This is a genomic window from Enterobacter asburiae (genome assembly GCF_007035645.1).
Taxonomy (GTDB): domain Bacteria; phylum Pseudomonadota; class Gammaproteobacteria; order Enterobacterales; family Enterobacteriaceae; genus Enterobacter; species Enterobacter asburiae_B.
This window is the reverse complement of sequence record NZ_AP019632.1, coordinates 344,213-401,883: the sequence shown is the minus strand read 5'-3', so window position 1 is coordinate 401,883 and position 57,671 is coordinate 344,213. Positions and strand designations below refer to the sequence as shown.

Annotated in this window: 50 protein-coding genes, 2 tRNA genes and 4 rRNA genes (2 of these 56 running past the window's edge); 42 read left to right on the top strand and 14 right to left on the bottom strand. The window is 56.0% G+C overall.

The features are described 5' to 3' along the window. From panF to FOY96_RS01830, 7 genes are all read left to right on the top strand, one after another. Positions 1 to 146, top strand: partial view of a sodium/pantothenate symporter gene (gene panF / locus FOY96_RS01860; protein ID WP_143347745.1) — the 3' end only. The gene continues 1,306 nt to the left of window position 1, outside the view; only the last 146 of its 1,452 coding nucleotides appear in the window; its start codon lies off the left edge, out of view; it ends in the stop codon at positions 144 to 146. An 11-nt stretch (positions 147 to 157) separates the two neighbouring features. Next, positions 158 to 1,039 (top strand): 50S ribosomal protein L11 methyltransferase, encoded by an 882-nt coding sequence (gene prmA, locus FOY96_RS01855; RefSeq protein ID WP_143346420.1) that lies wholly within the window; start codon positions 158 to 160, stop codon positions 1,037 to 1,039. Between the two features lie 128 nt (positions 1,040 to 1,167). Continuing rightward, positions 1,168 to 1,908, top strand: a complete 741-nt coding sequence (locus FOY96_RS01850; protein ID WP_143347744.1) for a carbonic anhydrase — start codon at positions 1,168 to 1,170, stop codon at positions 1,906 to 1,908. A gap of 330 nt (positions 1,909 to 2,238) precedes the next feature. After that, a complete protein-coding gene (dusB, locus tag FOY96_RS01845) occupies positions 2,239 to 3,204 on the top strand; it encodes a tRNA dihydrouridine synthase DusB (protein ID WP_023309409.1) in 966 nt (321 codons plus the stop codon). A gap of 23 nt (positions 3,205 to 3,227) precedes the next feature. Continuing rightward, positions 3,228 to 3,524, top strand: coding sequence for a DNA-binding transcriptional regulator Fis (fis, locus tag FOY96_RS01840; protein WP_000462905.1), 297 nt, complete (start codon positions 3,228 to 3,230; stop codon positions 3,522 to 3,524). Between the two features lie 177 nt (positions 3,525 to 3,701). Beyond that, complete coding sequence (locus FOY96_RS01835) at positions 3,702 to 3,866, top strand: DUF2556 family protein (RefSeq protein ID WP_008502862.1); 165 nt, start codon at positions 3,702 to 3,704, stop codon at positions 3,864 to 3,866. 139 nt (positions 3,867 to 4,005) lie between these two features. Continuing rightward, positions 4,006 to 6,087, top strand: a complete 2,082-nt coding sequence (locus FOY96_RS01830) for a putative bifunctional diguanylate cyclase/phosphodiesterase (protein ID WP_064673384.1) — start codon at positions 4,006 to 4,008, stop codon at positions 6,085 to 6,087. Here FOY96_RS01830 and envR read toward each other — a convergent pair. After that, positions 6,003 to 6,722 carry an acrEF/envCD operon transcriptional regulator gene (gene envR / locus FOY96_RS01825; RefSeq protein WP_143346419.1) on the bottom strand — a complete coding sequence of 240 codons (720 nt, stop codon included), beginning with the start codon at positions 6,720 to 6,722 and terminating at the stop codon, positions 6,003 to 6,005. The two genes, FOY96_RS01830 and envR, sit on opposite strands and share 85 nt — an antisense overlap. Positions 6,723 to 7,107: 385 nt before the next feature. Between envR and FOY96_RS01820 the strand changes: the two genes are divergently transcribed. From FOY96_RS01820 to FOY96_RS01790, 7 genes are all read left to right on the top strand, one after another. Further along, complete coding sequence (locus FOY96_RS01820; RefSeq protein WP_143346418.1) at positions 7,108 to 8,247, top strand: efflux RND transporter periplasmic adaptor subunit; 1,140 nt, start codon at positions 7,108 to 7,110, stop codon at positions 8,245 to 8,247. Positions 8,248 to 8,258: 11 nt separating this feature from the next. Continuing rightward, positions 8,259 to 11,372 carry an efflux RND transporter permease subunit gene (locus FOY96_RS01815; RefSeq protein WP_143346417.1) on the top strand — a complete coding sequence of 1,038 codons (3,114 nt, stop codon included), beginning with the start codon at positions 8,259 to 8,261 and terminating at the stop codon, positions 11,370 to 11,372. A gap of 303 nt (positions 11,373 to 11,675) precedes the next feature. Further along, positions 11,676 to 11,897, top strand: a complete 222-nt coding sequence (locus FOY96_RS01810) for a lipoprotein (protein ID WP_008502867.1) — start codon at positions 11,676 to 11,678, stop codon at positions 11,895 to 11,897. Between the two features lie 473 nt (positions 11,898 to 12,370). Further along, positions 12,371 to 13,396: an amino acid ABC transporter substrate-binding protein gene (locus tag FOY96_RS01805; RefSeq protein WP_023333654.1), complete on the top strand. Its 1,026-nt coding sequence runs from the start codon at positions 12,371 to 12,373 to the stop codon at positions 13,394 to 13,396. Positions 13,397 to 13,463: 67 nt separating this feature from the next. After that, positions 13,464 to 14,645, top strand: coding sequence for an amino acid ABC transporter permease (locus FOY96_RS01800; protein ID WP_032639774.1), 1,182 nt, complete (start codon positions 13,464 to 13,466; stop codon positions 14,643 to 14,645). Positions 14,646 to 14,654: 9 nt separating this feature from the next. Next, entirely contained in the window at positions 14,655 to 15,758 is a 1,104-nt protein-coding gene (locus FOY96_RS01795; protein WP_143347743.1) for an amino acid ABC transporter permease, read from the top strand. Positions 15,759 to 15,765: 7 nt separating this feature from the next. Beyond that, a complete protein-coding gene (locus tag FOY96_RS01790) occupies positions 15,766 to 16,524 on the top strand; it encodes an amino acid ABC transporter ATP-binding protein (protein ID WP_023309440.1) in 759 nt (252 codons plus the stop codon). A gap of 103 nt (positions 16,525 to 16,627) precedes the next feature. On the opposite strand, the gene rrf (FOY96_RS01785) is transcribed toward FOY96_RS01790, so the two are convergent. From rrf (FOY96_RS01785) to FOY96_RS01760, 6 genes are all read right to left on the bottom strand, one after another. Further along, a 5S ribosomal RNA gene (gene rrf / locus FOY96_RS01785) occupies positions 16,628 to 16,743 on the bottom strand. Positions 16,744 to 16,786: 43 nt separating this feature from the next. Further along, positions 16,787 to 16,862 (bottom strand) — tRNA-Thr (locus FOY96_RS01780). A 14-nt stretch (positions 16,863 to 16,876) separates the two neighbouring features. After that, positions 16,877 to 16,992, bottom strand: a 5S ribosomal RNA gene (gene rrf, locus FOY96_RS01775). 70 nt (positions 16,993 to 17,062) lie between these two features. After that, positions 17,063 to 19,965: ribosomal RNA gene (locus FOY96_RS01770) — 23S ribosomal RNA — on the bottom strand. Between the two features lie 182 nt (positions 19,966 to 20,147). Next, positions 20,148 to 20,223: transfer RNA gene (locus FOY96_RS01765), tRNA-Glu, on the bottom strand. A gap of 84 nt (positions 20,224 to 20,307) precedes the next feature. After that, positions 20,308 to 21,849 (bottom strand): 16S ribosomal RNA (locus FOY96_RS01760). The 16S, 23S and 5S rRNA genes sit together here with 2 tRNA genes alongside, the layout of an rRNA operon. 494 nt (positions 21,850 to 22,343) lie before the next feature. Here FOY96_RS01760 and FOY96_RS01755 point away from each other — a divergent pair. Further along, a complete protein-coding gene (locus FOY96_RS01755) occupies positions 22,344 to 23,297 on the top strand; it encodes a nickel/cobalt transporter (protein WP_143346416.1) in 954 nt (317 codons plus the stop codon). A 33-nt stretch (positions 23,298 to 23,330) separates the two neighbouring features. Here the strand turns inward: FOY96_RS01755 and proP are convergent, their stop codons facing one another. After that, positions 23,331 to 24,833, bottom strand: a complete 1,503-nt coding sequence (gene proP, locus FOY96_RS01750) for a glycine betaine/L-proline transporter ProP (RefSeq protein WP_029740241.1) — start codon at positions 24,831 to 24,833, stop codon at positions 23,331 to 23,333. 648 nt (positions 24,834 to 25,481) lie between these two features. Between proP and kdgT the strand changes: the two genes are divergently transcribed. After that, entirely contained in the window at positions 25,482 to 26,474 is a 993-nt protein-coding gene (gene kdgT, locus FOY96_RS01745) for a 2-keto-3-deoxygluconate transporter (protein ID WP_033144443.1), read from the top strand. A gap of 44 nt (positions 26,475 to 26,518) precedes the next feature. Here the strand turns inward: kdgT and FOY96_RS01740 are convergent, their stop codons facing one another. After that, positions 26,519 to 27,394 carry a diguanylate cyclase regulator RdcB family protein gene (locus FOY96_RS01740; protein WP_069303543.1) on the bottom strand — a complete coding sequence of 292 codons (876 nt, stop codon included), beginning with the start codon at positions 27,392 to 27,394 and terminating at the stop codon, positions 26,519 to 26,521. Beyond that, complete coding sequence (crfC, locus tag FOY96_RS01735) at positions 27,391 to 29,736, bottom strand: clamp-binding protein CrfC (protein ID WP_143346415.1); 2,346 nt, start codon at positions 29,734 to 29,736, stop codon at positions 27,391 to 27,393. The genes FOY96_RS01740 and crfC overlap by 4 nt, the downstream gene beginning before the upstream one ends. Positions 29,737 to 30,331: 595 nt before the next feature. Here crfC and FOY96_RS01730 point away from each other — a divergent pair. From FOY96_RS01730 to phnP, 16 genes are all read left to right on the top strand, one after another. Then, complete coding sequence (locus FOY96_RS01730; protein ID WP_023310096.1) at positions 30,332 to 30,667, top strand: zinc ribbon domain-containing protein YjdM; 336 nt, start codon at positions 30,332 to 30,334, stop codon at positions 30,665 to 30,667. Between the two features lie 80 nt (positions 30,668 to 30,747). Further along, positions 30,748 to 31,185 carry a VOC family metalloprotein YjdN gene (gene yjdN / locus FOY96_RS01725; RefSeq protein ID WP_033144440.1) on the top strand — a complete coding sequence of 146 codons (438 nt, stop codon included), beginning with the start codon at positions 30,748 to 30,750 and terminating at the stop codon, positions 31,183 to 31,185. A gap of 136 nt (positions 31,186 to 31,321) precedes the next feature. Continuing rightward, the gene (phnC, locus tag FOY96_RS01720; protein ID WP_033144439.1) at positions 31,322 to 32,110 is read left to right on the top strand and encodes a phosphonate ABC transporter ATP-binding protein; all 789 of its coding nucleotides are present in this window, start codon (positions 31,322 to 31,324) and stop codon (positions 32,108 to 32,110) included. Positions 32,111 to 32,134: 24 nt separating this feature from the next. Beyond that, entirely contained in the window at positions 32,135 to 33,151 is a 1,017-nt protein-coding gene (phnD, locus tag FOY96_RS01715; protein ID WP_047059567.1) for a phosphonate ABC transporter substrate-binding protein, read from the top strand. A 117-nt stretch (positions 33,152 to 33,268) separates the two neighbouring features. Next, positions 33,269 to 34,048: a phosphonate ABC transporter, permease protein PhnE gene (phnE, locus tag FOY96_RS01710; protein ID WP_023334213.1), complete on the top strand. Its 780-nt coding sequence runs from the start codon at positions 33,269 to 33,271 to the stop codon at positions 34,046 to 34,048. A 20-nt stretch (positions 34,049 to 34,068) separates the two neighbouring features. Then, the gene (phnF, locus tag FOY96_RS01705; protein ID WP_023310091.1) at positions 34,069 to 34,794 is read left to right on the top strand and encodes a phosphonate metabolism transcriptional regulator PhnF; all 726 of its coding nucleotides are present in this window, start codon (positions 34,069 to 34,071) and stop codon (positions 34,792 to 34,794) included. Continuing rightward, on the top strand, positions 34,795 to 35,247 hold the full coding sequence (gene phnG / locus FOY96_RS01700; protein WP_033144437.1) for a phosphonate C-P lyase system protein PhnG: 453 nt from the start codon (positions 34,795 to 34,797) through the stop codon (positions 35,245 to 35,247). Next, positions 35,244 to 35,828, top strand: coding sequence for a phosphonate C-P lyase system protein PhnH (gene phnH / locus FOY96_RS01695; RefSeq protein WP_032662532.1), 585 nt, complete (start codon positions 35,244 to 35,246; stop codon positions 35,826 to 35,828). Before phnG ends, phnH begins: the two co-directional genes overlap by 4 nt. Further along, complete coding sequence (locus tag FOY96_RS01690; protein WP_073001678.1) at positions 35,828 to 36,892, top strand: carbon-phosphorus lyase complex subunit; 1,065 nt, start codon at positions 35,828 to 35,830, stop codon at positions 36,890 to 36,892. Before phnH ends, FOY96_RS01690 begins: the two co-directional genes overlap by 1 nt. Further along, entirely contained in the window at positions 36,885 to 37,730 is an 846-nt protein-coding gene (gene phnJ / locus FOY96_RS01685; RefSeq protein WP_033144435.1) for an alpha-D-ribose 1-methylphosphonate 5-phosphate C-P-lyase PhnJ, read from the top strand. Before FOY96_RS01690 ends, phnJ begins: the two co-directional genes overlap by 8 nt. Beyond that, on the top strand, positions 37,727 to 38,482 hold the full coding sequence (gene phnK, locus FOY96_RS01680) for a phosphonate C-P lyase system protein PhnK (protein ID WP_048976472.1): 756 nt from the start codon (positions 37,727 to 37,729) through the stop codon (positions 38,480 to 38,482). The genes phnJ and phnK overlap by 4 nt, the downstream gene beginning before the upstream one ends. 9 nt (positions 38,483 to 38,491) lie before the next feature. Continuing rightward, positions 38,492 to 39,172: a phosphonate C-P lyase system protein PhnL gene (gene phnL / locus FOY96_RS01675; RefSeq protein WP_143346414.1), complete on the top strand. Its 681-nt coding sequence runs from the start codon at positions 38,492 to 38,494 to the stop codon at positions 39,170 to 39,172. After that, positions 39,169 to 40,305, top strand: coding sequence for an alpha-D-ribose 1-methylphosphonate 5-triphosphate diphosphatase (gene phnM / locus FOY96_RS01670; protein WP_143346413.1), 1,137 nt, complete (start codon positions 39,169 to 39,171; stop codon positions 40,303 to 40,305). Before phnL ends, phnM begins: the two co-directional genes overlap by 4 nt. Further along, positions 40,302 to 40,853, top strand: a complete 552-nt coding sequence (gene phnN, locus FOY96_RS01665) for a ribose 1,5-bisphosphokinase (RefSeq protein WP_143346412.1) — start codon at positions 40,302 to 40,304, stop codon at positions 40,851 to 40,853. The genes phnM and phnN overlap by 4 nt, the downstream gene beginning before the upstream one ends. Next, a complete protein-coding gene (gene phnO / locus FOY96_RS01660; protein ID WP_143346411.1) occupies positions 40,846 to 41,280 on the top strand; it encodes an aminoalkylphosphonate N-acetyltransferase in 435 nt (144 codons plus the stop codon). Before phnN ends, phnO begins: the two co-directional genes overlap by 8 nt. Before the next feature lie 9 nt (positions 41,281 to 41,289). Beyond that, positions 41,290 to 42,048: a phosphonate metabolism protein PhnP gene (gene phnP / locus FOY96_RS01655; RefSeq protein WP_143346410.1), complete on the top strand. Its 759-nt coding sequence runs from the start codon at positions 41,290 to 41,292 to the stop codon at positions 42,046 to 42,048. Positions 42,049 to 42,088: 40 nt separating this feature from the next. On the opposite strand, the gene yjdP is transcribed toward phnP, so the two are convergent. Both yjdP and FOY96_RS01645 read right to left on the bottom strand, forming a co-directional pair. Continuing rightward, positions 42,089 to 42,412: a DDRRRQL repeat protein YjdP gene (gene yjdP / locus FOY96_RS01650; RefSeq protein WP_039262386.1), complete on the bottom strand. Its 324-nt coding sequence runs from the start codon at positions 42,410 to 42,412 to the stop codon at positions 42,089 to 42,091. 69 nt (positions 42,413 to 42,481) lie between these two features. Next, the gene (locus tag FOY96_RS01645) at positions 42,482 to 44,764 is read right to left on the bottom strand and encodes an ATP-binding protein (RefSeq protein WP_143346409.1); all 2,283 of its coding nucleotides are present in this window, start codon (positions 44,762 to 44,764) and stop codon (positions 42,482 to 42,484) included. Positions 44,765 to 44,995: 231 nt separating this feature from the next. Here FOY96_RS01645 and FOY96_RS01640 point away from each other — a divergent pair, with 231 nt between their 5' ends. From FOY96_RS01640 to FOY96_RS01615, 6 genes are all read left to right on the top strand, one after another. Further along, positions 44,996 to 46,516, top strand: a complete 1,521-nt coding sequence (locus tag FOY96_RS01640) for a sugar ABC transporter ATP-binding protein (protein WP_143346408.1) — start codon at positions 44,996 to 44,998, stop codon at positions 46,514 to 46,516. Beyond that, positions 46,513 to 47,508, top strand: a complete 996-nt coding sequence (locus FOY96_RS01635; RefSeq protein WP_032662554.1) for an ABC transporter permease subunit — start codon at positions 46,513 to 46,515, stop codon at positions 47,506 to 47,508. The genes FOY96_RS01640 and FOY96_RS01635 overlap by 4 nt, the downstream gene beginning before the upstream one ends. Positions 47,509 to 47,540: 32 nt before the next feature. Continuing rightward, a complete protein-coding gene (locus FOY96_RS01630; protein WP_021242935.1) occupies positions 47,541 to 48,482 on the top strand; it encodes an ABC transporter substrate-binding protein in 942 nt (313 codons plus the stop codon). Between the two features lie 115 nt (positions 48,483 to 48,597). After that, complete coding sequence (locus tag FOY96_RS01625) at positions 48,598 to 49,284, top strand: D-lyxose/D-mannose isomerase (protein WP_143346407.1); 687 nt, start codon at positions 48,598 to 48,600, stop codon at positions 49,282 to 49,284. A 10-nt stretch (positions 49,285 to 49,294) separates the two neighbouring features. Further along, positions 49,295 to 50,155 carry a ketose 1,6-bisphosphate aldolase gene (locus tag FOY96_RS01620; protein WP_048976123.1) on the top strand — a complete coding sequence of 287 codons (861 nt, stop codon included), beginning with the start codon at positions 49,295 to 49,297 and terminating at the stop codon, positions 50,153 to 50,155. Continuing rightward, positions 50,155 to 51,159 carry a carbohydrate kinase family protein gene (locus tag FOY96_RS01615; RefSeq protein WP_039262394.1) on the top strand — a complete coding sequence of 335 codons (1,005 nt, stop codon included), beginning with the start codon at positions 50,155 to 50,157 and terminating at the stop codon, positions 51,157 to 51,159. The genes FOY96_RS01620 and FOY96_RS01615 overlap by 1 nt, the downstream gene beginning before the upstream one ends. Here FOY96_RS01615 and FOY96_RS01610 read toward each other — a convergent pair. Next, positions 51,156 to 51,887 (bottom strand): response regulator, encoded by a 732-nt coding sequence (locus FOY96_RS01610; protein ID WP_029740750.1) that lies wholly within the window; start codon positions 51,885 to 51,887, stop codon positions 51,156 to 51,158. The genes FOY96_RS01615 and FOY96_RS01610 overlap by 4 nt on opposite strands. A gap of 256 nt (positions 51,888 to 52,143) precedes the next feature. On the opposite strand from FOY96_RS01610, the gene fdhF reads away from it, so the two are divergent. The 3 genes from fdhF to FOY96_RS01595 all read left to right on the top strand — a co-directional run bounded on the left by fdhF (position 52,144) and on the right by FOY96_RS01595 (position 55,563). After that, positions 52,144 to 54,291, top strand: a complete 2,148-nt coding sequence (fdhF, locus tag FOY96_RS01605) for a formate dehydrogenase subunit alpha (protein WP_143346406.1) — start codon at positions 52,144 to 52,146, stop codon at positions 54,289 to 54,291. A 323-nt stretch (positions 54,292 to 54,614) separates the two neighbouring features. Continuing rightward, positions 54,615 to 54,767: a Hok/Gef family protein gene (locus FOY96_RS01600; RefSeq protein WP_032644722.1), complete on the top strand. Its 153-nt coding sequence runs from the start codon at positions 54,615 to 54,617 to the stop codon at positions 54,765 to 54,767. A gap of 121 nt (positions 54,768 to 54,888) precedes the next feature. Further along, positions 54,889 to 55,563, top strand: coding sequence for a tetratricopeptide repeat protein (locus tag FOY96_RS01595; RefSeq protein ID WP_033144421.1), 675 nt, complete (start codon positions 54,889 to 54,891; stop codon positions 55,561 to 55,563). 83 nt (positions 55,564 to 55,646) lie between these two features. Here the strand turns inward: FOY96_RS01595 and gltP are convergent, their stop codons facing one another. After that, positions 55,647 to 56,960, bottom strand: coding sequence for a glutamate/aspartate:proton symporter GltP (gene gltP / locus FOY96_RS01585; RefSeq protein ID WP_023310067.1), 1,314 nt, complete (start codon positions 56,958 to 56,960; stop codon positions 55,647 to 55,649). Positions 56,961 to 57,383: 423 nt separating this feature from the next. On the opposite strand from gltP, the gene acs reads away from it, so the two are divergent. Next, a protein-coding gene (acs, locus tag FOY96_RS01580) for an acetate--CoA ligase (RefSeq protein WP_048976116.1) crosses the window boundary here: on the top strand, positions 57,384 to 57,671 show its beginning. It continues 1,671 nt past the right edge of the window; 288 of the gene's 1,959 nt are visible here — the first part of the coding sequence; its start codon is at positions 57,384 to 57,386; its stop codon lies off the right edge, out of view.

Here is a 57,671-nt window from a genome sequence, read left to right as displayed (position 1 = left end):
ACGCCGTCCTCGCAACGTTTAAGATTCAGTACCTGGGCTTCCATCCGATTGTGCCTTCGTTACTGCTAAGTTTACTGGCGTTTGTGGTGGGGAACCGTTTCGGTCAACCCGTCCCACAACCCGCTATGATTTCTACTGATAAATAAAGAGTTTTGCCATGCCGTGGATCCAACTAAAACTGAACACAACCGGCGCTAACGCCGAAGAGCTGAGCGATGCGCTGATGGAGGCCGGTTCGGTCTCTATCACCTTCCAGGACACGCATGACACGCCGGTCTTTGAGCCGCTGCCGGGCGAAACCCGCCTGTGGGGTGATACCGACGTTATTGGCCTGTTTGATGCCGAAACCGATATGAAAGAGGTTGTCGCGATTCTGGAGAATCATCCTCTGCTGGGCGCGGGTTTCGTGCATAAAATCGAACAGCTGGAAGACAAAGACTGGGAACGCGAGTGGATGGATAACTTCCACCCGATGCAGTTCGGCAAACGTCTGTGGATCTGTCCGAGCTGGCGCGATGTCCCTGATGAAAGCGCAGTCAACGTGATGCTCGACCCGGGTCTGGCGTTTGGTACCGGTACTCACCCAACCACGTCTCTGTGCCTGCAGTGGCTGGATGGTCTGGATCTGGACGGTAAGACAGTGATCGACTTCGGCTGTGGATCCGGGATCCTCGCGATTGCAGTCCTGAAGCTGGGCGCGGCAAAAGCCATCGGGATCGATATCGATCCGCAGGCGATTCAGGCCAGCCGCGATAATGCCGAGCGTAACGGCGTCTCCGATCGTCTGGAGCTGTATCTGCCGGATGCTCAGCCAGAAGCCATGAAAGCCGATGTGGTGGTCGCTAACATTCTGGCGGGCCCACTGCGCGAACTGGCTCCGTTAATCAGCGTGCTGCCCGTTGAGGGCGGTCTGCTGGGGCTTTCCGGTATCCTGGCAAGCCAGGCCGACAGCGTGTGTGAAGCCTACGCCGATCTCTTTGCCCTCGACCCGGTGGTGGAAAAAGAAGAGTGGTGCCGCATCACCGGGCGTAAAAAATAAGAATCTGGCGTGGTCATCTGACCACGCCTCTCACCCTCTGATAATCCTCTCTCCCCCGTTCATTCTTCGGTAAAATAACCCTACAAATCATGTTGATTTGTATTACAAAAATTCACCGGAAGAATATGATGACACACGTTACAGGCAAGGCAGCGCTGCTGGCGCTGAGCATGATTTCGGCTTCAGCATTTGCATCACACTGGAGCTATGAAGGGGAAGGTTCACCGCAACACTGGGGCGAGATGGACGAGGCATACAAGACCTGTCAAAACGGTATGAACCAGTCTCCTGTTAATATTGATTCGACCACTAACGCCCATCTCTCCCCGCTACAAACCCACTACGTTGATGGCCCTGTTACGCTGACGAACAATGGCCATACCATTCAGGCAGGTGAACAGGCGAACACCCGCGATACCCTTACTCTCGATAAGCAAACCTGGACGTTACAGCAGTTCCATTTCCACGCGCCGAGCGAAAACACCGTACATGGCAAGAGATACGCGATGGAAATGCATCTGGTTCATAAAAATGCCAGTGGGGAACTGACGGTGGTGGCGGTCATGTTTGATAAAGGGGCCGCAAACCCGGAGCTTGAAAAACTGTGGCGCGTTATGCCTCAGCAGGCCGAGCAGAACGTCTCCATCAAACAGGAGCTCAACCTGAACAAACTGCTGCCAAAAAATAAAACGTACTGGCGCTTTAGCGGTTCACTGACCACTCCACCGTGTTCAGAAGGCGTTACCTGGATTGTACTTAAACAGCCCCTGACGGTTTCTGCAGAACAACTTGCCAGATTCACCCAGACAATGCATCACGATAATAACCGTCCGGTACAGTCGCTGCATGGGCGCGTCGTGGTCGAATAACACGCATTTTTCGCATGACGATCATGTTCTAAAATGCGACGCAGATCGCAAAGAAGAAGGGAGATCTGCTGTTAAAAACAGCAGATTATCCCGCTTCAGCGACGCATTTATTCAGAAATGATGAGAAGTTACGGGAAATTGTAAGCGCCCATAAAATAACCATTACCATATAACTTAATGATTTAAATAATGAATAATTTTTAACGGGAAGATTGGGCGGCGATTCCTTGATCTACAACAGTGGATTGTTCAAAGTTTGGCCTTTCATCTCGTGCAAAAAATGCGTAATATACGCCGCCTTGCAGTCACAGTATGGTCATTTCTTAACTCATGCGCATCGGACACCACCAGCTTAGAAATCGCCTGATCGCAGCCCCAATGGCAGGTATTACAGACCGGCCGTTCAGGACGCTGTGCTATGAGATGGGAGCCGGTTTAACCGTATCCGAGATGATGTCGTCTAACCCGCAGGTTTGGGAAAGCGATAAATCCCGCCTTCGGATGGTGCACGTTGATGAACCAGGTATCCGCACCGTGCAAATTGCCGGAAGCGTGCCTGAAGAGATGGCAGATGCCGCGCGGATTAACGTGGAAAGTGGTGCCCAGATTATTGATATCAATATGGGGTGCCCGGCCAAAAAGGTGAATCGCAAGCTTGCAGGTTCAGCCCTTCTGCAATACCCCGACCAGGTGAAAGCTATCCTGACGGCGGTTGTCAGCGCGGTGGACGTTCCTGTTACGTTGAAGATTCGCACGGGTTGGTCGCCGGAACACCGTAACTGTGTAGAGATTGCCCAACTGGCCGAAGACTGTGGCATTCAGGCCCTGACCATCCATGGACGCACTCGCGCCTGTTTGTTCAACGGTGAAGCTGAATACGACAGCATTCGGGCAGTTAAGCAGAAAGTTTCCATTCCGATTATCGCGAATGGCGACATAACTGACCCGCTTAAAGCCAGGGCTGTACTCGACTATACGGGAGCTGATGCTCTGATGATAGGACGTGCAGCTCAGGGAAGACCCTGGATCTTCCGGGAAATCCAGCATTATCTGGACACTGGGGAGCTGCTTGCCCCGCTGCCTCTGGCAGAGGTTAAGCGCTTGCTTTGTTCGCATGTTCGGGAACTGCATGACCACTACGGTCAGGCAAAAGGGTACCGAATTGCGCGTAAACACGTCTCCTGGTATCTCCAGGAGCACGCTCCAGATGACCAGTTTCGGCGCACATTCAACGCCATAGAGGATGCCAGCGTACAGCTGGAGGCGTTGGAGGCATACTTCGAAAATCTTGCGTAATGAAATAAAGAGCTGACAGAACTATGTTCGAACAACGCGTAAATTCTGACGTACTGACCGTTTCTACCGTTAACTCTCAGGACCAGGTAACTCAAAAGCCCCTGCGTGACTCGGTTAAACAGGCACTGAAGAACTATTTTGCTCAACTGAATGGTCAGGATGTTAATGATCTGTATGAGCTGGTACTGGCTGAAGTTGAACAGCCACTGTTGGACATGGTGATGCAATACACCCGCGGTAACCAAACCCGCGCTGCGCTGATGATGGGTATCAACCGTGGTACTCTGCGTAAGAAACTGAAAAAATACGGCATGAACTGATACTAATCAGTTAAATGCTTGTTTAAAAAGGCGCTCTTCGGCATGGGGAAGCGCCTTTTTTATTACCTGCGCTTCTCCGTCAACGCATTGTAAACCTTCGCCTCTCCTGCTTTTCAACCCCGATTTTTCGTGTATATTTCCCCCACCTTACTGGCGCTCTTCCCGCGGAATGACACAATGATTCGTAAATACTGGTGGCTGGTTGTCTTTGCAATCTCCGTTCTCATTTTCGATGCACTCCTGATGCAGTGGATTGAACTGATGAGCACCGAAACCGATAAGTGTCGCAATATGAACTCCGTCAATCCGCTGAAACTCGTGAACTGCTCAGAGCTCGACTAACCGCCCGATTGCGCAAATCACCCCGTTATTACCCACTAAAAACGGGGATTTAAATCCCTTTGAGCCATTACCTGACGGTGATAATGTCTCGCCCTTCTCAACCGCTCTAGCGTAACCCCACACTCGAGTAGAACCGTCCATGCTGGTCAGCCAATACAACCATATCCTTGTCGTCCTCTCCTTTGTTGTTGCCATTCTTGCTGCATATACCGCGCTGAACATGGCTGCACGCGTCGCCGGGAGTGAGGGCGTCGCTGCCCGCGTCTGGCTGGCTGGCGGCGGTATTGCTATGGGGATTGGCGTGTGGGCCATGCATTTTATCGGCATGCTGGCGATGGACCTCTCCATGAGCATGAGCTACAACGCCACCCTGACGGTGCTATCCATGGTCATCGCCGTGGGTTCGTCGCTGTTTGCGCTATGGCTTGTGAGCTGCGAGCAACTACGCCTGCGCCGACTGCTGCCCGGCGCGCTGGTAATGGGAAGCGGTATTGTGGCCATGCATTACACCGGCATGGCGGCGCTGGAGGTGATGCCCGGGATAATCTGGGACAAGGTCTGGGTGGCCATTTCGGTCGTGATTGCGCTTGCCGCTTCGCTCGCGGCATTATGGCTGACCTTCCGCCTGCGTCGCGAAGCCGCGCAGGTCGTGCTGATGCGCATGGGTGCCGCCATCACGATGGGAATTGCCATTGCCGGCATGCACTATGCCGGGATGAAAGCGGCGCAGTTTCCGATGTCCACAATGGTTCACCATGAGGGTATCAACGGGAGCTGGCTGGCGGTGCTGGTCAGCGTCGTCGCGCTCTCTATTCTTGGGATCACCCTGCTGGTGTCGATGCTGGATGCCCGCCTTCAGGCACGCACCGCCCTTCTGGCCTCGTCGCTGGCAGAAGCTAACCGGGAACTCGCTCAGCTGGCGCTACACGATACCCTGACGCGTCTGCCCAACCGTATCCTGCTGGAAGACAGGCTCGATCAGGCCATCAGCAAAGCCGATCGTGAAGGGAATCACTTTGCCCTGATGTTCATGGATCTTGACGGCTTTAAAGCTATCAATGATGCCTACGGCCATGATGTCGGTGACAGGCTGCTGGTCGCCGTTACGCAGCGTCTGCTGCTTCTCCTGAAAGGCCAGTTCACCCTTGCACGCATCGGCGGTGATGAATTTGTTCTGCTGGCAGAGGGAGAAGGTCCGGACGACGCGGCATCGCTGGCGAATTCGCTGGTGCGCGCGATCGATAGCCCCTTCAATCTCAGCCCCTATGAACTGGTGGTGACCCTCAGCATTGGTATCGCGCTGTACCCTCACGACGGCAAAACCGAGCGTGAGCTGATGTTTAACGCCGACGCGGCGATGTATCACACGAAGCATATGGGCCGTAACGGTTACCACTTCTTCCAGCCCTCCATGAACACCCTGGCGCAGACCCATCTCCAGTTAATGAACGATTTGTGGATGGCGATCGATCGCAATGAGCTGCGCCTGCTGTATCAGCCAAAATTTCACGCCCCGGCGGGCCCGGTCCTCGGATTCGAGGCGCTGTTGCGCTGGCAGCATCCTAAGCAAGGGTTACTGACGCCGGACCTTTTTCTGCCGCTGGCGGAAAAAACGGGGCTGATCGTCCCGATTGGCAACTGGGTGATTAATGAAGCCTGTCGCCAGCTGCGGGAATGGCATCTTCAGGGACATCAAAGCTGGTCAATGGCGGTAAACCTGTCGACACTGCAGTTTGAACAACCTTCGCTGGTTAAAACGGTTCTCGACTGCCTGGCACTTCACCAGGTGCCACCGGAAATGTTGATCCTCGAAGTGACGGAAACCACGGCGATGAGCAACCCGGATGAGAGCGTACGGGTGCTGACAGAGCTGACGAATGCGGGGGTGAAGGCCTCCATTGATGATTTTGGCACCGGATATTCGAGCCTGCTGTACCTCAAGCGCTTACCGGCCTGTGAATTGAAAATCGACAGGGCGTTTGTGCAAGAGCTCAGCGGCGAGAGCGAGGATGCCACTATTGTCTCTGCGATTGTGGCTCTCGCTAAAACACTTAACCTGAAAGTTGTGGCTGAAGGTGTGGAAACCGAAGCGCAGCAAGCCTTTTTAACCGAGCTGGGCTGTAACACCCTTCAGGGTTATCTGTTAGGTAAACCCGTCAGCGCGCAGACCATAGAAGCACTTTGTGCCCGAGGGGAAATGTTACCCGGCGCTGAGCAATAAGCACCCTCATCTGGCGACACGCGAATAACCGGGAGTGTCGCCAGTATGCTATCGACCAGAGCGGGAGCCTGCTGATAAAGATTAAAACTGTCGTTATTCATTAACCAGTTTTTAATTATTCCGCTAAAAAAACCGTGGAATACAATCAAGGTGAGATCAACATTCACCTGTGGCGAAATGATGTTTCGCGAAATACAGGTCTCCAGCGTGGCGCGTAGCGTGTCATCGTTGAATCCGATACGCTTTCTAATTTCACGTTCAGAAATCATATCGCTGCTAAATTCACACTTATGATACAGAATTTGTAAAAGCGCACATTGCCGGGGTTCATTGGCAATATACTGCAGCGCAGTAATAAATTGCTCACGAAGTTTTAACAATGGATCGTCACTGTCGGAAAGGGAAAGCCTGTCGCGAATCATATCGCGAAGCGGTAATTGCTGTTCCCAGATGGCATTAAATATTTCAGATTTACTGGTGAAGTGCCAGTAGATCGCGCCGCGCGTCACCTTTGCAGCATCAGCGATATCCGTCAGCGTCGTGCTGGCTACGCCACGCGTGGCAAACTGTCCGATAGCCGCCTCAATCAGCTGCTGCCGGGTTTGTTGAGCCTCTTCTTTCTTTTTACGCGCCATAGGCAACTACTCGTTACTCACAAGGTTTAAAAGTAATATTGCGTTCATGCAAATGTAAGTATTCACTAAAATCCGTTTTAATTTTGCACAAAAAAAGTCACCCCTCTAAATTTATAATCAATATAAATATATCGCTCCAATTAAATTGGCGGAGTGAATAATTAAAAACATTAAACTCATTTACCTGATTAACATGCCTGAAGTATATCCCTGAATGGACCCGGTCTGATTCTGATTTTTTCTACAAACACGGTCATTCGCACTTATAAATTAAAAAACATTAAATACCCTCATTATTATACGCAGCTACATTTTATTTTTATCCCTCTGCCCTTGCTACCGATTCGCGGCATATATCGGTGAATGGGTATTTAAAGGAACAGTAATGACGAATCATTTCAGACGTTTGCCCTTAACCGGTTTCATTGTCTGCGCGGTACTGCTCACTGGATGCGATGGTCAGGAAAATCAACAGCAACACCAGCAGGCGCCTCAGGTCAGCGTGCATATTGTGAAAAGCGCGCCTCTGGCGGTCACCACTGAACTCCCGGGCAGAACAGATGCATTTCGCGTTGCGGAAGTTCGTCCTCAGGTTAGCGGCATTATCCTGCGCCGTAACTTCGCGGAGGGTAGCGATGTAAAAGCGGGCGAGTCACTTTACCAGATTGATCCTGCGCCCTATCAGGCAGCCTATGACAGCGCGAAAGGCGAACTGGCGAAGGCTCAGGCGGCGGCCAATATTGCGCACCTGACGGTGAAACGTTATCTCCCGCTGGTAGGCACCCAGTATGTCAGTAAGCAGGAGTATGACCAGGCCGTGGCGACGGCTCAGCAGGCAGATGCCAGCGTGGTTGCCGCAAAAGCGGGTGTTGAGAGCGCACGTATCAACCTTGCCTACACCAAAGTGACCTCTCCGGTTGATGGTCGTATCGGAAAATCCAGCGTGACCGAAGGGGCGCTGGTGACGAACGGGCAAGCCGCAGCGCTGGCAACGGTCCAGCTGCTCGATCCGATTTATGTTGATGTCACCCAGTCCAGTAATGATTTTATGCGCCTGAAACAGACGAGCCTGCAAAAAGGTGATATCGCCAGCAACGTTGAGCTGCTGATGGAGAACGGGCAGCCCTACCCGCTAAAAGGCACATTGCAGTTCTCTGACGTCACGGTCGATGAAAGTACCGGCTCGATCACCCTGCGCGCCATTTTCCGGAACCCTCAGCATCTGTTGTTACCCGGCATGTTTGTTCGCGCCCGCATTGATGAAGGCACCCAGCCGGATGCGATTCTGGTACCACAGCAAGGCGTGACCCGTACACCGCGAGGCGATGCAACCGTGCTGGTGGTGAACGATAAAAACCAGGTTGAGCCGCGAACCGTCGTGGCCCCTCAGGCAATTGGCGATCGCTGGCTGGTGACGGAAGGGCTGAAAAACGGTGACCGCGTGATAGTCAGCGGGCTACAGAAAGTCAGACCCGGGGTAACCGTCGTCGCCACGCCTGATATCACCACGACGCCAGCCGGTTAAGGGACGACGACATGGCTAATTTCTTTATTCAGAGACCGGTTTTCGCCTGGGTACTTGCCATCATTTTGATGATTGCAGGCGGGCTGGCCATTCTCAAACTTCCCGTCGCACAGTATCCGACCATTGCTCCTCCCGCCGTGGCGATATCAGCGACTTACCCGGGAGCGGACGCTCAAACGGTGCAGGATACCGTGACCCAGGTTATCGAACAGAACATGAACGGTATCGATAAGCTGATGTATATGTCCTCCACCAGCGATTCGGCGGGTAACGTCACCATCACCCTGACCTTCGAGTCAGGAACCGATCCGGACATCGCCCAGGTACAGGTGCAGAACAAGCTGCAGCTCGCCATGCCGCTGCTGCCGCAAGAGGTTCAGCAGCAAGGGATTGGCGTGGAGAAATCCAGCAGCAGCTTCCTGCTGGTCGCTGGCTTTGTTTCAGACAACAAAAATCTCACGCAGAATGACATCTCTGACTATATCGCTTCGAACGTCAAAGATGCCATCAGCCGAACGTCTGGCGTCGGTGACGTTCAGCTGTTTGGCGCCCAGTATGCGATGCGCATCTGGCTCGACAGCAACGCGATGAACAAATACCAGCTGACGCCGCAGGATATTATCAACCAGCTGAAAACGCAGAACGACCAGATAGCAGCAGGCCAGCTGGGCGGAACGCCGTCCATTCCCGGGCAGCAGCTGAATGCCTCGATCATCGCGCAAACCCGCCTGAAATCACCGGAAGAGTTTGGCCGCGTGACGCTCAAGGTGAATCAGGACGGCTCGATGGTTCATCTGAAGGACGTGGCTCGTATTGAGCTGGGTGGCGAAAACTACAACATGGTCACTAAAATCAACGGGCAGGCGGCAACCGGCCTGGGGATTAAGCTGGCAACCGGGGCAAATGCGCTGGACACCGCGGCAGCCATTAAGAGCAAGCTGGCGCAACTGCAGCAGTTCTTCCCGCAGGGGCTGAAAGTTGTCTATCCCTATGACACCACCCCTTTTGTGAAAATCTCCATTCACGAAGTGGTGAAGACCCTGTTTGAAGCGATCGTTCTCGTCTTCCTGGTGATGTACCTGTTCCTGCAAAACCTGCGGGCGACGCTCATCCCGACTATCGCGGTGCCGGTCGTTCTGCTGGGTACCTTTGCGGTTCTGGCGGCATTCGGTTTCTCCATCAACACCCTGACGATGTTCGGTATGGTGCTGGCGATAGGTCTGCTGGTCGATGACGCTATCGTGGTCGTTGAGAACGTTGAACGCGTCATGGTCGAAGACAAACTGCCGCCGAAAGAGGCCACGCAGAAGTCGATGGAGCAGATCCAGGGTGCACTGGTGGGGATCGCCATGGTGCTCTCGGCGGTCTTTATTCCGATGGCCTTTTTTGGCGGCTCAACGGGGGCGATCTATCGCCAGTTCTCGCTGACTATCGTTTCCGCGATGGCGTTGTCCGTACTGGTTGCGCTAATCCTGACGCCCGCACTCTGCGCAACGTTGCTTAAGCCCGTATCCGGCGACCATCATGAGAAGAAAGGCGGCTTCTTCGGCTGGTTTAATGCGCTCTTTGATAAAAGCGTGGAGCACTACAGCAACAGCGTGAGCGGTATTTTGCGTAAGACAGGGCGCTATCTGGCGGTGTACGTCATTATCGTCGGAGGGATGGCGGTGCTCTTCCTGCGCTTGCCTACCTCCTTCCTGCCCGAAGAGGATCAGGGGGTGTTTATGACGATGGTTCAACTCCCGGCGGGTGCAACCCAGACGCGTACTCAGCAGGTCCTCGATCAGGTTCAGGACTACTATCTGAACAACGAAAAGGCGAACGTGGAATCCGTCTTTACCGTAAACGGCTTTAGCTTTAGCGGCCAGGGTCAGAACGCCGGTATCGCCTTCGTCAGCCTGAAGCCCTGGGAGGAGCGCCCGGGGGCGGAAAACGGCGTCGAAACCATTGTGAGCCGCGCGACAAAAGCCTTCAGTCAAATTACAGATGGCCTCGTGTTCCCGTTTAACCTGCCTGCAATTATCGAACTGGGTACCGCCACGGGCTTCGATTTTGAATTGATCGATCAGGCCAACCTGGGGCATACCCAGCTGACGCAGGCGCGTAACCAACTGCTCAGCATGGTGCATGAGCACACTGACCTGCTGGTTCGCGTGCGCCCTAACGGTCTTGAAGATACGCCTCAGTTCAAGCTGGATGTCGATCAGGAGAAAGCGCAGGCGCTGGGCGTCAGCCTTTCTGACGTCAATCAGACGATTTCGACGGCCTTAGGTGGCACCTATGTGAATGACTTTATCGATCATGGTCGCGTGAAAAAGGTCTACGTACAGGCCGACGCAAAATTCCGTATGTTGCCGGGAGATATTAACAACCTTTACGTGCGCAGCGCGAATGGGGAAATGGTCCCGTTTTCAGCTTTCAGCAACGCTCGCTGGGTGTATGGTTCACCTCGTCTGGAACGCTATAACGGGATGCCCTCTATGGAGATACTGGGTGAATCAGCCCCGGGTAAAAGTACCGGTGAGGCCATGGCTATGATGGAAAGTCTCGCGGCAAAACTGCCTTCCGGCATCGGCTATGACTGGACGGGGATGTCTTATCAGGAGCGGCTCTCGGGTAACCAGGCGCCTGCCCTGTACGCCATTTCACTGATCGTGGTGTTCCTGTGCCTGGCTGCGCTGTATGAAAGCTGGTCCATTCCGTTCTCCGTTATGCTGGTTGTGCCGCTTGGGGTCATTGGGGCTCTTCTCGCAGCGTCGCTGCGCGGGTTAAACAATGACGTCTATTTCCAGGTCGGCCTGCTGACGACGATTGGTTTATCGGCGAAAAACGCCATCCTGATCGTCGAATTTGCTAAAGACCTGATGGATAAAGAAGGCAAAGGCATTATTGAAGCCACGCTGGAAGCTTCCAGGATGCGCCTTCGACCGATCCTGATGACATCCCTGGCCTTTATTCTTGGCGTCATGCCGCTGGTGATCAGCACCGGGGCCGGGAGCGGCGCGCAAAACGCCGTCGGTACGGGCGTTATGGGGGGAATGCTTTCCGCAACGCTTCTGGCGATTTTCTTCGTGCCCGTTTTCTTTGTGGTTGTTCGGCGACGGTTTACGCACCATAAAGGTTAATGTTTCCCTGAAAAGGCACCTCTGGTGCCTTTTTATTTTTAACTTAAACAACCAATTAGGTTTTACATAAAGGAAGCATTAAGAATATGATGATTTGCATTAAGTAAAAACAGTCTCTTGCAACTCCATAATGTCTCCATTAATTCCTCCTGAAACCGACTTTTCTCCACGATTTTTACAAACTACATAATTTGAGATTATTCCTCGTGTAACGAGGACTTACCCCGGTGGTAAAATAACCTCCAGTTCGTTAATAGCCCTCCTGGCTTTATAGCGGATGAGAAATAATACTGAGGTAACATCATGAAAAGATTCATTTCCGTTGCACTTCTCGCTGCGCTGCTTGCTGGTTGCGCGCACGATTCTCCATGTGTACCGGTTTACGACGACCAGGGCCGACTGGTTCATACCAATACCTGTATGAAAGGCACCACCCAGGATAACTGGGAGACTGCGGGTGCTATCGCCGGCGGTGCTGCCGCAGTAGCGGGTTTAACACTGGGTATTGTTGCCCTCACGAAGTAACATCTGTTGAGAAAGCGCGGCTCTGGCCGCGCTTTTGCTTTTAATGAGTGCAATATTTTCAAATAAGTAAAAAAATAGCCCTGTAAATATTCACTAAATTAATCTAAGCCTGAAGTCAGTCACAACTTTTTCGCATATTCATTCAAATTACTTATTCTATCGTGATGATTTTCACACATTAAGATTATTGAATACCCTGCCAATATTCACGCTGAAAACTATCTCTTCTTTTTCCTGACCCAACTCGCAACTTTTGCTCCGATTTGTGGCACAGGTTGTAATTTCGCACCGTTTCGGGGCGCTCGTTTTATTTAAGCCTGTCTACACTCAGCATTAAGCGTTCACTCGTCTCTTATTTTGTCGAACGCAAAACTGGCATTACGTTTGCTTTATAAACGTTGGCCAAAGCCACAGACAGGTAAAGCGTTTAAAAACGCCTCTATAACGATAAATTTCGCCACACAGGATGCATTATGAAAAAGACGATGATAGCCAGCCTGGCCGCTGCAGGCATGTTGTTTGCCGTAGCCGGTCAAGCCCATGCGGGAACGACACTGGATGCCGTTAAAAAGAAAGGTTTTGTTCAATGTGGTATCAGTGACGGTTTGCCTGGCTTCTCTTATGCCGATGCGAACGGCAAATTTACCGGTATTGATGTGGATGTCTGCCGTGGCGTTGCAGCCGCCGTTTTTGGCGATGACAGCAAAGTAAAATACACCCCGCTGACGGCGAAAGAACGCTTTACGGCGCTGCAGTCCGGCGAGGTCGACATGCTCTCCCGTAATACCACCTGGACTTCCTCCCGTGATGCAGGCATGGGGATGTCATTTACGGGCGTGACATATTATGACGGCATCGGCTTCCTGACCCACAATAAAGCCGGCCTGAAAAGCGCTAAGGAACTGGATGGCGCCACCGTTTGTATCCAGGCGGGCACCGATACCGAGCTGAACGTCGCAGATTATTTCAAAGCAAACAACATGAAATACACCCCGGTGACATTCGACCGCTCGGATGAATCGGCCAAAGCGCTGGAATCCGGCCGCTGCGACACGCTGGCCTCTGACCAGTCACAGCTGTATGCCTTACGCATTAAGCTGAGCAACCCGGCAGAGTGGATTGTCCTGCCTGAAGTCATCTCCAAAGAGCCTCTCGGCCCCGTCGTTCGTCGTGGTGATGAAGACTGGTTCTCCATTGTTCGCTGGACGCTGTTTGCCATGCTGAACGCAGAAGAGATGGGCATCAACTCTAAAAACGTTGATGAGAAAGCCGCTAAGCCATCCAACCCGGATATGGCGCACCTGCTCGGTAAAGAAGGTGATTTCGGCAAGGATCTGAAGCTGGATAACAAGTGGGCTTACAACATCATCAAACAGGTGGGCAACTACTCTGAGATCTTTGAGCGCAATGTGGGATCGGAAAGCCCGCTGAAGATCAAACGCGGCCAGAACAATCTCTGGAACAACGGCGGTATTCAGTACGCACCACCAGTACGTTAAGTCATAGCTGTAACGGGCACTGCTCCGGCAGTGCCCACTCCAGAGTCATGGTTACTGAGGTTTCTTTATGTCCCATCGCCGCTCAGCCGTAAAAGGATCGCTATCCTTTTCTCATCCCGCGGTCCGCGCCTGGCTATTCCAGATTATTGCTATTGTTGCGGTTGTTCTCATCGCCGTGTATCTCATCCATAACACCATCACCAACCTGAATAACCGCGGCATTACTTCCGGTTTCGCGTTTTTAGATCGCAGCGCGGGGTTTGGTATTGTTCAGCACCTTATTGATTACCAGGAAGGTGACACGTACGGACGCGTGTTCGTGGTCGGTTTACTGAATACGCTATTGGTATCGGCGCTTTGTATCGTCTTCGCGTCGATACTGGGCTTCTTTATTGGCCTGGCGCGTCTTTCTGAAAACTGGCTTCTGCGGAAACTGTCGACTGTTTACATCGAGACGTTCCGCAATATCCCCCCGCTCCTGCAGATCTTCTTCTGGTATTTCGCCGTACTGCGTAACCTTCCCGGTCCCCGCCAGGCCGTCGACGCGTTTGAGCTGTTTTTCCTGAGTAACCGTGGGTTGTCCATTCCTTCTCCTCAGCCGGGTGAAGGGCTGTACGCTTTTATCGGCGCGATTGTGATAGCGCTTGCGCTCTCTGCGGGGGTATTCCGTTTTAACCGCAAGCATCAGATCAAAACCGGTCAGCTTCGTAGAACCTGGCCCACGGCAGTTGTCCTGATCGTTAGCCTGCCGCTAATTGCACACTGGCTGTTCGGGGCCGCTTTGCACTGGGATATTCCACATCTGCGGGGCTTTAACTTTCAGGGCGGGATGGTATTAATTCCCGAGTTGGCAGCCCTGACGCTGGCGCTGTCGATTTATACGTCCGCGTTTATCGCAGAGATTATCCGTGCAGGGATCCAGGCCGTTCCTTATGGACAGCATGAGGCGGCACGCTCGCTGGGATTACCCCATACCGTGACGCTTCGCCAGGTCATCATTCCGCAGGCTTTACGGGTCATCATTCCACCCCTGACCAGCCAGTATCTCAATATTGTCAAAAACTCGTCGCTGGCCGCTGCGATTGGTTATCCGGATATGGTGTCACTCTTCGCCGGAACCGTGCTTAACCAGACCGGACAAGCCATTGAAACCATCGCCATCACGATGTCTGTCTATCTGATCATCAGCCTGGTGATTTCACTGCTGATGAACCTTTATAACCGCCGTATAGCACTGGTCGAGCGCTAAGGATCTATGATGACAAAAGCGATACTGTCGCACTCCTCGCGCCCTGCCAACTCGACAGTTGGACGTTTCATTCTGTGGGCGCGTAAGAATCTGTTCTCCAACTGGAGTAACAGCCTGCTGACGATTGTCTGCCTGTGGCTCATGTGGGAATTGATTCCTCCCCTGCTGAACTGGGCGTTTTTACAGGCCAACTGGGTCGGTTCAACCCGAGCTGACTGCACAAAAGCCGGCGCCTGCTGGGTGTTTATTCATGAGCGCTTCGGCCAGTTCATGTATGGATTGTATCCCCATGAACAGCGCTGGCGGATAAATCTGGCGCTGGTTATCGGCCTGCTCTCTGTCGCGGCTATGTTCTGGAAAAAGCTGCCACATCTTGGACGCTATATTGCTGCCTGGGCCGTAGTTTATCCGATTATTGTCTGGGTACTGTTGTATGGCGGTTTCCTGGGACTGGAACGCGTTGAAACACGCCAGTGGGGCGGGCTGACGCTGACGCTGATTATCGCTTCAGTGGGGATAGCCGGTGCTTTACCGTGGGGGATTTTACTGGCCCTAGGACGGCGTTCAAAAATGCCGATCGTCCGCGTGCTCTCCGTTATCTTCATTGAGTTCTGGCGCGGCGTACCGCTTATCACCGTGTTGTTTATGTCGTCGGTCATGCTGCCGCTGTTTATGGCAGAGGGAACAACCATCGACAAGCTGATCCGAGCCCTGGTGGGGGTGATTCTCTTCCAGTCCGCCTATGTCGCTGAAGTTGTACGTGGTGGTCTGCAAGCGTTGCCTAAAGGTCAGTACGAAGCGGCGGAATCACTGGCTCTCGGTTACTGGAAAACGCAGGGACTGGTCATTCTCCCACAAGCACTCAAGCTGGTCATTCCGGGTCTGGTCAACACGATCATTGCCCTCTTCAAGGATACCAGCCTGGTGATCATTATCGGATTGTTCGATCTCTTTAGCAGCGTGCAACAGGCAACAGTTGACCCTGTCTGGCTGGGTATGTCCACCGAAGGATATGTCTTTGCTGCCCTAATCTACTGGATCTTTTGTTTTAGCATGTCGCGCTACAGCCAGCATCTGGAAAAGCGCTTTAACACCGGGCGTACACCGCACTGAGGAAATTATGAGCCAAATAACTATGACACCCGCCGACGCGATGATTACGCTGGAAAATGTGAATAAATGGTACGGACAATTTCATGTCCTGAGGGACATTAATCTTAAGGTAAAGCAGGGAGAACGCATCGTCCTTTGCGGCCCTTCGGGCTCCGGAAAATCCACAACAATTCGCTGTATTAATCATCTTGAAGAACATCAGCAAGGACGCATTGTGGTTGATGGTATCGAGCTGAATGAAGATATCCGCAATATCGAACGCGTACGTCAGGAAGTAGGAATGGTATTTCAGCACTTTAATCTGTTTCCGCACCTGACCGTTCTGCAGAACTGTACGCTTGCGCCGATTTGGGTACGAAAGATGCCGAAAAAGGAAGCGGAGGCGTTGGCAATGCACTACCTGGAACGCGTACGTATCGCAGAGCATGCCAATAAGTTCCCTGGCCAGATATCGGGTGGCCAACAGCAGCGTGTGGCTATCGCCCGTTCGCTGTGTATGAAGCCGAAAATTATGTTGTTTGATGAACCGACATCTGCCCTCGATCCGGAAATGGTGAAAGAGGTTCTGGACACCATGATTGGGCTGGCACAATCCGGTATGACCATGCTCTGTGTGACGCATGAGATGGGGTTTGCGCGAACCGTGGCCGACCGGGTGATCTTTATGGACCGCGGCGAGATTGTTGAACAGGCGCCGCCGGATGAGTTCTTTGCCCATCCGAAGTCAGAACGTACGCGAGCATTCCTGTCACAGGTAATTCATTAGGTGTTTGCTCTGCCGGGTGGAGGCTCGCCTTACCCGGCCTACCTTTTTTCGCCCATAAACGCAAAAAGGCCATCCTTTCGGATGGCCTTTTCACTTATTTGATGTCTGGCAGTTCCCTACTCTCACATGGGGAGACCCCACACTACCATCGGCGCTACGGCGTTTCACTTCTGAGTTCGGCATGGGGTCAGGTGGGACCACCGCGCTAAAGCCGCCAGACAAATTCTTTTACTTCTTGCCGAACTTTAACCTAAGTATAAAGTGGTGCTGATACCCAGAGTCGAACTGGGGACCTCACCCTTACCAAGGGTGCGCTCTACCAACTGAGCCATATCAGCACGCTAAATTTGATGCCTGGCAGTTCCCTACTCTCACATGGGGAGACCCCACACTACCATCGGCGCTACGGCGTTTCACTTCTGAGTTCGGCATGGGGTCAGGTGGGACCACCGCGCTAAAGCCGCCAGGCAAATTCTGTTAATCTGTATCAGGCTGAAAATCATGTCTGTCTCATCCGCCGAAACAGCTTCGGCGTTGTAAGGTTAAGCCTCACGGTTCATTAGTATCGGTTAGCTCAACGCATCGCTGCGCTTACACACCCGACCTATCAACGTCGTAGTCTTCAACGTTCCTTCAGGACCCTTAAAGGGTCAGGGAGAACTCATCTCGGGGCAAGTTTCGTGCTTAGATGCTTTCAGCACTTATCTTTTCCGCATTTAGCTACCGGGCAGTGCCATTGGCATGACAACCCGAACACCAGTGATGCGTCCACTCCGGTCCTCTCGTACTAGGAGCAGCCCCCCTCAATTCTCCAGCGCCCACGGCAGATAGGGACCGAACTGTCTCACGACGTTCTAAACCCAGCTCGCGTACCACTTTAAATGGCGAACAGCCATACCCTTGGGACCTACTTCAGCCCCAGGATGTGATGAGCCGACATCGAGGTGCCAAACACCGCCGTCGATATGAACTCTTGGGCGGTATCAGCCTGTTATCCCCGGAGTACCTTTTATCCGTTGAGCGATGGCCCTTCCATTCAGAACCACCGGATCACTATGACCTGCTTTCGCACCTGCTCGAGCCGTCACTCTCGCAGTCAAGCTAGCTTATGCCATTGCACTAACCTCCTGATGTCCGACCAGGATTAGCTAACCTTCGTGCTCCTCCGTTACTCTTTGGGAGGAGACCGCCCCAGTCAAACTACCCACCAGACACTGTCCGCAACCCGGATTACGGGTCTACGTTAGAACACCAGCCATTAAAGGGTGGTATTTCAAGGTCGGCTCCACGCAGACTGGCGTCCACGCTTCAAAGCCTCCCACCTATCCTACACATCAAGGACCAGTGTTCAGTGTCAAGCTATAGTAAAGGTTCACGGGGTCTTTCCGTCTTGCCGCGGGTACACTGCATCTTCACAGCGAGTTCAATTTCACTGAGTCTCGGGTGGAGACAGCCTGGCCATCATTACGCCATTCGTGCAGGTCGGAACTTACCCGACAAGGAATTTCGCTACCTTAGGACCGTTATAGTTACGGCCGCCGTTTACCGGGGCTTCGATCAAGAGCTTCGCGTTGCCGCTAACCCCATCAATTAACCTTCCGGCACCGGGCAGGCGTCACACCGTATACGTCCACTTTCGTGTTTGCACAGTGCTGTGTTTTTAATAAACAGTTGCAGCCAGCTGGTATCTTCGACTGATTTCAGCTCCACCCGCAGGGGCTTCACCTACATATCAGCGTGCCTTCTCCCGAAGTTACGGCACCATTTTGCCTAGTTCCTTCACCCGAGTTCTCTCAAGCGCCTTGGTATTCTCTACCTGACCACCTGTGTCGGTTTGGGGTACGATTTCGTGTTACCTGATGCTTAGAGGCTTTTCCTGGAAGCAGGGCATTTGTTACTTCAGCACCGTAGTGCCTCGTCATCACACCTCAGCGTTAAAAGGTACCGGATTTACCTGGAACCTCCGCCTACATGCTTAAACCGGGACAACCGTCGCCCGGCTAACATAGCCTTCTCCGTCCCCCCTTCGCAGTAACACCAAGTACAGGAATATTAACCTGTTTCCCATCGACTACGCCTTTCGGCCTCGCCTTAGGGGTCGACTCACCCTGCCCCGATTAACGTTGGACAGGAACCCTTGGTCTTCCGGCGAGCGGGCTTTTCACCCGCTTTATCGTTACTTATGTCAGCATTCGCACTTCTGATACCTCCAGCATGCCTCACAGCACACCTTCAACGGCTTACAGAACGCTCCCCTACCCAACAACGCCTAAGCGTCGCTGCCGCAGCTTCGGTGCATGGTTTAGCCCCGTTACATCTTCCGCGCAGGCCGACTCGACCAGTGAGCTATTACGCTTTCTTTAAATGATGGCTGCTTCTAAGCCAACATCCTGGCTGTCTGTGCCTTCCCACATCGTTTCCCACTTAACCATGACTTTGGGACCTTAGCTGGCGGTCTGGGTTGTTTCCCTCTTCACGACGGACGTTAGCACCCGCCGTGTGTCTCCCGTGATAACATTCTTCGGTATTCGTAGTTTGCATCGGGTTGGTAAGCCGGGATGGCCCCCTAGCCGAAACAGTGCTCTACCCCCGAAGATGAGTTCACGAGGCGCTACCTAAATAGCTTTCGGGGAGAACCAGCTATCTCCCGGTTTGATTGGCCTTTCACCCCCAGCCACAAGTCATCCGCTAATTTTTCAACATTAGTCGGTTCGGTCCTCCAGTTAGTGTTACCCAACCTTCAACCTGCCCATGGCTAGATCACCGGGTTTCGGGTCTATACCCTGCAACTTAACGCCCAGTTAAGACTCGGTTTCCCTTCGGCTCCCCTATACGGTTAACCTTGCTACAGAATATAAGTCGCTGACCCATTATACAAAAGGTACGCAGTCACACCACGAAGGTGCTCCCACTGCTTGTACGTACACGGTTTCAGGTTCTTTTTCACTCCCCTCGCCGGGGTTCTTTTCGCCTTTCCCTCACGGTACTGGTTCACTATCGGTCAGTCAGGAGTATTTAGCCTTGGAGGATGGTCCCCCCATATTCAGACAGGATACCACGTGTCCCGCCCTACTCTTCGAGTTCACAACCTGTGCTTTCGTGTACGGGACTGTCACCCTGTACCGTGCGACTTTCCAGACGCTTCCACTAACACACAAGCTGATTCAGACTCTGGGCTGCTCCCCGTTCGCTCGCCGCTACTGGGGGAATCTCGGTTGATTTCTTTTCCTCGGGGTACTTAGATGTTTCAGTTCCCCCGGTTCGCCTCGTTAACCTATGTATTCAGTTAACGATAGTGTGTCGGAACACACTGGGTTTCCCCATTCGGACATCGCCGGGTCAAAGGTTCATATCACCTCGCCGGCGCTTTTCGCAGATTAGCACGTCCTTCATCGCCTCTGACTGCCAGGGCATCCACCGTGTACGCTTAGTCGCTTAACCTCACAACCCGAAGATGTTTCACTTCTGATTGCGAAAATTTGAGAGACTCGAACACACATAACATGTGTGTCGTTTCAATTTTCAGCTTGATCCAGATTTTTAAAGAGCAAATATCTCAAACGTCACCCGAAGATGAGTTTTGAGATATGACGGCAGGTGACTTTCACTCACGAACCAGCAAGTGGCGTCCCCTAGGGGATTCGAACCCCTGTTACCGCCGTGAAAGGGCGGTGTCCTGGGCCTCTAGACGAAGGGGACGTGAAGTCTCAATCGCAAGACGCCTTGCTATTTACTTTTCATCAGACAATCTGTGTGGACACTACAAAGGCAGGTTCTTTAAGGTAAGGAGGTGATCCAACCGCAGGTTCCCCTACGGTTACCTTGTTACGACTTCACCCCAGTCATGAATCACAAAGTGGTAAGCGCCCTCCCGAAGGTTAAGCTACCTACTTCTTTTGCAACCCACTCCCATGGTGTGACGGGCGGTGTGTACAAGGCCCGGGAACGTATTCACCGTAGCATTCTGATCTACGATTACTAGCGATTCCGACTTCATGGAGTCGAGTTGCAGACTCCAATCCGGACTACGACGCACTTTATGAGGTCCGCTTGCTCTCGCGAGGTCGCTTCTCTTTGTATGCGCCATTGTAGCACGTGTGTAGCCCTACTCGTAAGGGCCATGATGACTTGACGTCATCCCCACCTTCCTCCAGTTTATCACTGGCAGTCTCCTTTGAGTTCCCGGCCGAACCGCTGGCAACAAAGGATAAGGGTTGCGCTCGTTGCGGGACTTAACCCAACATTTCACAACACGAGCTGACGACAGCCATGCAGCACCTGTCTCAGAGTTCCCGAAGGCACCAATCCATCTCTGGAAAGTTCTCTGGATGTCAAGAGTAGGTAAGGTTCTTCGCGTTGCATCGAATTAAACCACATGCTCCACCGCTTGTGCGGGCCCCCGTCAATTCATTTGAGTTTTAACCTTGCGGCCGTACTCCCCAGGCGGTCGACTTAACGCGTTAGCTCCGGAAGCCACGCCTCAAGGGCACAACCTCCAAGTCGACATCGTTTACGGCGTGGACTACCAGGGTATCTAATCCTGTTTGCTCCCCACGCTTTCGCACCTGAGCGTCAGTCTTTGTCCAGGGGGCCGCCTTCGCCACCGGTATTCCTCCAGATCTCTACGCATTTCACCGCTACACCTGGAATTCTACCCCCCTCTACAAGACTCTAGCCTGCCAGTTTCGAATGCAGTTCCCAGGTTGAGCCCGGGGATTTCACATCCGACTTGACAGACCGCCTGCGTGCGCTTTACGCCCAGTAATTCCGATTAACGCTTGCACCCTCCGTATTACCGCGGCTGCTGGCACGGAGTTAGCCGGTGCTTCTTCTGCGGGTAACGTCAATTGCTGTGGTTATTAACCACAACACCTTCCTCCCCGCTGAAAGTACTTTACAACCCGAAGGCCTTCTTCATACACGCGGCATGGCTGCATCAGGCTTGCGCCCATTGTGCAATATTCCCCACTGCTGCCTCCCGTAGGAGTCTGGACCGTGTCTCAGTTCCAGTGTGGCTGGTCATCCTCTCAGACCAGCTAGGGATCGTCGCCTAGGTGAGCCGTTACCCCACCTACTAGCTAATCCCATCTGGGCACATCTGATGGCAAGAGGCCCGAAGGTCCCCCTCTTTGGTCTTGCGACGTTATGCGGTATTAGCTACCGTTTCCAGTAGTTATCCCCCTCCATCAGGCAGTTTCCCAGACATTACTCACCCGTCCGCCGCTCGCCGGCAAAGTAGCAAGCTACTTTCCGCTGCCGCTCGACTTGCATGTGTTAGGCCTGCCGCCAGCGTTCAATCTGAGCCATGATCAAACTCTTCAATTTAAGTTTGATGCTCGTGAATTAAACTTCGTAATGAATTACGTATGTTCACTCAGAGACTTGGTATTCATTTTTCGTCTTGCGACGTTAAGAATCCATGTCACTTTGAGTGCCCACACAGATTGTCTGATAAATTGTTAAAGAGCAGTGCAACGCGGCTTTCGCTCACCGTTGCGAGGTGGCGTATATTACGCTTTCCTCTTTCAGAGTCAACCCGTTATTTCAGAATTTTTCTCTTCAACCGACCGGCTTGTTTGTGAAGTGTTTCACATCCGCCGTGTCGATGGAGGCGCATTATAGGGAGTTCTCAGCTGGCCGCAACCGCTAAATGACAGAAAAATGACTGACTGCTGCATTCCACAGCAAAACCCCGCCTTATACCCTTTTATGCACAAAGTTATCCACAATCATGAGCGGGTCGCGATGCGATCCCACGAATTGAGCGAGAAGATCAACTATACTAGCGGCAAATATTCTCCCCTGTGCAGGCCCCCCTCATGACCACACAACGCCTCGCCCGCGACTGGCGTCTCCCTACCGCAGGTTTGCTGCTGCTGGCAATCCTCTTTGCGGGTTTTACCCTGCATGCGCACTGGAACGCCTTTATCCAGTGGTGTCTCGCCACGCAAATTACGCTGCACCGCTATCTGGTGATGTATCTGCTGCAGCTTAATAACCACCAGTACAGCGGCGGATTATGGCTGTTAACGGGGGCTTTCCTTTATGGTGTCCTTCACGCCATTGGACCCGGACACGGAAAGTTCATCGTGACGACCTATCTGACCACCAATAAGGAAAGCGAACTGGCAGCCCGGGTTGTCCCCTTCCTGGGTAGCCTGATGCAGGGCGTCAGCGCCATTCTGTTTGTCTTTATTCTGGCGGTGGGGTTTAACCTCGCCTCAGGGGATATCAGTACCAGCCGCTGGTACGTGGAAAAGATAAGCGCTGTGCTTATTGGCGCATTCGGTGCATTCGTTATTTACCAGGCGCTGAAGAGCCTGCGCCCGCGCAGAATGACTATCTCCGCCATCAAGCCGCTTCATCAGCATGATGAACACTGTGGCTGCGGCCACCACGGCGTGGGGGTAAACCTGACACAAGGCGACTGGAAAACGCGCCTGGGCGTCATTCTGGCGATTGGCGCACGCCCGTGCAGCGGGGCGATCATGATTCTGATGTTTTCGAACGCGCTGGGCATTGTCACTTGGGGAGTGGCTGCGGTCATGACCATGTCTTTGGGCACCGCACTTTCTATTGTGGGGCTTTCCCTGGCTGTACGTTACGCCCGCGAGCGCACGGTGACCTGGTTCGGAGAAAGCGCCTCATTGAGATGGTTGGTACCGGCAGTCAAAATAGCCGGAGGGATAGTCCTGATCCTGTTTGCGACGGTGCTGTTCCTGACGGTGATCCCCGTCAGTGCCAATGGCGACTACATCGCTGCCGGATGTTAATAAAAGAAAACCCGCCGTTGGCGGGTTTCTTTATTACTCGTTGATGCGTGGATGCTGGTCCACCAGTCGGGAGCGTTTTTTCTGCAGCTCTTCAATCTCTGCGTCAATATCCTCAATCTTCTGCTCTACGTTATCGTAGTGCTCGCGCAGGATCTCTTTCGCTTCCTGGATGTCAGACGCCGCAGGCGTTGCGCCTTTCAGAGGGCGATTCGCCGTCTCCTTCATGGTAAGACCTGTAATCAAACCAATCACCGCAATCACCATCAGGTAATAAGCCGGCATCATCAGGTTCTGCGTGCTCTCGACCAGCGAGGCGGCAAGCGTCGGGGTCAGACCGGCAATCAGCACCGAGATGTTAAAGGCCGCGGCCAGCGCGCTGTAGCGAATATGCGTCGGGAACATCGCGGGCAACGTGGAGGCCATCACCCCGATAAAGCAGTTAAGGATCACCGCCAGCATCAGCAGACCGGCAAAAATCAGCCCCAGCACATCACTGTTAATCAGAATGAATGCCGGAATTGCCAGAGCAAACAGCGCAACGCTTCCCAGGATAATGAACGGTCGACGACCAAAACGGTCACTCAACAGGCCCATAATCGGCTGCACAAACAGCATACCCACCATGATGGCGATAATAATCAGCACACCGTGATCTTCCGAGTAGTGCAGGTTATGCGACAGATAGCTCGGCATGTAGGTCAACAGCATGTAGTAGGTCACGTTGGTCGAAATCACCAGACCAATACAGGTCAGCAGGCTGCGCCAGTGCTTAGTGGCAATCTCTTTGAACGACACCTTCGGACCATCCTGTAGCCCTTCGCGGTCACCCTGTTCCAGTTTTTCGACGTGCTGCTGGAAAGCAGGCGTCTCTTCCAGCGCATGACGCAGGTAAAGACCAATTATCCCCAGCGGCAATGCCAGGAAGAACGGGATACGCCAGCCCCAGTCGAGGAAGTTATCTTCACCCACCACGGTTGAAATCAGTACGACTACGCCCGCGCCCATGACAAACCCGGCAATCGAGCCGAAGTCCAGCCAGCTCCCCATAAATCCGCGCTTACGGTCCGGGGAATACTCGGCAACAAAGATCGAGGCACCGGTATATTCACCGCCCACGGAGAAGCCCTGCGCCATCTTACATATCAGCAGGAGAATCGGTGCCCAAATGCCGATGGTGGCGTAAGACGGTATAAGGCCGATACAGAATGTACTGATCGACATAATGACGATGGTGATGGCCAGGATCTTCTGACGACCATATTTATCGCCGAGCATACCGAAGAACAGACCGCCCAGCGGGCGAATCAGGAAGGGAACGGAGAACGTACCCAGTGCGGCGATCATCTGCAGGCTGGGATCGGCCCCGGGGAAAAACACTTTACCTAACGCATAGGCCACAAAGCCGTAGACACCAAAATCGAACCATTCCATCGCATTACCGAGCGAGGCTGCGGTAATGGCTTTACGCAGCTTTGCGTCATCAATAATGGTGACGTCGCGAAGCGTGATGGGTTTAATCTTTTTCCTTCTCAGCATAGCTATCCTCGTTGACTCGGCCCTGTCTGTTTCACAGTCCAGTTAGCGTTCTGTGAACCATGGGATCCGCTCCATGCGAATCGCCTTATTCAAGCGTAGCAGGTTTACTTACATTGACGTTTTACGTCGATACAACCGAACCTGTTGACGCCTGCCTGGGCAGTTAATGACCTTTTTACCCTACCAGCGTTTATATTTGTGATCAACTTCACACATATTTTCGTGTCTGGTCAACTCAGGCAAATTTTTGTCAAGGAGTGCCAATAAGTACTTCCTTACCCCACCTAAAGAACATCCTCCCGCAGGTCATTATTTCTTTCGTAACAGAAAAACAAACCACGTTAATTCACATCAGGTTTACATAAATTTTCATCAGCAGGAACCGGCCTCAGGTTTTACATTGAATATGTGATAAAGATAACTAAAACGATGTTTTATTTTCATTGAATCAATATTCCAGTGATCGCATCATAAATCCGAATTCAGCGTTTTACGTGTTTAAGGAAAAGGTTAATTGAGAGCACGCATTTAATTTTGTTGCAGGGCTTTCGAAAAAACACCACAAGCAATACGAGCAATCAATTGAATTTATTGACTAATTTTTAACACCTATCCCCCGTACTGCGGGATCCGATGTGAGGTTTGTCTATGAAGATTAAAGCCACGATAGAACGTATACCCGGCGGCATGATGCTGGTTCCGCTGGTACTGGGCGCGATCCTGAATACCCTTGCTCCCAATACCGGAGCTTATTTTGGCGGTTTCACAAAAGGCATGATAACAGGCACGGTTCCCATTCTTGCCGTCTGGTTTTTTTGTATCGGCGCATCCATTAATTTACGGGCAACGGGGACAGTATTACGGAAATCCGGCACGCTGGTGATCACCAAAATAGCGGTAGCCTGGGCGGTGGCAATGATATGCGCGATGTTCATTCCGGAGAATGGAATTCAGACCGGGTTCTTTGCGGGTTTATCGGTCCTGGCGATCGTCTCGGCGATGGATATGACCAACGGCGGATTGTACGCCAGCCTGATGAATCAGTACGGGACGAAAGAAGAGTCCGGCGCATTTGTGTTGATGTCTCTGGAGTCCGGCCCATTGATGACGATGCTGATCCTGGGGTCTGCTGGCCTGGCCTCGTTTGAACCCCACCACTTTGTCGGCGCGATCCTGCCCTTCCTGGTCGGTTTCGCCCTTGGCAATCTCGACCGCGATCTGCGTGATTTCTTCAGCAAAGCCACGCCGGTGCTGATCCCGTTCTTCGGTTTCGCACTGGGGAACACCATCAACCTGAAGGTCATTCTCGATACCGGCCTGCTGGGCATTGTGCTGGGTGTCGCCGTGATCGTCATCACCGGTATTCCGCTGATTATTGCCGACCGAGTCATCGGAGGAGGAAACGGCACGGCCGGCGTCGCCGCCTCTTCAGCCGCCGGTGCTGCAGTCGCAAACCCGGTGATTATCGCCCAAATTAACCCGGCCTTCGAACCGGTCGCCGCTTCAGCGACGGCGCTGGTTGCCGCGAGCGTGATCGTCACCGCAATTCTGGTCCCCATCATCACGGCGCTGTATGCGAAACGCTACGGGAATATGCAAGAGACCCTGCCTGAACCGAAGCCGATAGAAATGAATCATTAACACACAGCACCGTTCCCTCTCCCAATGGGGAGAGGGGGAGAGATTTAGCCAAAAATCTCTTCCACCATCCCGTCCACCAGCCGTTTTGCCGAACAGAGTCTCGGCATGCCCAGCGCGACGGTCTGCCAGTTTTGCGTCACTGACCAGCTCACCGGATGTTGATCCGCCTGACACCAGTCCCCCAGCCAGCCCAGCATGTCTTTATGATCGATTAAACCCGGAGAGGCCGGCGTTGTCAGCCACTGGTGATAGAAATGGCGGGTCGTGGGTGACGCATTGATGCCCTGTGCCAGATAGTTAGACGCCATGCTGCGCAGGTTATCCTTAAGCATTGCCGCCACATCTTCATTCGCGAGGCGGCATGCGTCACCAAATGCCCCCCAGCGCAGCTCTTCCAGGACGATAAAACAGCGCCCGGCCAGCGACCAGCCATCATAATGCCCGGCCCGCCAGCGGGTAAAAATCTGCTCGCTATGCTCACCCGCCTGCACCGTCAGCCCGCGCTGGGTTAGCGCCTTCTCTTTATAGGCGGCGCGTTGGGTAAAATGAGAAGCGAGTTCAGCGTACTGCTGCATCAGACCGGGGGACTGCTGGGCGCGCGGGTGCGTCTGCTGGCGCAAAGCAATCAGTTTCTCTGCCATCAGCGTCAGCGCGAGATGACCCGGGTCAAGCATGCCGGCCAGTTTTTCCGCCAGCCCCAGGCGCAGCGCCGCATTTTCATTAAGCATACCCGCCATCGCCCACGGGCGCAGCCGGGTATGCGTCATGATTTCCTGAGTCAAACGCTCACGAAACTGAAGCTGTTGTGGTCCCAGGTGAGGATGACGCGCCGCGTCCACTCCCTGAACAAGATCGACCATAAATTTTGGATTAATACACTCCAGCGTTCGCCCGGGGCCGTCCAGTAGTGGTGTTGTCATGGTTGCTCTGCCGCGAATAGAGTTTGAATATCATCGCGTAACAGTCGGGTATCTTCCTGTATCCACGCCGCAGTCGTAATGCTTTGTTTCAACAGCTGGCAGAGCGCTCGGGTTGAATGCTCATTCTGTTGACGCACTGCGAGGCTATCACGCAAGCTTTCCTGTAACCCGGTCAGGCACAGCGAGAATTCTGCAAAAAACGTCGCCATTCCTGCCGTAACAGAGACATCGACCTGCGCGGACAAAGCTTTACGTATTTGTTCACAAAACAGCTCAATATGTTGCTTAAATTTGTCATGTAGCTGCGCAATATCGATAACATATCGCGTGCGCGTTTCCACATACTCATCCCAACCCCAGCCCGGGTTATTGAGCCAGCGCGAGACCGTTTCTCGCATGCTGCTCCCGCCTGATGACGGGCCTGCCTGGCTGTCATCCTGCGCTATCGCATCGTTAAACAGCGCCCGCGTATTGAAGTTGAGCTGGTGAGCCTGAAACGCCGGGAAACTGATTCGCGCCCGAAAACCCGCATGGCTCAGATGCTCTTTAATACGCGTTTCGATGGGGCGCATGGCTTCGTTCAGGGAACGCGCCAGCGTAGATTCAAGCTGGTCGAAGCGTAACGCCAGCTCCCGGCAGATTTTCGTCTGTGCATCCAGCATCACCAATTCGCAGGAGGAGCGGATTTTACTCAGCGCGATCTGCGCCTGCCCTTCATCGTCCAGAACCAGCTGCTTCAGCTCGTCACCGTGAGGGTTCTGCCGATCGATGCCTGCCAAATCAAGAATATGCTGAGCGCTGAACACCTCGCCAATCGCCTGGTTAAGCGCGATTTTTTGGGCGCCCATAAAGTCCGCGGTAGCGTTCAGCGCCTCCTCAACTTCATGTTTCACCTCATCGCTCACCACGCTCTGACGCGTCTGGAGAAGCGCCATGTCCTCTTCCAGACGTGCGATATTCAGTTCCAGAGCCTCAAAGGCAACCGTCAGCCCCTGATAGCGGAAGTCGAGGTACTCCCGGGCATTTTGTGCGTAGTTGAGCAGCTTATGCGAGGCCGAACGCAGCGCGTAAAGCGAGGCATTGGCATAGGCGGCGTAAATCAGCTTGCGTATCGGTTGTTCGAAAAGCGAATCTTCCCAGAGCAAATCGGCAGCATGACGAATATGGTCGATATCGTCCAGGTCCGCCGTACGCCAGCGTCGCCCAAGCGCCGCTTCGGCAAAGTCCTGTACCCAGGGTTGCTCCTGATGATCCGGCAGTTGTCCGTGGGTACTCATCTCGTAGCGAGCGCGGTTCGCCAGATAGGCCCACATGGACGAAACGGGGTAGATCTGGCCAGGCGAAATATTGCCTTTCATTAAGGTGCCGGAGATCATCGCCCGGATCTGCTCTTCATCGTCGCTATTGCGATCTTTCTGATCGAATTTATTGACCAGCGCATACAGCGGCACGGATTTTCCCGCCGCGGAAATAGCCTGGCGGACTTCTTCATCAGAGATGGATTTAAGCTGGGTATAATCCATCACGGCCAGCACTGCCGATGCGCGGGACAACTGCTCGCTGAGCATTTTTTGCAGGTGCGGCTGTCCGGCCTCATTCGGTCCGGGCGTATCGAGCAGCGTCAGCTGTCCGAGGTGAGCATCCAGACCCGCAAGATGCACGAACTCCACTTCAATCACCGGAATATGTTCGATAGCCGCATACTCAGAGAACGGAAACTCCACCCCTAACGCCTGGGAAAGCCTCACCAGGTCGTTGAGGCTTTTCAGACAATGAAATATCGGCTGCGCGCCCAGGTGATGCTTCTCAAAAGCCTCTCCTTTTTCAATGCGCTCCAGCAGCGTATTCATGTCTTTATCAATTTCCAGATGCTGGGCGAGCTTTCCGCGATCGTAATCGCATAGCTTTTTCTGGAGCAGTTGGATCAATTCATCAATGGGCGAGGCATGTGAGAAATGCAGCACCGGCTCCTTCTGACCCGGCGTGTGGCGAATCAGGGTAGGAAGCGCCGTCATCGGACGATTGCGGTTCGGCAACACTTCGGTCCCCACAATCGCATTAATGGTGGTCGATTTCCCCGCTTTCATAGTGCCAACAATAGCCAGGACCATTTCCAGCCGGGTTATTTTTCGTAATTCATTATTCAGCATCGCCTGCTGCGCTTCGACACCGCGCGCGCTAAAATGCAAAGGTAAAACGTTGTTCTTTTCACCCGTAATAGCAGCCGCGGTGCTCTCCAGCATAGCAGTCGGCATTGATTTCAACGTATCAAGGTTTTGCCGGGCGAGCTGTAGCAAACGCTCAGCTTCCTGGCTTAATTCAAAAATGGTCTGTGTGTGCATGATAAAAGCCTTTCCTTAACGCAAATTTATTACTTTTATTAAGCCACTGGTATTAATTATGTTGTTCAGGCTTATATGATCACGTGTGGAAAACATGTCCGCCGAAATATAACTGATTGATGATAATCAGAAATAATTCGCTATCCTTGCATGGCGTGTATAGCTCCCCTCCTGGCCTGACGGCCAAAGGAAAAAAGCGTAGCCCAATTTTAAGAAACTTCAGGATATATCATCATTATTTACCCACCTAAAAAGAGAGGTAATACGCCCCTGCCAAAAGATATGGATGGCAGCGAAGTCAGGAGATAAATAACAATGTGTCGCTTCACCTTATCCGAAATGAAGGAGCGTAGCAATTTGCTGCAATAAAATATTCGATATATTTAGCGTCATTTCTTCCCAACGTGTTAATGAGGTAAGCATCGCTTAACTGACTGACAGGAAGTGTCACTCCCGATACGCTTTTTGCATTTTTTTAATTCACAATGTCACCGACAAACGTGTGGATTTGCGCTATACTTGCCGCCTTTTTCGGCACGCTGCCGTCATTTAGCTGGCACTTTCCAGCGCGTTTACACTTTTTGAGGATACCGATATGTCACTCCCACACTGCCCAAAATGCAATTCTGAATACACCTATGAAGATAATGGCATGTTCATCTGCCCGGAATGCGCTCACGAATGGAATGATGCCGAACCATCCCACGATGCTGATGCACTTGTCGTAAAAGATGCGAACGGCAATTTGCTGGCGGACGGCGACAGCGTAACCGTGATTAAAGATCTGAAAGTGAAAGGCAGTTCTTCCATGCTGAAGATCGGCACCAAAGTGAAGAATATCCGTCTGGTTGAAGGCGATCATAATATCGACTGCAAAATTGACGGCTTCGGTCCGATGAAGCTGAAATCAGAGTTCGTGAAAAAGAACTGATTTACCCGCCCGGTGGCGCTTCGCTTACCGGGTTTTCGGGAACTACACTTAACGGGCTTTTCTTACGTGAGGTAAAGATTATGCCGTTAAGTCCCTACATCTCTTTTGCCGGCAACTGTGCAGAAGCCACTTCTTTCTACCAGCAAGCCGTCGGCGCAGAGCTTCTCTATAAAATCACCTTCGGCGAAATGCCAAAAAGCGATAACAGCGAAGAAGGCTGTCCGTCCGGTATGCAATTTCCGGATTCGGCTATCGCTCACTCCAACGTCCGCATTGCGGGCAGCGATATCATGATGAGCGACGGGATGCCGCCTGGCAGCAACGCGCAGTACGCGGGCTTCACGCTGGTTCTCGACACCCAGGACGTTAATGAAGGCAAACGCTGGTTCGACAACCTCGCCGCGGGCGGGAATATCGACATGGCCTGGCAGGAAACCTTCTGGGCACACGGTTTCGGTAAAGTCACCGATAAATACGGCGTGCCGTGGATGATTAACGTCGTTAAGCAGCAGCACTAATTTTCGGGCGGTGGGCGCTCTGCCTCCGCCTGTCATCAAACTCCGCTCAACTCTTCAAACTCCCGCAACCCAGACTTAACCCAAATGTCACATTGATGCGCCAGCATGAGGCCACATTTATCGTGAGGCCCAGCACATGCAAACCGTCATCCGCGTCGAGAAACTGAGCAAGACCTTCCATCACAATAAGGCTCTGCATGCCGTTGATCTGACCGTCCAGCAGGGCGAAATGGTGGCGCTGCTGGGGCCATCCGGTTCCGGTAAATCCACCCTTCTGCGTCATTTAAGCGGTCTTATCACCTGCGATAAAACGCCGGAAAGCCACGTCGAGCTGCTGGGCAATACCGTGCAGCGCGCGGGGCGTCTCGCCAGTGATATCCGCAAGAGCCGCGCCCAGACGGGCTACATCTTCCAGCAGTTCAACCTGGTGAACCGCCTGACGGTGCTGGAGAACGTGCTGATTGGCGCGCTCGGCAGCACCCCGTTCTGGCGCACCTGTCTGCGCTGGTTCTCCCCTTCGCAGAAGCAGGAAGCCTTGCAGGCTCTGACCCGCGTCGGCATGGCGCATTTTGCCCACCAGCGCGTCTCCACCCTGTCCGGTGGGCAACAGCAGCGCGTGGCGATTGCGCGCGCGCTGATGCAGAAAGCGCAAATCATTCTTGCAGACGAACCCATTGCCTCGCTGGACCCGGAGTCCGCCCGCATCGTGATGGAAACCCTGCGCGACATTAACCAGAACGACGGCATCACCGTAGTGGTCACGCTGCATCAGGTGGATTACGCCCTGCGCTACTGCGAACGCATTGTCGCCCTGCGTCAGGGACATGTGTTCTTTGATGGCGCGAGCCATCAGTTTGATAACGAACGTTTTGACCATCTCTACCGCAGCATTAACCGCGTCGAAGAGAACGCGCAGGCTGCTTAATTAAACCCGATCCGAGGAAAGTACATGAGCTACAAAGCCGTTGCCGCGCTGGCCTTTACCAGCATGTTCAGCCTCAGCACCCTGTTAAGCCCGGCGTATGCACAAGAGCAGGAAAAAGCGCTGAACTTCGGCATTATTTCGACGGAATCACAGCAGAACCTGAAGCCTCAGTGGGAACCGTTCCTGAAAGATATGGAAACTAAGCTGGGGATCAAAGTGAACGCCTTCTTCGCCCCGGACTACGCGGGCATCATCCAGGGGATGCGCTTTAATAAAGTGGACATCGCCTGGTACGGCAACCTCTCCGCCATGGAAGCGGTGGACCGAGCGAACGGCCAGGTCTTTGCCCAGACCGTCGCGGCAGATGGCTCCCCGGGCTACTGGAGCGTGCTGATCGTCAACAAAGACAGCCCGATCAACAACCTCAACGACATGCTCGCCAAACGCAAAGAGCTGACCTTCGGCAACGGCGACCCGAACTCGACCTCCGGCTACCTTGTCCCCGGCTACTACGTCTTCGCCAAAAACAACGCCTCCGCCAGCGACTTCAAACGCACGGTGAACGCCAGCCACGAAACCAACGCCCTGGCCGTGGCCAACAAGCAGGTGGACGTTGCCACCAACAACACCGAGAACCTCGACAAGCTGAAAACTTCCGCGCCGGACAAGCTGAAAGAGATCAAGGTTATCTGGAAATCGCCGCTGATCCCGGGCGACCCGATCGTCTGGCGTAAAAATCTCTCCGAGAGCACCAAGGACAAGGTGTACGACTTCTTTATGACCTATGGCAAAACGCCGGAAGAGAAAGCGGTCCTGGCGCGTCTGGGCTGGGCACCGTTCCGCCCGTCAAGCGACCTGCAGCTGGTCCCGATTCGCCAGCTGGCGCTGTTTAAAGAGATGCAGGGCGTGAAGGACAACAAAGGGCTGAAGGACGAGGAGAAGACCAGCAAAGTGGCCGCAATTGAAGCCCAGCTGGAAGACCTCGACCGCCTGACCGCCGCGCTCGGTGCGATGACGAGCGTGAATAAAGCGGTGCAGTAGTGCCTTTCTCCCTCTCCCAGTGGGAGAGGGCCGGGGTGAGGGCATCAGCGCGCACATTTCCCCCTCACCCTAACCCTCTCCCTCAAGGGAGAGGGGACTAAACCCAAAGGAGCCAACATGCAAACCATCACCCTCCCGCCGCCGAAGCGCAGCTGGTTCTCGCTCATAAGCTGGGCCATCCTGCTGGCGGTGCTGGTTATCTCCTGGAAGGGCGCGGAAATGGATCCGCTACTGCTCTTCAAAGACGCGGGCAACATGGCGACCTTCGCCGCCGACTTCTTCCCGCCGGACTTCAGCCAGTGGCAGGATTACCTCAGCGAAATGGCGGTCACCCTGCAAATCGCCGTCTGGGGCACCGCCCTTGCCGTCGTTCTCTCCATTCCCTTTGGCCTGATGAGTGCCGAAAACATCGTGCCGTGGTGGGTATACCAGCCGATGCGTCGCCTGATGGACGCCTGTCGCGCCATCAATGAAATGGTCTTTGCGATGCTGTTCGTGGTCGCCGTTGGCCTGGGTCCGTTCGCCGGCGTGATGGCGCTGTTCATCCACACTACCGGCGTGCTTTCCAAGCTGCTCTCCGAAGCGGTCGAAGCCATCGAGCCCGGCCCGGTGGAAGGCATCCGCGCAACGGGCGCCAACAAAATCGAAGAGATCCTGTACGGCGTCCTGCCGCAGGTTATGCCGCTCCTGATCTCCTACTCCCTGTACCGCTTTGAGTCCAACGTCCGCTCCGCCACCGTGGTCGGCATGGTGGGCGCAGGCGGGATTGGCGTCACCCTGTGGGAAGCGATTCGCGGTTTCCAGTTCCAGCAAACCTGCGCCCTGATGGTGCTCATCATCGTCACCGTCAGCCTGCTGGATTTCCTCTCTCAACGTTTGCGTAAGCACTTCATCTGAGAAGCGAGGCTTTGTTTTCTATGCACTTATCCAGACATCCGACCAGTTACCCGACCCGCTGGCAAGAGATTGCGGCAAAGCTCGAAGTGGAGCTGCGCACGCACTACCGCTGCGGGGACTACCTGCCCGCCGAGCAGCAGCTTGCCGACCGCTATGAAGTGAACCGCCACACCCTGCGTCGCGCCATTGACCAGCTGGTCGAGCGCGGCTGGGTCCAGCGCCGCCAGGGCGTGGGCGTGCTGGTGCTGATGCGCCCGTTCGACTACCCGCTGAACGCCCAGGCGCGCTTTAGCCAGAACCTGCTGGATCAGGGCAGCCACCCGACCAGCGAAAAGCTGCTCTCGGTATTGCGCCCGGCCTCCAGCCACGTGGCGGACGCGCTGGGCATTCAGGAGGGCGACGATGTCATTCACCTGCGTACCCTGCGTCGCGTTAACGGCGTGGCGGTATGCCAGATAGACCATTACTTTGCGGACCTCGCCCTCTGGCCCGTGCTCCAGCATTTCTCCAGCGGCTCGCTGCATGATTTTCTTCAGGATGCGACCGGCATTGCGCTCAAGCGCACCCAGACCCGCATCAGCGCCCGTCGCGCGCAGGCGAAAGAGAGCAAAGTGCTCGAAATCCCCAATATGGCCCCGCTGCTCTGCGTGCGCACCCTCAACCACCGTGACGGCGAGATCAACGCGACGGAATACTCCGTCAGCCTGACCCGCGCCGACATGATCGAATTCACCATGGAGCACTGAATGCACTTCGACACCGCCACCCGACAGCGCTGGATGCGCGTGCTGGCCCATAGCCAGCCTGCTGCGCTGGCTGCCCGCATGAACGCGCTCAGCCTGACGCCAGACTACGACACCCTTCGCGCCCCGGAGATCGGCCTCGTTCAGATCCAGGCGCGCATGGGCGGCACCGGAGAACGCTTTTTCGCCGGAGACGCCACCCTCACCCGCGCGGCAATCCGCCTGAACAGCGGCACGCTGGGCTACAGCTACGTGCTGGGGCGCGACAAAGCGCACGCCGAGCGCTGCGCGGTGATCGACGCGCTTTTACAAGAACAACCCTATTTCCAGACGTTAATGGAAACCCTTATTGCCCCGCTGGAAGCCGACCGCGCCGCGCGCATTGCCGCACGTCAGGCCGAAGTGAACACCAGCCGGGTCGACTTCTTTACGCTCGTTCGCGGAGACAACGCATGACGCTTCAACCTGCTTTTACCCTGGCCGTCCAGGATGCCCAACACAGTTTTCGTCGCCTGCTGAAAGCGATGAGCGAGCCGGGCGTGATCGTCTCGCTGCACCAGCTCTCCCAGGGCTGGCTGCCGCTGAACCTGGCGACCACCAGCGTGCTGCTGACGCTTGCCGACAACGACACACCGGTGTGGCTTTCGGGCGCGCTGTCGAACGATATCGCCAGCCAGAACCTGCGTTTTCACACCAGCGCTCCGCTGGTCGATCAGCCCCAGCAGGCGGTTTTTGCCGTGGCTGACGAGCAAATCAGCCATGAGCAATTGAATGCCCTGAGCGAAGGCAGCGCCGTCGCCCCGGAGACCAGCGCCACGCTGATCCTGCAGGTTTCCAGCCTGAGCGGCGGCCGCATGCTGCGCCTCACGGGGGCAGGCATCGCCGACGAACGCATGGTTGCGCCGCAGCTGCCGGAGTGCATCATTCACGAGCTGACCGAGCGCCCGCACCCGTTCCCGCTGGGCATTGACCTGATCCTGACCTGCGGCGAGCGCCTGCTGGCAATCCCGCGGACCACCCACGTGGAGGTGTGCTGATGTACGTTGCCGTCAAAGGGGGCGAGAAGGCCATCGCCGCCGCCCATGCGCTACAGGCGCACAGACGACGGGGCGATGAACGGCTTCCCGAGCTGAGCGTCGCCCAGATTGAGCAGCAGCTAAACCTCGCCGTCGACCGCGTGATGACCGAGGGCGGCATCGCCGATCGCGAGCTGGCGGCGCTGGCCCTGAAGCAGGCCAGCGGCGACAGCGTGGAAGCCATCTTCCTGCTGCGCGCCTACCGCACCACGCTCGCGAAACTGGCGGTCAGCGAGCCGGTGAATACGGCGGAGATGCGCCTGGAACGTCGCATTTCTGCCGTTTATAAAGACGTTCCCGGCGGCCAGCTGCTTGGCCCCACCTACGACTACACCCACCGCCTGCTGGATTTTACCCTGTTGGCGAACGGCGAATCGCCGCAGCTCAGCACCTCCGACGCCGAACAGGAACCGTCTCCGCACGTCTTCAGCCTGCTGGCAAAACAGGGCCTGGCGAAGACGGAAGAAGATTCAGGCGCGCAGCCGGATGACATCACCCGCACGCCGCCGGTTTACCCGTGCTCGCGCTCGTCCCGCCTGCAGCAGCTGATGCGCGGCGACGAAGGCTATCTGCTGGCGCTGGCCTACTCCACCCAGCGCGGCTACGGGCGCAACCACCCGTTTGCGGCCGAAATTCGCAGCGGCTACATCGACGTCGAGATCGTACCGGAAGAGCTGGGTTTTGCGGTGAACGTCGGCGAACTGCTGATGACCGAGTGTGAAATGGTTAACGGTTTCGTCGCCCCGGAAGACGAAGACCCGCACTTTACCCGCGGCTACGGGCTGGTATTCGGCCTCGGCGAGCGCAAGGCCATGGCAATGGCGCTGGTCGACCGCGCCCTGCAGGCACCGGACTACGGCGAGCACGTTGCAGGCCCGGCGCAGGACGAAGAGTTTGTGCTGGCCCACGCGGATAACGTTGAGGCCGCTGGCTTCGTCTCGCACCTCAAGCTGCCGCACTACGTCGATTTCCAGGCCGAACTGGAACTGCTGAAACGCCTGCAACGGGAGCGCAAAAATGGCTAACTTAAGCGGCTACAACTTTGCCTATCTGGATGAGCAAACCAAACGCATGATCCGCCGCGCCATCTTAAAAGCGGTGGCCATTCCGGGCTATCAGGTGCCGTTCGGCGGCCGCGAAATGCCGATGCCCTACGGCTGGGGCACGGGCGGTATTCAGATCACCGCCAGCGTGATCGGCGAGGCGGACGTGCTGAAGGTCATCGACCAGGGCGCCGACGACACCACCAACGCCGTGTCGATCCGCAGCTTCTTCCAGCGCGTAACCGGCGTCAATACCACCGAAAAAACCGAAGACGCAACGCTGATCCAGACCCGTCACCGCATCCCGGAAACCCCGCTCACTGAAGATCAAATTTTGATTTTCCAGGTGCCGATCCCGGAGCCGCTGCGCTTTATCGAGCCGCGCGAAACGGAAACCCGCACCATGCACGCGCTGGAAGAGTACGGCGTCATGCAGGTGAAGCTGTATGAGGATATCGCCCGCTTCGGCCATATCGCCACCACCTACGCCTATCCGGTGAAGGTGAACGGACGCTACGTGATGGACCCGTCGCCGATCCCGAAATTCGATAACCCGAAGATGGACATGATGCCCGCCCTGCAGCTTTTCGGCGCCGGGCGCGAAAAGCGCATCTACGCCGTCCCGCCTTACACCCGCGTGGAAAGCCTGGATTTCGACGATCACCCGTTTACGGTGCAGGAGTGGGACGAGCCGTGCGCCATCTGCGGATCCAAACACAGCTATCTGGACGAGGTGGTGCTGGACGATACGGGCAAACGGATGTTTGTCTGCTCCGACACCGATTACTGCCGCCAACAGAGCGAGGCGAACAGCCAATGAAACCGCTGCTTTCGGTTAATAACCTGACTCACCTGTATGCGCCGGGCAAAGGCTTTAGCGACGTGTCGTTCGAGCTGTGGCCGGGCGAGGTGCTGGGGATCGTCGGCGAGTCCGGCTCCGGCAAAACCACCCTGCTGAAGTCCATCTCCGCGCGCCTGACGCCGCAGAAAGGCGACATTTTGTATGAGGGCGCCTCGCTGTACGGCATGAGCGAGGCCGGACGCCGCCGCCTGCTGCGCACCGAGTGGGGCGTGGTACATCAGCACCCGATGGACGGCCTGCGCCGTCAGGTCTCTGCCGGGGGCAACATCGGCGAACGCCTGATGGCCACCGGCGCGCGCCACTACGGCAACATCCGCGCTACCGCCCAGCACTGGCTGGAGGAAGTGGAAATCCCCGCCTCGCGCATCGACGACCTGCCGACGACCTTCTCCGGCGGGATGCAGCAGCGCCTGCAGATTGCCCGCAACCTGGTCACCCATCCGAAGCTGGTGTTTATGGATGAACCCACCGGCGGGCTGGACGTCTCCGTGCAGGCGCGCCTGCTCGACCTGCTGCGCGGTCTGGTGGTGGAGCTGAACCTCGCGGTGGTGATTGTCACCCACGATCTGGGCGTTGCGCGCCTGCTTGCGGACCGTCTGCTGGTGATGAAGCAGGGCCAGGTGGTGGAAAGTGGGCTCACCGACCGGGTGCTCGACGATCCACACCATCCGTACACCCAGCTGCTGGTGTCGTCCGTATTGCAGAATTAAGAGGCCAACATGATCCACGTACAAAACGTAAGTAAGACCTTTGTGCTCCACCAGCAAAACGGCGTGCGTCTGCCGGTGCTGCAAAATGCCTCGTTAGAGATCAGCAGCGGCGAATGCGTGGTGCTGCACGGCCATTCCGGCAGCGGAAAATCCACCCTGCTACGCTCCCTGTACGCCAACTATCTCCCGGACGAAGGCCACATTCATATTCGCCACAATGATGAGTGGGTCGATCTGGTGCAGGCCCCCGCGCGTAAAGTGCTGGAAGTGCGCCGCACGACGATCGGCTGGGTGAGCCAGTTTCTGCGGGTGATCCCGCGGATCTCCGCCCTGGACGTAGTGATGCAGCCGCTGCTGGATCTCGGCGTGCCGCGCGAAGCCTGCGCCGCCAAAGCCGCCAGCCTGCTGACGCGCCTCAACGTGCCGGAGCGCCTGTGGCATCTCGCCCCGTCGACCTTTTCCGGCGGCGAGCAGCAGCGCGTCAATATCGCCCGCGGGTTTATCGTCGACTACCCGATTTTACTTCTGGATGAACCCACCGCCTCGCTCGACGGCAAAAACAGCGCCGCCGTGGTGGAACTGATCGAACAGGCCAAAGCGCGCGGCGCGGCGATCGTCGGGATCTTCCACGACGACGCCGTACGCAGCCGCGTGGCGGACAGATTGCACCCGATGGGGGTCCACGCATGATTATCAATAACGTCAGGCTGGTGCTGGAAAATGAAGTGGTTAATGGCTCGGTTGAAGTCCATGAAGGCGTTATTCGCGCCTTTGCCGAAACCCAAAGCCGTACCCCTGAAGCGATGGACGGTGAAGGCGGCTGGCTGCTGCCGGGGCTGATTGAGCTGCATACCGATAATCTGGACAAATTTTTCACCCCGCGCCCGAAGGTCGACTGGCCCGCCCATTCGGCGATGAGCAGCCATGACGCGCTGATGGTCGCCAGCGGCATCACCACCGTGCTGGACGCGGTGGCGATTGGCGACGTGCGCGACGGCGGCGATCGCCTGGAGAATCTGGAGAAGATGATCAACGCCGTGGAGGAGACGCAAAAGCGCGGCCTCAACCGCGCCGAGCACCGTCTCCACCTGCGCTGCGAGCTGCCGCACCACACCACCCTGCCGCTGTTTGAAAAGCTGGTCGGGCGCGAGCCGGTCTCGCTGGTCTCCCTGATGGACCACTCGCCGGGGCAGCGCCAGTTCGCCAACATTGAAAAGTATCGCGAATACTATCAGGGCAAATATTCTCTCAGCGATGCGGAGATGGCCCGCTACGAGGAAGAGCAGCTGACGCTTGCGGCCCAGTGGTCGCAGCCAAACCGTCTCAGGATTGCCGCGATGTGTCGTGACCGCAATATCGCGCTGGCCAGCCATGACGACGCCACGCACGATCACGTGCGCGAATCCCATCAGCTTGGCAGCGTGATCGCCGAATTTCCCACCACGTTTGAAGCGGCTGAAGCCTCCCGCAGGCACGGCATGAACGTGCTGATGGGCGCACCAAACATCGTGCGCGGCGGATCGCATTCCGGTAACGTCGCGGCAAGCAGGCTCGCCTCCCTGGGTCTGCTGGATATCCTCTCATCCGACTACTATCCCGCCAGCCTGCTGGATGCGGCGTTCCGGGTGGCCGACGACGAGAGCAACAGCTTTACGCTGCCGCAGGCGATTCGCCTGGTGACGAAAAACCCGGCCTCGGCGCTTAATCTTCAGGATCGCGGGGAAATCGCCGAGGGTAAACGCGCGGATCTGGTGCTGGCCCACCGCAAGGGCGAGCACGTTCATATCGACCACGTCTGGCGTCAGGGAAAAAGGGTGTTCTGATGGGAAGGCTCATCTGGTTAATGGGGCCCTCGGGTTCCGGTAAAGACAGCCTGCTGTCCGCCTTACGGCAGCGGGAACATCCGCAGCTGCTGGTCGCGCATCGCTATATTACCCGCGCGGCCCATGCCGGGAGCGAAAATCATATCGCCCTGAGCGAGCAGGAGTTTTTCATCCGCGCCGGGCAAAACCTGCTGGCGCTGAGCTGGCACGCCAACGGTTATTACTATGGCGTGGGCATCGAAATCGACCTCTGGCTGCATGCGGGGTTCGACGTGCTGGTTAACGGCTCGCGTGCGCATCTGCCGCAAGCGCGCGCCCGCTATGAGGCGGCCCTGCTGCCGGTCTGCCTGCAGGTTTCGCCGGACGTTCTGCGCAGCCGGTTGCAGAGTCGGGGGCGTGAATCAGCCCGTGAGATCGATCTGCGGCTTGAGCGTGCGGCCCGCTATGCCCCGTCGGACTGCTACATCCTCAATAACGACGGAAGTTTGCTACAGTCAGTCGATACCTTTTTATCGCTTATCCGTCAGAAGGAGAAACAGCATGCCTGACTGCCAGCTTCGCCCCGCCACCGCCGACGATGCGCAGAGTGTTTACGCCCTGATCTGCGAGCTCAAGCAGGCAGAGTTCGACCATCAGGCGTTCCACGCCGGGTTTCTTGCCAACCTGCAGGATCGCAACATGCGCTACCAGCTTGCGGAGAGAGAGGGACAGGTCATCGGCATGATCGGCCTGCACATGCAGTTTCACCTGCACCATGCGCGCTGGATCGGCGAGATCCAGGAGCTGGTCGTAATGCCGCAGGCGCGAGGGTTAAAGGTCGGAAGTCACCTGCTGGCCTGGGCGGAAGAGGTAGCGCGACAGGCCGGCGCGGAGCTGACCGAACTTTCCACCAGCGTGAAGCGCACCGACGCGCACCGTTTTTACGTTCGTGAAGGATACACGCAGAGCCATTTCCGATTCACCAAACCGCTGTAGAGGTGCGCTATGAGTCTGACCATCACGTTGACGGGAACGGGTGGCGCCCAGCTGGTGCCGGTCTTTGGCTGCGACTGCGCGGCGTGTCGCCGGGCGCGCCTGCAGGATAACTATCGCCGTCGCCCGTGCAGCGCGGTGGTGAAATTCAACGATGCCGTCACCCTGCTGGATGCCGGTATTCCGCATCTGATGGACGACTGGCCGGCGGGCAGCTTCCAGCAGTTCTTGCTCACCCATTACCATATGGATCACGTTCAGGGGCTGTTCCCCCTGCGCTGGGGCGTGGGGGCGACGATCCCGGTTTACGGTCCGCCGGACGAAGCCGGGTGCGACGATCTGTTTAAACACCCGGGCATTCTGGATTTCAGCCACACGGTCGAACCGTTTGTGATGTTTGAGCTTCAGGGTCTGCGGGTCACGCCGCTGCCGCTCAACCATTCGAAACTGACCTTCGGGTATTTGCTGGAATCGGCCCACAGCCGCGTGGCCTGGCTTTCCGATACCGCCGGATTGCCGGAAAAAACGGTGAAGTTCCTGCTCAACAACCAGCCGCAGGCAATAATTATCGACTGCAGCCATGAACCGCGCGAGGAAACGCCGCGAAACCATTGCGACTTAAATACCGTGATTGCGTTAAACGAGGCGATTGGCTGCCCGCAGGTGATCCTGACGCACATCAGCCATCAGTTTGACGTGTGGATGATGGATAACCCGCTGCCGCAGGGCATAGAAGCGGGCTATGACGGGATGGTGCTGGTGCTGGATTAGGTTTTCTCCCTCTCCTGTGGGAGAGGGCAACAGGCCACACTTAGCCTCGATCGTAATCGTCTTCTAACCTGCGCTCATCCTCTTCCAGACGACGTCTGTCGTCATCCAGCTGACGCTGACGTTCATCTAAACGACGGCGTCTGTCTTCAAGCTGCCGACGACGATCGTCGTATTGTCGACTGTCGATTTGACGGCTGCGGTCATAACGATCGTCGTCGTCATTGCTGCGGCTGCTGCCGGGGTTATAGGCATCGTTGATCGCCTGCTGAATGTTGCCAATAGCATCATCAACAATATCGGCATGAGCCAGTTGGCTGGTGAGTGACAGCAGACCGAATAACAGAGCAGTTGAGTAACGTTTCATAAGGCCAGACTCGCAGGTGAACTGGCCTTACGATAATGAACGGCGGGAAGCCGGGGTAGCGGAGGAATCTCAAATTACCATAACCTTGCGCAGCGCCTGCGCCAGCTGCACCCGCGTAAACGGCTTACGCAGTAGCGGGACGTCCGGCAGCTGAGGATTATGCGCGGGCCGTAGATCCTGGCCGCTGATCAGCAGCACAGGAAGCTGCGGATAATGGCTGCGCACATGGTTAATCACCTCGGCGCCGCTGAGGCTGCCGGGCAGCATCAGGTCGCTGATAAACATGCCAATATCCGGTGAAGCCTCCAGCATATTCAGCGCCTGCTCGCCGTTGTCCGCTTCCAGCGTCAGGTAGCCGAGCTGATGCAGCTGCTCGCACAGCGTCTGACGGACATCCGCCTCATCTTCCAGCACCAGCACCAGCCGCTCGCTATCGACGGAGGCGGTGGCTGACAGTGCTTCATCGTCTGCCGCAGCAGGCAGCACCGAGCGCGGGAGGTGAAGCCGGACGGTCGTTCCCTGCCCCGGCGCGCTTTCAATTTCCACGCGGCCGCCGGACTGACGCACAAAGCCGTAGACCATCGACAGGCCTAACCCGCTCCCGCTTCCGGTCTGCTTGGTGGTGAAGAACGGTTCAAAGACCCGGGATTTCACCTCCTGCGACATGCCGCTGCCGCGGTCAATCACCTCCAGCGCCACCATATCCTGCCTGCGCCCGTCGCTGCGGGTGACGCGCTGATTCCAGGTCCGGATTTTAATCACCCCGCTTTGCCCTTCCATCGCATCGCGCGCGTTCATCACCAGGTTGATGATGGCGTTTTCCAGCTGGCTAACGTCAATCCACGCGGGCCATGCCGGGGTTTGCGCTTCAATCTCCAGGGTGAGGGTAGCAGGCAGGGAGTGGCGCATCAGCTCCCGGAGGTTCTCCAGCAGCGGCAGCATCTCTACCGCATGCGGCGTCAGGGACTGCTTGCGGGAAAACGCCAGCAGGCGCTGCGTCAGTAAGGCACCCCGCTCGGCCGCCTTCAGCGCCCGGGTAATGCGCGGCGCGTCTTTTGATTCGGGGTCGGTGAGCTCAAGGCTGCCGATGATTACCGCCAGCAGGTTGTTAAAATCATGCGCCAGCCCGCCGGTCAGCTGTCCGACCGCCTTCATCTTCTGGCTGTGCAGCAGCGCCTCTTCCAGCCCCTGACGCTCAACGCGGTCGATCTCCATCTGCGTGGTTTTCTCTTTCAGCAGGCGCGTGGTGTGCTCAAGCGAGGCGGTATTGCGGGCAAAAACGTTAAACGCGCGCGCTAGCTCGCCCAGCTCATCGCGCCGCTGGAGGGCGGGAACGGAGACATCCTGCTCGCCGTGAGCAAGGCGCGACATCGCCCGGGAAATCGCCGTCAGGTTAGAGGCCAGATTGCGGTAGATATACCAGCAGGCGCACCCGGTGATGATCAGCGCCAGCACGGCGAAGAAGCTGATAAACACGCTGATGGACTGCAGCTCGTGATGGCTCTGGGCAGTGCGAAGTCGGGAGGCCTGCGCCACCTGCCCGACGTACTGATTAATATCGCTGTTGAGGATCGCCACCAGCGCCTTGATGTGGAACATATACCAGCTTATCGCCAGGTCGCTCTCTTCCAGCTGCTTCGACAGCGGGGCGAGCTTGCCTAACTCGGCATTAAAATCAGGCAGAACCCCCTTCACGACCGGCTGTACGGCACTCCGGGGCAGCGCTGCGGCCACGGCGTCCAGTTGCTGAACGGTCGCGCGCGGCGAAGGGGTGTCGATGGCGGCGGCGATCAGCCGGTCCATCTCCATCAGCTGCTGCGCATCCGGCACGTTGCTGTCGTAACGGCGGTTGATGTCCTGCAGATGACGCAGGTAGCTCTGGCTTTGATACAGCGAGCTCAGCAGCGCGTTACGCTCCAGATGGCGCCGCTGGCCGCGCTCAAGCATCTCCGTCACGCTCTGCTGTAGCTCATTGCTTCGTTGAATAATACGCGCCACCAGCGCCGGCTCCTGCTGCGCCAGCGGCGCTTCCGCAAGCTGTTCCAGCGAGCGGCGCAGCGCCATTTGCGTCTGCTTCAGGCGCTCGGCTTCGCCTTTGTACTCCAGCGCCCCGACGACCTGCGAAAGCCGCACCGCCGCCGTCGCCACGTTGGCGGTATCGCGGGCCAGGTTCATGCTGCCGGTCATATCGTCCAGCGTTTGCTGCTGAACCTGCTCCTGGATTTGACTGGCGTGACGAAAGCCGAGCACCGCCACGCCGCTCACCATTAGCGTCACGGCGACCACCAGCAGATTAAAAATCAGCAGGCGGCCTCGGGCGCTGGCGAAAAAGGGCGGACGGCGTGATGGCATGGGCTTGGGCTCCTGTGCGGTTTGGTGCCCTCACCCTAACCCTCTCCCCAAAGGGGCGAGGGAATGATTTGCTCCCTCTCCCTTTCAGGGAGAGGGCCGGGGTGAGGGTAGTTCAATAACTGTGATCTACATTAGCTATTCATAACTATGACAAATATGAACAGCTTCTGACATTTTGCATTTACGCACCTGTGATGAAGTGCAGATATCGGCATTCGCAGGAGATCCGCCATGAGCAGAACCCCGGTATTAGAGATGCGCAGCATTGCCAAAACGTTTGGCAGTTTCCACGCGCTCAAGGGTGTGGATTTGACGGTCTTTCCCGGAGAGATCCACGCGCTGATGGGCGAAAACGGCGCGGGAAAAAGCACGCTGATGAAAATCCTCGCGGGAGCCTATACCGCCACCAGCGGTGAGATCCTGATCGACGGTCAGCCGTTTCACATTAAAGGGCCGAAAGATGCGCTGGCCGCAGGCATTACCCTGATTTATCAGGAGATGCAGCTCGCGCCCAACCTGACCGTTGCCGAAAATATCTTTCTTGGCAGCGAGCTGTCGCGCGGCGGGATGGTGCAGCGCAAAGAGATGGCCGCCCAGGCGCAGGCGGTGATTGAGCGCCTCGGCGCACAGTTCAATGCCACTGACCTGGTGATGAAGCTGACCATCGCCGAGCAGCAGCAGGTGGAAATTGCCCGCGCGCTGCACCGCAACAGCCGCATTCTGGTGATGGATGAACCCACCGCCGCCCTCTCCTCGCGGGAAACGCACCGCCTGTTCGAACTGATTTTGCGCCTGCGCGATGAAGGGATGGCGATCATCTATATCAGCCACCGCATGGCGGAAGTGTATGAACTTTCTGACCGCGTCAGCGTTCTGCGCGACGGGCAGTACGTCGGCAGCCTGACGCGCGACAAGCTGAACGCCTCCGAGCTGGTGCGCATGATGGTGGGCCGCCCGTTAAGCGATCTGTTCAACAAAGAGCGTGATATTCCCCTCGGCAGCCCGCGCCTCAACGTCCACCACCTCACCGACGGCAGAAAAGTACAGCCGTGCAGCCTGCAGGTGCGTTCCGGCGAAATCGTCGGGCTGGCGGGCCTGGTCGGGGCCGGACGCTCCGAGCTGGCGCAGCTTATCTTCGGCGTGCGTAAAGCCACGGGCGGGATGATTGAGGTGGACGGCGAGCCGGTGGTGATCCACTCCCCGCGCGCGGCCATTGATAACGGCATCGGTTTTCTCACCGAAAACCGCAAGGAGCAGGGGCTATTTCTGGAGCTGGCGGCACAGGAGAACATCACTATGGCGACGCTGGAGCGCGACGCCACCTTCGGCATGCTAAACCGCAAAAAAGCCCAGTCGATTTCCGATGACGCGATTGCCCTGCTCAATATCCGCGTCCCGCATTCTCAGGTGCGCGCGGGTGGGCTCTCCGGCGGCAACCAGCAAAAGCTTCTGATCTCCCGCTGGGTGGCCATCGGCCCGCGCATTCTGATTCTGGACGAACCTACGCGCGGCGTGGACGTCGGCGCGAAAAGCGAGATCTACCGCATCATGAACCAGATGGCGCGCAAAGGGGTGGCGATTTTAATGATCTCCAGCGAGTTGCCGGAAGTGGTGGGCATGAGCGACCGGGTGTACGTGATGCGGGAAGGCAGCATTGCGGGTGAACTCCACGGGCGCGACATCTCTCAGGAAAACATTATGACGCTGGCAACCGGCGTGAACGACACTCATCATCAGGCGGTGCAATCATGACAACTCCAACCCATCCGCAGCAGGTGGCGAAATCCGCCTCCGCCAAAAAAATGCTGATGAGCGATCTGATGCAAACGGTCGGCATCCTGCCGATTCTTATCCTGATTGTGGCGGTATTTGGCTTTATCGCCCCGAACTTCTTCACCGAGAGCAACCTGCTCAACATTACCCGTCAGGCGTCGATCAACATCGTGCTGGCGGCGGGAATGACCTTCATCATTTTAACCGGCGGGATTGACCTCTCCGTGGGCTCGATTCTGGGCACCACGGCGGTAGCGGCGATGGTGGTCTCGCTTATCCCTGAATTTGCGATGCTCTCCATTCCGGCCGCGCTGATGCTCGGCATGGTGCTGGGTCTGTTCAACGGCGCGCTGGTGGCCTTTGCCGGGCTGCCGCCCTTCATCGTGACGCTCGGCACCTATACGGCGCTGCGCGGCGCGGCGTATCTGCTGGCGGACGGCACGACGGTCATTAACTCCAACATCAGCTTCGAGTGGATCGGCAATAACTACCTCGGCCCGATCCCGTGGCTGGTAGTCATTGCCCTTGCGGTGATTGCTATCTGCTGGTTCATCCTGCGCCGCACCACGCTCGGCGTCCACATCTACGCGGTGGGCGGCAACATGCAGGCGGCGCGACTGACCGGCATCAAGGTCTGGCTGGTGCTGCTGTTTGTCTACGGCATGAGCGGCCTGCTCTCCGGGCTCGGCGGCGTGATGAGCGCCTCGCGCCTCTACAGCGCCAACGGCAACCTCGGCACGGGCTACGAGCTGGATGCGATTGCGGCGGTGATCCTCGGCGGCACCAGCTTCGTCGGCGGGATCGGCACGATCACCGGCACGCTGGTCGGCGCATTAATCATCGCCACCCTCAACAACGGCATGACGCTGATGGGCGTCTCCTACTTCTGGCAGCTGGTGATCAAAGGGGCGGTGATCATCATAGCGGTGCTGATCGACAAATACCGTACCCGACACCATCAAAGTGCATAACAACAAAACCCTACAGCTTCGAGGAAAACAACATGCGTTTGAAACCGTTAGTGACCGCGCTCTGTGCTGGCGCGCTGCTTGCCGCAACGCCGTTTGCGCAGGCAAAAGATCTGAAGTCCATCGGCGTGACGGTGGGCGACCTGGCTAACCCGTTCTTCGTGCAGATCACCAAAGGTGCCGAGCTGGAAGCGCGCAAGCTGGCAGGCGATAACGTCAAGGTGACGCTGGTCTCCAGCGGTTACGATCTGGGCCAGCAGGTGGCGCAGATCGATAACTTCATCGCCGCGAAGGTGGACATGATCATCCTCAACGCCGCGGATTCCAAAGGGATCGGCCCGGCGGTGAAGCGCGCGAAGGACGCCGGGATAGTGGTCGTTGCGGTTGACGTGGCGGCGGAAGGGGCGGATGCGACCATCACCTCCGATAACACCCAGGCGGGCGAAATGGCCTGTAAGTACATTACCGATCGCCTGAAAGGCAAAGGCAACGTGGTGATCATCAACGGACCGCCGGTCTCTGCGGTGCAAAACCGCGTGGAAGGCTGCCAGACGGAATTCAAAAAACATCCGGATATCAAGGTGCTCTCGGATAACCAAAACGCCAAGGGCAGTCGTGAAGGCGGTCTGGAAGTCATGACCTCCCTGCTGGCGGCCAATCCGAAGATCGACGGCGTGTTTGCGATTAACGATCCGACCGCGATCGGCGCCGATCTGGCCGCGAAGCAGGCTCAGCGCAACGAGTTCTTTATTGTCGGCGTGGATGGCAGCCCGGACGGCGAGGAAGCGCTGAAGCGGGAAAACTCGCTGTTTGTCGCGACCCCGGCGCAGGATCCGCAGGTGATGGCGGCAAAAGCGGTGGAGATCGGCTATGACATTCTTCAGGGCAAACCTGCGCCGAAAGCGCCTGTGCTGATCCCGGTGACGATGATCGATAAAAAGAACGTCGGCACGTATAAGGGCTGGACGGTTAAGTAACTTCGGTGCGGCCTGATGCCCTCACCCTAACCCTCTCCCACAGGGAGAGGGAACTTACTCCCCCTCCCCCTTGAGGGTGAGGGCTAGGGTTTTGCAAAAAAAGCCAGGAGTCCCCATGAAACGCTCCGACATCAATGAAATTCTCGGCCACACGCGACAGTTTTTTTCCATGCACGACGTGCACCTCCCGCCGTTTGCCAGCTTTCCGCCAACGAAATGGCAGCAGCTTGACCAGGCCGCATGGCAGGAAGTGTTCGACCTCAAGCTCGGCTGGGACGTGACGGCGTTCGGCGGCAACAGCTTTGCCGCTGAGGGCCTGACGCTGTTTACCCTGCGCAACGGCTCGCCCAACGGCGTGCCTTATGAAAAGTGCTATGCCGAAAAAATTATGCACGTGCGCGACGGCCAGGTGACGCCGATGCATTTTCACTGGCGCAAGCGGGAAGACATCATCAACCGGGGCGGCGGGAATCTGATTATTGAGTTATGGAATGCCGGGGCGCATGAAGAGACGGAAAACACCGACGTGACGGTCACCGTCGACGGCTGCCGTCAGACCCACGCGCCCGGAAGCCAGCTGCGCCTCACGCCAGGGGAAAGCATCTGCCTGACACCCACTCTGTACCACAGCTTCTGGGGCGAACGCGGCTTCGGCGACGTGCTGGTCGGGGAAGTGTCCTCGGTCAATGACGACGAGCACGACAACCACTTTTTGCAGCCCGTTGCCCGCTATAACAACATCGAAGAAGACGAGCCGGCGCTGCTGGTGCTGTGCAACGAGTACAACCAGTTTCGGATATAAGGGGTGAATGATGCCATTGATTTCTCTTGCCGACGGTCTTGCGCACGCCAGACAACACCGCTACGCGCTGGGCGCGTTTAACGTGCTCGACTCCCACTTCCTGCGCGCTCTGTTCGCCGCCGCAAAGCAGGAGCGCTCGCCGTTTATCATCAACATCGCCGAAGTGCACTTTAAGTACGTGTCGCTGGATTCGCTTGTCGAAGCGGTGAAGTTCGAAGCCGCCCGTCACGACATTCCCGTGGTGCTCAACCTCGATCACGGCCTGCATTTCGAGGCGGTGGTGCGCGCCCTGCGCTTAGGGTTCAGCTCGGTGATGTTCGACGGCTCTACGCTGAGCTATGAGGAGAATATTCGCCAGACGCGGGAGGTGGTGAAGATGTGCCACGCGGTCGGCGTGTCGGTGGAGGCGGAGCTGGGCGCGGTCGGTGGCGATGAAGGCGGCGCGCTGTACGGGCATGCGGATGAAGCGTTCTTTACCGACCCGCAGCTGGCGCGCGAGTTTGTCGATTCAACCGGCATTGACGCGCTGGCGGTTGCCATCGGCAACGCGCACGGCAAATACAAGGGCGAGCCAAAACTCGATTTCCCACGCCTGGACGCCATTCGCCAGCAGACGGGCCTGCCGCTGGTTTTACACGGCGGCTCCGGGATTAGCGATGCCGACTTCCGCCGCGCCATCGAGCTCGGCATTCATAAAATCAACTTCTACACCGGCATGTCGCAGGCCGCACTCGCCGCCGTTGAGCAGCGCATGGCGAACCGCCAGCCGCTGTACGATGAATTTGCCGAGCTGCTGCTGGGGATAGAAGAGGCGATTGCCGATACGGTCGCCGAACAGATGCGCATCTTCGGCAGCGCGGGGCAGGCATAATGGAACGCAAAGGCATCATCGCCGCAGGCAACATGCTGGTGGATCACGTCCACCAGATCGTGCAGTGGCCGGAGCGCGGCTGGCTGGCGGAAATCACCCACAGCGAACGCTCAACCGGCGGCGCGCCGCTCAACGTGCTGCTGACGCTGGCGAAAATGCACGTTGGCCTGCCGCTGCAGGCGGTGGGGCTGATTGGCGAAGATGCCGACGGGGATTACATTCTGGCGATGCTGGACCAGTACCACGTCAACCGCCAGCGCGTCCAGCGCACCACCTTTGCACCAACCTCCATGTCGCAGGTGATGACCGATCCCAGCGGACAGCGCACCTTTTTCCACTCGCCGGGCGCCAACCGCCTGCTGGATCTTCCCGCCTTCGATCGCTTAGACGGATCGATGAAGATCTTCCATCTCGGCTACCTGCTGCTGCTCGACAGCCTGGATATGCCCGATGACGAGTTTGGCACCCGCAGCGCGCGCCTGCTGGCGCAGATGCGCGACCAGGGGTATGAAACGTCGCTCGATCTGGTTTCCCGCAAGGGCGACCCGCGCTATCAGCCGCTGGTGCTCCCAGCCCTGCGTCACCTTGATTATCTGGTGATTAACGAGCTGGAAGCCGGGGAGTTTAGCGGACTGGAGATGCGCGACGCCGACGATGCGCTGAATATCGCCCATATCGCCGATGCCGCGACGCAGCTGCTGGCGGCAGGCGTGCGTCAGCGGGTGGTGATCCACTGTCCGGAAGGCGCATGGGGCGAAGCGCCGGGTGAGCAAGGTCGCTGGATCCCCTCATGGTTACTGGAGCAGAAAGAGATTGTCGGCAGCGTTGGCGCGGGCGATGCGTTTTGCGCGGGGTTTTTATACGGCTGCCATGAATCGCTGCCGCTCACGGAGAGCATTTATCTGGCACACGCCTGTGCGCGGGCCAGCCTGCTGGCCGCCAATGCGATTGACGGCGCGAAAACGCTGGCCGAGCTGCAGCTGTTTATCAAAGAGAATACCTAGGCCGCTTTCTCGCTATGAGAAACATCGGTGGCAAACACATAGCCCAGCCCACGGATGGTTTTGATGAGCGCAGGCTGATGCGGATTAGCCTCGATCTTCCGGCGCAGGCGCATGATCAGCACGTCAATCGTGCGGTCGAACACGTCCGCGCTTTCGCTGTGGGTCAGCTCAAGCAGCCGGTCACGGCTCAGCACCCGACGGGCATTTTGCGTAAGCGCCAGCAGCAGGCCGTACTCGCCCTGGGTTAAGGGAACAGGGTTACGCTGCGGATCGCTCAGCTCACAGCGGGTGGTATCAAGCGTCCATCCGTTAAAAGCAATGCCCGCTACGGGCGCTGCGGGGACTTCCGCCGCCAGCACGCCGGTACGGCGCAATACCGCTTTTACGCGGGCGACCACCACGCGCGGGTTGAACGGTTTGCCAATATAATCGTCGGCCCCCATCTCCAGCCCCACCACCACGTCTGACTCACTGCCCAGCCCGGTTAGCATGATCACCGGTAGCGCCGGGCGCTGCTTTTGCAGCTGCAGCAAAACCTGTAAGCCGTTGATATCCGGCAGCATCATATCCAGCAGCACCAGCGCGATATTCGGCTCCTGCTGTACCTGCCGCAGTGCATCCTGGCCGTTATGGCAGACAAGCACGCTAAAGACGTGCTCGCTCAGCACGTCCTGAAGCAGTTCGCAGACTGCCGTATCGTCATCAACCACCAGGATCGCCGGTTTCATCGTATGCTTCCGTCAGGGGATTATGTTAAGTCTGAACCATTCTGCCGTCGGCTCCAGTCAAATGGTTTTTTCAGTGACGGAAATTCAACCCATGTCACATCCGCTGCCCTGTCGACACGTCAATTTTGACGATTGGCTGCTTTTTGTCAGGGTTTTCACCGCGAAGGGACCGTAAAGTCAGGGTATACCCATACAAAAAACATGGCATAGAAGCTGCATAGTGGGTGCGAATGATTCGATTAACTGGAGCAGACTGATGAAAAAAGTCGTCACGGTTTGCCCTTATTGTGCCTCAGGTTGCAAGATCCACCTGGTGGTCGATAACGGCAAAATCGTCCGGGCGGAGGCCGCACAGGGGAAAACCAACCAGGGCACGCTATGCCTGAAAGGTTACTACGGATGGGATTTTATTAACGATACCCAAATCCTCACCCCGCGCCTGAAAACCCCTATGATCCGCCGCGAGCGCGGCGGCAAGCTGGAAGCCGTCTCCTGGAGCGAGGCGCTGGATTACGTCGCCACGCGTCTGAGCGCCATCAAGGCCAAGTATGGCCCGGATGCGATTCAGACCACCGGATCCTCACGCGGGACGGGGAATGAAACCAACTATGTGATGCAAAAATTCGCGCGCGCCGTTATTGGAACCAATAACGTCGACTGCTGCGCTCGCGTTTGACACGGCCCATCGGTTGCAGGTCTGCACCAGTCGGTCGGTAACGGCGCAATGAGTAATGCCATCAACGAGATAGAGAACACCGATCTCGTCTTCATCTTTGGTTATAACCCGGCGGATTCTCACCCTATCGTCGCGAACCACGTTATTCGCGCTAAGCAGAACGGGGCGAAAATCATCGTCTGCGATCCGCGCAAAATTGAAACCGCGCGCATTGCGGATATGCACATCGCGTTGAAAAACGGCTCGAACATCGCGCTGTTGAACGCAATGGGGCACGTCATTATTGAGGAGAACCTGTACGACCAGGCGTTTGTCGCGACCCGTACGGAAGGTTTTGAAGAGTATCGTAAAATTGTCGAAGGCTATACGCCAGAGTCGGTGGAAACAATCACCGGCGTCAGCGCGCAGGAGATCCGCCAGGCGGCACGGATGTATGCCGGGGCGAAAACCGCCGCCATCCTGTGGGGAATGGGCGTGACCCAGTTCTATCAGGGCGTGGAAACCGTGCGTTCTCTGACAAGCCTCGCGATGCTGACCGGCAATCTGGGTAAAGCGCACGTCGGCGTCAACCCGGTACGTGGTCAGAATAACGTCCAGGGCGCCTGCGATATGGGCGCGCTGCCGGACACCTACCCGGGCTACCAGTACGTGAAGTTCCCGGAAAACCGCGCTAAGTTCGCGAAGGCCTGGGGCGTAGAAAGCCTGCCGGAACACACCGGGTATCGCATCAGCGAGCTGCCGCACCGCGCGGCGCACGGCGAGGTGCGTGCGGCCTACATCATGGGTGAAGATCCGCTCCAGACCGACGCCGAGCTGTCTGCGGTGCGCAAAGGGTTTGAGGATCTGGAGCTGGTGATTGTCCAGGATATCTTCATGACTAAAACCGCGGCGGCGGCGGATGTGATTTTACCGTCGACCTCCTGGGGCGAGCATGAAGGCGTCTACACGGCGGCGGACCGCGGCTTCCAGCGCTTCTTTAAGGCGGTCGAGCCGAAGTGGGATCTGAAAACGGACTGGCAGATCATCAGCGAAATAGCCACCCGCATGGGCTACCCGATGCACTACAACAACACTCAGGAGATCTGGGACGAGCTGCGCAATCTGTGTCCGGACTTCTACGGGGCAACCTATGAAAAAATGGGTGAGCTGGGGTACATCCAGTGGCCGTGTCGCGATGAGTCAGAAGCCGATCAGGGGACGTCATACCTCTTTAAAGAGAAGTTCGACACCCCGAACGGGCTGGCGCAGTTCTTCACCTGCGACTGGGTCGCGCCAATCGATAAGCTCACCGACGAGTATCCGATGGTGCTCTCCACTGTGCGAGAAGTGGGCCACTACTCCTGCCGTTCGATGACGGGTAACTGCGCCGCGCTGGCGGCGCTGGCGGACGAACCGGGCTACGCGCAAATCAACACCGCCGACGCTGAGCGCCTCGGCATTGAGGATGAAGCGCTGGTGTGGATGAACTCGCGCAAAGGCCGGATCATTACCCGAGCGCAGGTCAGCGATCGTCCGAACAAAGGGGCGGTCTATATGACCTACCAGTGGTGGATTGGCGCCTGTAACGAGCTGGTCACGGAGAACTTAAGCCCGATAACCAAAACGCCGGAGTATAAATACTGCGCCGTACGCGTGGAGCCGATTGCGGATCAGCACGCTGCAGAACAGTATGTCATCGACGAATATAACAAGCTGAAAGCCCGACTGCGCGAAAGCGCAATGGGCTGAAGCCGTTAATTCATCAGTGAATAAAGGGAGTGAGATATTCACTCCCTTTTTATTTCCGATTAACTCATCAAATATATGAATTATTATTCTGGAAAGCGGCTCGCAGAAATAATGTAATTTTCGCGAAAAAGAATTACATCTTTGCATTTTAATTCAGAGGGATAAGATGTGCGGCGGGTGCTTAAGACTTTCTGTCTTGAGCATTGTTGAGGGACAGAAAGTAGAAAGCCCCGGGAAATTTTCATTTACCCGAGGCTACTCTCCCTCAACTCCGACAAGTTGAGAGTAGCCTCTTATTCTTTTTTTGACAAGGAGTAAAAGGCATGACGCCATTAAAAACTGCGTTAGGCATCGTCTTTATTATTTGCCTGACGATAGTGATCTTTACCTTTATTACTCGAGGTAAGTTATGCGAGTTTTCAATAAAGGGTGAACATCAGGAGGTGGCGGCAAAATTAGCCTGTAACGCAGGCTAACCTCTACGGGCGGAACCACTGTTCCGCCCGGCTTGCAGGATGCTGAGGTCTTAATGCACCCATTTTTTTCTTCTGTCGCCGCGATTATACTGCGCGGCGTGTACCCCGATGATAAGAACCCATGAAACATATTTTTCTGTTGTTGTTACTTTTTACATCGCTTGTCCGTGCCGACGAGATTGGCAGTCAGTACAAAGAACAGGCTGAAGCGGGTGACGCCCGTGCCCAGTATTATTTGGCCGATACATACTTTAGCTCCGGTGACAGCAAGCAGGCCGCGCTGTGGGCCGAGAAAGCCGCTAAAGGTGGCGACGTCGACGCCATGGGGCTGCTCTCTCAAATCCTCTTTACCCAGGGAAATTATGCGCAAGCTAAGGCACTGGCGCAGCAGGCAACCATCGCGGGCAGCAAACGCGGCGCGATCATGCTGGCGCGCGTGCTGGTCAACACTCAGGCAGGTAAAACTGACTATCCTCAGGCCATCAAACTGCTGCAAACGGCGGCCGAAGATATCGATAACGACTCTGCGGTAGATGCGCAAATGCTGCTCGGGCTGATTTATGCCAACGGCGTTGAAGTGGTTCAGGACGACGTGCAGGCCGCCTCGTGGTTCAAGCGGAGCTCGGCACTTTCACGCACGGGCTACTCCGAATACTGGGCAGGGATGTTGTTCAGGCAGGGTGAGAAAGGCTTTATCACGCCCAATAAACAGAAAGCGCTGTACTGGTTGAACCTGAGCTGCACTGAAGGGTTTGATACGGGATGCGAAGAGTTTGATGCGCTGAGCGGAGAGTAAAGCATTGCCCGGTGGCGCTGCGCTTACCGGGCCTACGACTTGTGTAGGCCGGGTAAGGCGAAGCCGCCACCCGGCTTTTGACATTACTGGTCGGCCGTCTTATCAAAACGACCCAGCACCTCGCGTTCATACGCCAGCGCTTTTTTACGATCGAATTTGTGTTCCCACTTGGCGATAACCAGCACCGCCAGGGCATTCCCCACCACGTTCAGCGCGGTACGCGCCATGTCGAGGATACGGTCGACACCGGCGATAAACGCCAGACCTTCCAGCGGAATACCGACGCTGCCAAGCGTTGCCAGCAGCACCACGAAGGAGACGCCCGGAACGCCTGCAATACCTTTGGACGTCACCATCAGCGTCAGCACCAGCACGATCTCCTGCCACAGCGACAGGTCAATGCCGTACAGCTGCGCAATAAAGATAGCGGCGATGCTCTGGTACAGCGTCGAACCGTCCAGGTTAAAGGAGTAGCCGGTCGGTACCACGAAGCTGGTAATAGAGGCAGGCGCGCCGTAGGCTTCCATCTTCTCAATGATGCGCGGCAGCACGCTCTCAGAACTTGCCGTGGAGTACGCCAGAATCAGCTCATCTTTCAGGATGCGAATCAGGATCCAGATGCTCAGCCCGCACAGGCGCGCCACGATCCCCAGCACCACCAGCGCGAAGAACAGAATGGCGAAGTGCACCAGGAGCACCAGCTTCGCCAGCGGCCACAGGGAGGCAAAACCGAAGTTCGCCACGGTGACGGCGATAAGCGCAAACACCCCTACCGGCGCGTAACGCATCACCATGTGCGTCACTTTGAACATGGTTTCGGAGATAGAGCGGAACACGGTCACCAGCGGCTCACGGTGCGTCGCCGGCAGGGAAGAGAGCCCCAGACCAAACAGCACCGAGAAGAAGATGATAGGCAGCATCTCGCCCTTCGCCATCGACGCCACGATATTGGTCGGCACCAGCGACAGGATAGTGCCCATCAGGCCATGCGCATGGCTCTGCACGTCAGCGGTCGTACTTTGGTATTTCGAAATATCCACCGTTGCCAGCTGCGACATATCGATCCCGGACCCCGGCTGGAACACGTTCGCCAGCGTGATACCGAGGATAATCGCAACCGTAGTGATCACTTCGAAATAGATAATGGTTTTCGCACCAATACGGCCTAACTGCTTCGCATCGCCGACGCCCGCAATACCGACCACCAGCGTCGAGATCACAATCGGCACCACGATCATCTTGATCAGATGAATAAAGATATCCCCTGCCGGTGAAAGCAGGTTCGCAATCAGCCATTCGCGGCTGTCGCTATGATAGTGGAGGTAACTGCCCAGCAAGATGCCCAGCACAAGGGCGATTAAGATCTGCCAGGCAAGGCTGACTTTAACGTTTTTCATAGAAACTGACTTCCTCAATGAAGCGCCTTATTCACTCAAACTGCATGAACAGGGAGACATACTGAAAGGGTATGAATTGTGTTGCGTTGGTTTATGGGATTTTTTAACGCGGCGTATGAGTATCATTTGCGCGACCTGTTGCGCAAGCCTTAAAGAACGACGCGTTTCACTCACAAAAGCGACGATGACGGGAGTTTGTTCTAATTCTGATAAATAACCTTTTGTTATAAAAACGCTTTTTTAAACATAAATGTGAATAATCGTCAGCATCAATTATTTTCCTTCAAAGTTTCATTCGCTCAATTTTCATACTCTTCAAACAATGCGTGATCTGTAGCCCAAATAATAAACAAAGCTTGTAAAGCCCCTACAATTAACGTTTTTGCGACATATTATTAACATCTTACAAGGAGAAAAAAAGCCATGAGCCAAATACATAAACACGACATTCCCGCAAATATTGCGGACCGTTGCCTGATCACCCCGGAGCAGTACCACGAGAAATATCAGCAATCTATCACCGCCCCGGACACCTTCTGGGGTGAGCAGGGCCATATCCTTGACTGGATCAAACCTTATCAGAAGGTGAAGAACACCTCCTTTGCACCCGGCAATGTCTCCATTAAATGGTATGAAGATGGCACCCTGAACCTGGCGGCGAACTGCCTCGATCGTCACCTCGCCGAGCGCGGGAACGAGACGGCCATCATC

Excerpts from the sequence above, each read along its gene's own strand:
- FOY96_RS01815 (WP_143346417.1), top strand. The coding sequence starts at position 8,259 with ATGGCTAATTTCTTTATTCAGAGACCGGTTTTCGCCTGGGTACTTGCC.
- fis (WP_000462905.1), top strand. The coding sequence starts at position 3,228 with ATGTTCGAACAACGCGTAAATTCTGACGTACTGACCGTTTCTACCGTT.
- phnD (WP_047059567.1), top strand. The coding sequence starts at position 32,135 with ATGAGCTACAAAGCCGTTGCCGCGCTGGCCTTTACCAGCATGTTCAGC.
- yjdN (WP_033144440.1), top strand. The coding sequence starts at position 30,748 with ATGCCGTTAAGTCCCTACATCTCTTTTGCCGGCAACTGTGCAGAAGCC.
- phnP (WP_143346410.1), top strand. The coding sequence starts at position 41,290 with ATGAGTCTGACCATCACGTTGACGGGAACGGGTGGCGCCCAGCTGGTG.
- FOY96_RS01810 (WP_008502867.1), top strand. The coding sequence starts at position 11,676 with ATGAAAAGATTCATTTCCGTTGCACTTCTCGCTGCGCTGCTTGCTGGT.
- phnE (WP_023334213.1), top strand. The coding sequence starts at position 33,269 with ATGCAAACCATCACCCTCCCGCCGCCGAAGCGCAGCTGGTTCTCGCTC.
- FOY96_RS01620 (WP_048976123.1), top strand. The coding sequence starts at position 49,295 with ATGCCATTGATTTCTCTTGCCGACGGTCTTGCGCACGCCAGACAACAC.
- FOY96_RS01615 (WP_039262394.1), top strand. The coding sequence starts at position 50,155 with ATGGAACGCAAAGGCATCATCGCCGCAGGCAACATGCTGGTGGATCAC.
- FOY96_RS01730 (WP_023310096.1), top strand. The coding sequence starts at position 30,332 with ATGTCACTCCCACACTGCCCAAAATGCAATTCTGAATACACCTATGAA.
- yjdP (WP_039262386.1), bottom strand. The coding sequence starts at position 42,412 with ATGAAACGTTACTCAACTGCTCTGTTATTCGGTCTGCTGTCACTCACC.
- FOY96_RS01795 (WP_143347743.1), top strand. The coding sequence starts at position 14,655 with ATGACAAAAGCGATACTGTCGCACTCCTCGCGCCCTGCCAACTCGACA.
- proP (WP_029740241.1), bottom strand. The coding sequence starts at position 24,833 with ATGCTGAGAAGGAAAAAGATTAAACCCATCACGCTTCGCGACGTCACC.
- kdgT (WP_033144443.1), top strand. The coding sequence starts at position 25,482 with ATGAAGATTAAAGCCACGATAGAACGTATACCCGGCGGCATGATGCTG.
- dusB (WP_023309409.1), top strand. The coding sequence starts at position 2,239 with ATGCGCATCGGACACCACCAGCTTAGAAATCGCCTGATCGCAGCCCCA.
- phnC (WP_033144439.1), top strand. The coding sequence starts at position 31,322 with ATGCAAACCGTCATCCGCGTCGAGAAACTGAGCAAGACCTTCCATCAC.
- phnO (WP_143346411.1), top strand. The coding sequence starts at position 40,846 with ATGCCTGACTGCCAGCTTCGCCCCGCCACCGCCGACGATGCGCAGAGT.
- FOY96_RS01640 (WP_143346408.1), top strand. The coding sequence starts at position 44,996 with ATGAGCAGAACCCCGGTATTAGAGATGCGCAGCATTGCCAAAACGTTT.
- FOY96_RS01600 (WP_032644722.1), top strand. The coding sequence starts at position 54,615 with ATGACGCCATTAAAAACTGCGTTAGGCATCGTCTTTATTATTTGCCTG.
- gltP (WP_023310067.1), bottom strand. The coding sequence starts at position 56,960 with ATGAAAAACGTTAAAGTCAGCCTTGCCTGGCAGATCTTAATCGCCCTT.
- prmA (WP_143346420.1), top strand. The coding sequence starts at position 158 with ATGCCGTGGATCCAACTAAAACTGAACACAACCGGCGCTAACGCCGAA.
- phnL (WP_143346414.1), top strand. The coding sequence starts at position 38,492 with ATGATCCACGTACAAAACGTAAGTAAGACCTTTGTGCTCCACCAGCAA.
- FOY96_RS01630 (WP_021242935.1), top strand. The coding sequence starts at position 47,541 with ATGCGTTTGAAACCGTTAGTGACCGCGCTCTGTGCTGGCGCGCTGCTT.
- FOY96_RS01740 (WP_069303543.1), bottom strand. The coding sequence starts at position 27,394 with ATGACAACACCACTACTGGACGGCCCCGGGCGAACGCTGGAGTGTATT.
- phnM (WP_143346413.1), top strand. The coding sequence starts at position 39,169 with ATGATTATCAATAACGTCAGGCTGGTGCTGGAAAATGAAGTGGTTAAT.
- FOY96_RS01835 (WP_008502862.1), top strand. The coding sequence starts at position 3,702 with ATGATTCGTAAATACTGGTGGCTGGTTGTCTTTGCAATCTCCGTTCTC.
- phnG (WP_033144437.1), top strand. The coding sequence starts at position 34,795 with ATGCACTTCGACACCGCCACCCGACAGCGCTGGATGCGCGTGCTGGCC.
- crfC (WP_143346415.1), bottom strand. The coding sequence starts at position 29,736 with ATGCACACACAGACCATTTTTGAATTAAGCCAGGAAGCTGAGCGTTTG.
- FOY96_RS01690 (WP_073001678.1), top strand. The coding sequence starts at position 35,828 with ATGTACGTTGCCGTCAAAGGGGGCGAGAAGGCCATCGCCGCCGCCCAT.
- FOY96_RS01820 (WP_143346418.1), top strand. The coding sequence starts at position 7,108 with ATGACGAATCATTTCAGACGTTTGCCCTTAACCGGTTTCATTGTCTGC.
- phnJ (WP_033144435.1), top strand. The coding sequence starts at position 36,885 with ATGGCTAACTTAAGCGGCTACAACTTTGCCTATCTGGATGAGCAAACC.
- FOY96_RS01625 (WP_143346407.1), top strand. The coding sequence starts at position 48,598 with ATGAAACGCTCCGACATCAATGAAATTCTCGGCCACACGCGACAGTTT.
- FOY96_RS01610 (WP_029740750.1), bottom strand. The coding sequence starts at position 51,887 with ATGAAACCGGCGATCCTGGTGGTTGATGACGATACGGCAGTCTGCGAA.
- FOY96_RS01790 (WP_023309440.1), top strand. The coding sequence starts at position 15,766 with ATGAGCCAAATAACTATGACACCCGCCGACGCGATGATTACGCTGGAA.
- FOY96_RS01830 (WP_064673384.1), top strand. The coding sequence starts at position 4,006 with ATGCTGGTCAGCCAATACAACCATATCCTTGTCGTCCTCTCCTTTGTT.
- phnF (WP_023310091.1), top strand. The coding sequence starts at position 34,069 with ATGCACTTATCCAGACATCCGACCAGTTACCCGACCCGCTGGCAAGAG.
- phnH (WP_032662532.1), top strand. The coding sequence starts at position 35,244 with ATGACGCTTCAACCTGCTTTTACCCTGGCCGTCCAGGATGCCCAACAC.
- FOY96_RS01755 (WP_143346416.1), top strand. The coding sequence starts at position 22,344 with ATGACCACACAACGCCTCGCCCGCGACTGGCGTCTCCCTACCGCAGGT.
- FOY96_RS01635 (WP_032662554.1), top strand. The coding sequence starts at position 46,513 with ATGACAACTCCAACCCATCCGCAGCAGGTGGCGAAATCCGCCTCCGCC.
- envR (WP_143346419.1), bottom strand. The coding sequence starts at position 6,722 with ATGGCGCGTAAAAAGAAAGAAGAGGCTCAACAAACCCGGCAGCAGCTG.
- FOY96_RS01595 (WP_033144421.1), top strand. The coding sequence starts at position 54,889 with ATGAAACATATTTTTCTGTTGTTGTTACTTTTTACATCGCTTGTCCGT.
- FOY96_RS01805 (WP_023333654.1), top strand. The coding sequence starts at position 12,371 with ATGAAAAAGACGATGATAGCCAGCCTGGCCGCTGCAGGCATGTTGTTT.
- FOY96_RS01800 (WP_032639774.1), top strand. The coding sequence starts at position 13,464 with ATGTCCCATCGCCGCTCAGCCGTAAAAGGATCGCTATCCTTTTCTCAT.
- FOY96_RS01645 (WP_143346409.1), bottom strand. The coding sequence starts at position 44,764 with ATGCCATCACGCCGTCCGCCCTTTTTCGCCAGCGCCCGAGGCCGCCTG.
- phnK (WP_048976472.1), top strand. The coding sequence starts at position 37,727 with ATGAAACCGCTGCTTTCGGTTAATAACCTGACTCACCTGTATGCGCCG.
- FOY96_RS01850 (WP_143347744.1), top strand. The coding sequence starts at position 1,168 with ATGACACACGTTACAGGCAAGGCAGCGCTGCTGGCGCTGAGCATGATT.